Here is a 56,208-nt window from a genome sequence, read left to right as displayed (position 1 = left end):
CAGAATCACGGCGATGACCACCAGCCGCGACTGGGCATATTCCTCGGCCGAGACCTTGCCTTCGTTTTCGATGCCCTTGCCGTAAATCTCTCCCAGCTCGGCGAGTTGTGCCCCGGTGCCATCGACGACCGGTTTCATGTCCACCAGTAACAGCTTGTTCAGTGCTTGCCGATCGCCGCTGCGCGCCAGCACGAAGGATTCACCCATGCCCCGCTGATACGCGGCGAAGTCCTTGCGAAACTGGTCGTAGATCCGCTGTTCGTCCGGTGTGTCGACGAAGGGCTCGAAGTCCTGGATGTTCTGCATCAGGACCTTGTTGCGCGCTTCGTACTGGCCGACGTAGGTGTCGATGTTCTTGGGATCGGGGTCGAGTGCCACGCGCAAGGAAATGGTGCGGATGCGCAGCATGTTTTCGCGAATGGTATCGACGGTACGGATGCTGGGTACCCAGTCGGTCTCGATGGTGGACGCCCGGTCGCGAATGCTCGACATGGTGATCAGCGAGAAAATGCCGAGGAAAGCCACCATCAGCGCGATCAAGGCAAATCCAAGGGCAGCTCGAGGAGCAATGTTCAAATTGCGTAATGACATGAAAGCCTCGTTGTTCGGGCAGATATTGTTGTAATTCTTTGAGCGTATCGGCTGCCGCCTGTCGGGCTTGAGCATCAACGCCAGCGGGAGTCCAGTAGCTCTACACTTGCCGTAATAATTATGTAGTCATACGATGACTGACCACAATAATCACAACAGACAGGCCACTCGATCATGTTCAAGCCGCTCCTGCTTGCCGCTGCGCTGACCTCGGCACTTGCCGCACCCGTCCATGCCGCCACCACGTTCGCCTACATCTCCAGCCCCAATGACGGCCTGATTTCCCAATACCGCCTGGACGAAAGCAACGGTGCCATCGCGCTCGTCGAGCAAACGGCGGCGGGGGACAAGGTCAACCCGATGGCCCTTTCACCGGACGGCAAGACGCTCTTCGCCGCACAACGCGTCGCACCGTTCACCGTGCTGGTGTACAGCATCGATGGCAAAACCGGGCGCCTGCACAAGCGCGGCCAGGCGCCGTTGGCCGATAGCCTGGCGTACCTGTCGACCGACCGCAGCGGGCGGTTTCTGATGGGCGCGTCCTATGGCGGTGCGGTACTCACCGTCCAGGCCATCGATGCCGAGCAGCGTGTGTCGGAAAAGGCCGAGGTCTACAAGACCGGCCCGTTCGCCCACTCGATCCGCAGCGACATCAGCGATCGCTTCGTCTACGCCGGCAACCTGGGCGTCGACAAGGTGCTGCAGTTCAGTCAGGACAAGCAAACCGGCGCGCTGACTCCCATCGGTGAGGGCTTCGCCAGCACCGCCGCGAAGACCGGCCCACGGCATATCGCCTTCTCACCCAATGGCAAGTTCCTCTATGTGGTCGGTGAGCTCAGCGGTAGCGTCACCGGTTATGCCATCGACCCCGACTCTGGCGCATTGAAGGAAGTCGCCCTTGCCGAGGGCGTTCCCGAGAGCCTGGGGCTGGCGCGGGGCGAGGCCCGCAGCGCGGCCAACAACGACCTCAAGGATGATCCAACGCCGCGTATCTGGGCTGCCGATATTCGTCTGTCGCCAGATGGCACGCTGCTGTACATCACCGAGCGCACCACCAGTTCGGTCTCGGCCTTCAAGGTCGATCCACGGAGCGGTGGCCTGAGCTACATCGGCAATTACCCGCTCGAGGAAAAGCAGCCGCGCAACATCGCCTTCTTTCCGAGCGGCAAGTGGCTGCTGGTGACCGGTGAGAAAAGCCAGACCGTGGGCAGCTACGCGATTGGCGAGAACGGTAGCCTCAAGCGGGTCGGCGAGGCGCCAGCCGGTGATGGCGCGTTGTGGATCGAGATCCTGCAGCGGCCCTGATCGCACGGCCAGGCAAGGGCGCCTCGGTGATCCTTTGGATCATTGGGGCTACCCGCAGCAGGCGATTCACGCGACAATCACCGCCCTCGAAAATCGAAGTGCCGGGTACCTGACGTTTGAACACCGAGCTGCGACGCCGCGCCTATCTGGATGCCATGCAAGTGGCCAGTTGGCTGCCCCGTGTCGAACTGCCGTTCGCGGCACCTTCGCGGCCCGAGTTGCTGGTTGCTGTCGAGCCACAGCCGGAGCCTGAAGTGGCCGTGGCACCACAGCCGCAGGCCAAGGCACCGGTAGCCGCGCCAGTGGTGGCACCCGCCGGCAACGAGGTGGTTCGCGAGCGGCCACGCATCGAGGTGCCCAAACCCGGTTCTGCAGCCAAGGCCAGTGAACCCGCGGCGACCGCTGAAGTCAGTGCGCCGCCGCCCCGAGAACGCCCGGCTCCTCCACCGCGTTTCGCCTTGCAGTTGTTGCGTGCCGGCAGCTGTGCGCTGCTGGTCGAGCTTCCCACGGGCGAGCCGTTCCAGAGTCGCGATCCGGCCTATCTGCTGCTCAAGGACCTGTTGCGCGCCGCCGGCCTGCCGGACGCCCCGCAGATCGTTGGCGAACCTGTGCGCTGGCCCTTGCTGGTGCGCGGCAATATGGATCAGGGGCCACAGGCAGCCCTGGATTTCGTGCAGAGCTTCATCGGTGCGCGCCTGGAGGAGCAGGAGCCCTGCGCCTGCCTGTGGCTGATCGGCCTGCCGGCGATTCGTTTCGCCGGCGACGCTGACGCCGAGGCCTACAACCGCGAGTTGCAGGTCGAGGAGTTGGGCGCCGCCTGGGCGCTCCCTGGCCTGGAACTGCTGATGGACGAGCCTCAGCGCAAGCGCGAGCTGTGGCAGGCCATGCAGCGGGTGCGGCGGCGCTGGCTGGAGGCATCGGCATGAGTGACGCGATCTCCTTCCGCCGGGCCACCGAGGCGGATATCGACGCCGTGCTGAAGATCGAATACGCGGCCTTCAGTCATCCCTGGACGCGCGGCATCTTCCTCGACAGCCTGAAATCCTACGAAGTCTGGCTGATGTTCGAAGGTGGCCAGCAGGTCGGCCACGGGGTGATCAACGTGATCATCGACGAGGCCCATCTGCTCAACATCACCGTCAAGCCTGAAAGCCAGGGCCGTGGGCTGGGCCTGCGCCTGCTCGAGCATCTGATGGAGCGTGCCGCTCAGCTAAAGGCGGGGGAATGCTTTCTCGAAGTGCGCTCCAGCAATCAGGCCGCCTACCGCCTTTACGAGCGCTACGGCTTCAACGAGATCGGCCGGCGCCGCGATTACTACCCGGCGCCGGGCGGCCGCGAAGACGCGCTGGTGATGGCCTGTACGCTGGTCGAGTGATCGCTCAGCGGCGTGCCTGACGGCGCAGCTCGCGCTCGTCATCGACCAGGCTCAGGTCGTATTCATCCGATAGGGGCGGCGGCTGCACGGCATCACGCTGATCATCGGTCTCCCGGGCCTCGTCGTCCCCCTGGTTGGCGAGCGTACGGGTAGGGCCTGTTTCGCGCAGACTCGGCGGAATCTCTTCCACCCGGTCCCAGAGAATGGGCGGTTCGCCAACTGGCGGCACGCGGTTTTCAAGCTGTTTGTCCGTCATCACGAACTCCGGATCTGTCGATGGCTACAGTCAGTGGACGGCCTTGTCGGCTGAAAGATTCAGCGTTTCGTATGCCTCGCCGTGGCCTTCGGTGCACGCGCCAGGGTGGAAATCGCCTTGTCAAAAAGGGCAGCGCATCCGTATGGTGCACATCGATCTTTCCGCGAGCCACCGGCATGAGCGACCTGAAACACCTGTTCGACAACAATGAGCGCTGGGCTGAAAACATCACCCACAACGACCCGGACTTCTTTCCCCGCCTGGCTCGCCAGCAGACGCCCGAGTATCTGTGGATAGGCTGTTCGGACGCCCGCGTGCCCGCCAACGATATCGTCGGGCTGCTGCCCGGTGAGCTGTTCGTGCATCGCAATGTGGCGAACGTCGTGCTGCACACCGACCTCAACTGCCTGTCGGTCATCCAGTACGCGGTCGACGTACTCAAGGTCAAACATGTGCTGGTCACCGGCCACTACGGTTGTGGCGGCGTACGCGCAGCCATGCACGACACGCAGTTCGGGCTCATCGATGGCTGGCTGCGCAACATCCGTGACCTGTATTACGAGCAGCACGAGCACCTGGCTGCGCTGGCCGACGAGGAAGCACGGGTCGATCGCCTTTGCGAACTGAACGTGATGAAGCAGGTGGCCAACGTCAGCCGCACCAGCATCGTCCAGAATGCCTGGCACCGTGGTCAGCCGCTGTCGGTGCACGGCTGCATCTACGGCCTCAAGGATGGGCGCTGGAAAGACCTCGACGTGACCGTCACCGGTGCCGAGCAACTGCCCGAGCAGTACCGTCTGCGCCCCTTGCAATCATGAGTGGCGGGGGACACTCCCGCCAGCTGGCGATTGCCGGTGTGCTGGTGGCGGTGCTGTGCTGGGCGGGCAATGCCTTGGTGGCCCGAGCCTTCGCCGGAGAGATTCCGCCCCTGGCCCTGGCGTTCTGGCGCTGGAGCCTGGCGCTGGTCATCGTGCTGCCGTTCGTGGTGCTGCCGTTGTGGCGTCATCGCGCGGCACTGCGGCATGCCGGCTGGCGCCTGCTGGTCATCGCCGCATTCGGCATCGCCGGCTACAACACCTTTCTATACAGCGCAGCGCAGACCACTGCCGCGATCAACATCACCCTGGTCAACACCTGCATTCCGCTGGTGACCTTCATCTTCGCCGGGCTGCTGCTTGGCGAGTGGCCAGCCCGCCGCGCCTGGTGGGGCATGGCCCTGGCAGTGCTGGGGCTGCTGGTGCTGATCTGCCGGGGGGACTGGCAGACCCTGGCCGGGCTGGCGTTCAACCGTGGCGACCTGATCATGTTGCTGGCGGTGCTCGACTGGGCGCTCTACACCGTCCTGCTGCGCCGCTGGGCATCCTACCTGGCGCCGATCCCGCCGCTGGCGCTGCTGGGCACCTTCATGCTGCTCGGCGTGCCGCTGATCCTGCCGCTGTACCTTTACGAACTGGCCAATGGCGCTCAACTGCTGGCGACTCCCGCCAACCTCGCCGCCATCGCCTACACGGCGGTGTTCGCTTCGCTGGTGGCGTATCTGGGCTGGAACCATGGTGTGAAGGTGCTCGGTGCCTCGACGGCGGCCATGGGCAACTACCTGATGCCGGTGTTTACCGCGATTCTCGGCTGGATTCTGCTCAACGAGGCCCTGCAACTGTTCCACTGGCTGGGCGGCACCATGATCTTCGCGGGCCTGCTCCTCGCCACACTGCCAAAACGCTCGACCCTGGCGACCAATCACGCACCGCGCGCGGCGCCGTAGGGGAGGAAACCCAGCACCACAGGCCACGGCCCGAGGTACTGAACCGCATGCTTTGGACCTCCAGCCACCATCGGGGTTGAATGGTTTTGGTGGGCTAAAGCGCCACCCTACGGCTTATGCCCTGGGGAGTAAGGTGGGTTTCAGCGCAGCACCACAAGCCACGGCCCGAGGTACTGATCCGCGTGCTTTGGACCTCCAGCCACCATCGGGATTGAATGGTTTTGGTGGGCTAAAGCCCCACCCTACGGTTTATGCCCTGGGGAGTAAGGTGGGTTCAGCCCAGCACCACACCCCACGGCCCGAGGTACTGAACCGCGTGCTTTGGACCTCCAGCCACCATCGGGGTTGAATGGTTTTGGTGGGCTAAAGCCCCACCCTACGGTTTATGCCCTGGGGAGTAAGGTGGGTTTCAGCGCAGCACCACAAGCCACAGCCCGAGGTGCTGCACCGCGTGCTTTGGACCTCCAGCCACCATCGGGGTTGAATGGTTTTGGTGGGCTAAAGCCCCACCCTACGGTTTATGCCCTGGGGAGTAAGGTGGGTTTCAGCGCAGCACCACAAGCCACAGCCCGAGGTGCTGCACCGCGTGCTTTGGACCTCCAGCCACCATCGGGGTTGAATGGTTTTGGTGGGCTAAAGCCCCACCCTACGGTTGATGCACCTAGGGGTAGGGTGGGCTTCAGCCCACCGGCATTGTCAGCGATAAGCCGCCAGCACCTGGTCGATCTGCAGGTCCAGGCTCTGCAGACCACCGCCTGAGAGGTACCAGAGCGCCGGGTCCAGGTAGACGATACGCTTGGCCTGGGCGGCTGGTGTGGTGGACAGCGGCGAGTGGGCCAGGGTGTCGACATCCAGCGGTGTGGCACCGATGGCCGCGCTGCGGTCGATGATGAAGATCACTTCCGGGTTGGCGGCGGCGATGGTCTGCGCGGTGACCGCTTGCGGGCGCTGGCGAGGCGCGCCGGGTGCCTGCGGTGCGGGTGCGGGCAGGGTGCGCTGGGCCTGCAACAGCGAATAGATCACCGGTTGCTCGGTCGGCGAGAAGCGGCCATCGTTGTGGGTCAGCACCAGCGTGCGCTTGTTCGAGGCTGCGACGACGTCGCGCGCCTTGTCGGCTTTGCTGCGCAGTGCGGCAAGCGCCTGCTGCGCCTCGGCGGATTTGTCGAAGAGCTGCGCGAGCAGATTGACGTTATGAGCCACCCCCGCGAAGTAGTCCCCTGCGGTGATGCCCATTTCCAGAGTCGGTGCCACCTGCTGCAGCGCATCGCGACTTTCGCCCTGACGCCCGGTGATCAGGATCAGTTGCGGCTGAAGGGCGCGTACCGTGTTCACGTCCGGGGTCTTCATGCCACCGGCGTCGCGCAGCTTGCCGGCCTTGTCGGCCAGATAGGGCGGCACGCTGGCAGGCGTCGCCACCACGCGATCACCGACGCCCAGGGCGATCAAGGTGTCGTAGCTGCCGTAATCGAAACTGACCACCCGTTGTGGGTCGCGAGCGACGTCGACCTGCCCGTCGGCCTGGGCAACGCTGACGGTGCTGGCGCGTTGCTGGGTGTCGTGGCTGCAACCGGCGATGGCCAGGGCGAGCAGTGTAAACAGAGTGACCTTCTTCACCTCGATGATGCTCCTTGTCGTGATGGATCGCGGCTGACGTGCCGTCATCCTCAGGGCGGGGACCATAGCATTCGAGGCTGATCGAGAAGCTTTCTCAACGGGTAAAGATTGCAAACGCAGCGCAGCGCAGGCCTTTTACCTCGGGCTTTGTAAGGCTAATTTCAGGTGCTGGAAAACTTTGCACGATATTCGGGGGTCTATGTCGTTGGCTGGCGTGCGTCTCGACGCGGCGCCGTAACGGGCATAAATGCAGAACCTTGCTACTGTTATGTCATCTGCGGAAGGATGGATCGTGAGTTAATGGATTACTCGCACGTCTCTCGAGCTTACCAAACGGGTACCGCCACCACGCTGGCGGCGTTTTTCGTGTCTATGCGCAGCGCCCGCTGGCAGGGCGTGATGCTGCTGGTGCTGGTGCTCTCTCTGGGGGGCTGCGCCCGTAACCAGGATAACCGCGCCTTCCTCAGCAACAGTTCGCCCGCAGCGCCCAGCGAACTGTTCCAGACCCATTCCGACCGCCTTGCCACCATCGGCATGCGCAACAACCTGAACAGCCTCTACCGCGTGATGGGCAAGCTTTACCAGCGCAATCCACGGGAATGGCGCAAGAGCGGTCTCGGTGATCGTGAGGCCACCCAGCGTGCGGTGCAGCAGGCCATCGAGCAGGGCAGGCCACCGGCGTCACTGGACGGCAGGCAGGACATCGTGGCCCTCAGCTACGCGCTGAGCCCGGAGTTTCAGGGAGACAGGGTCGGCGCGTTCATCTATGCCATCGGCAGCATGCTGGTCACCGCCCATGGCGGCAACACCCAGTTCTACATCACCGATACCATCGACGCGCAGTTCGTGCACAACGCTGCGCGCAATATCGAGAAGGCCACCTGGCTGCTGGCGACCCGGCGCGATGCCCAGGGCAATCCGTTGCTGTTGTCCAACGAGCTGTCCGAGCAGGGGCGCAACCTGAGCTTCGCCGTGGAGTTCGGCAAGATCGTCGCGCGCCTGGATTACCTCAGCGACGTGCTCGACGAGCGCTACCGGCGTATCGGCGTGAACTACGCCCACAGCCTTATGTTCCTGAACTTCCTGCCGGTGCAGTGAGCGCTCGCCGAGGCGAGCGCTCAGCGGGTCAGACCTTTCTGACGAACTCGGACTTGAGCTTCATCGCGCCGATCCCGTCGATCTTGCAGTCGATGTCATGGTCACCGTCGACCAGGCGGATGCCCTTGACCTTGGTACCGACCTTGACCACCAGCGACGAGCCTTTGACCTTGAGGTCCTTGATCACGGTGATGGTGTCACCGTCCTGCAGCACATTGCCGACCGAATCCTTGATCACCTTGACGTCATCGGCCGCTTCGCTGGCATTGGCCGACCATTCGTGGGCGCATTCCGGGCAGACCAGTTGGGTGCCGTCTTCGTAGGTGTATTCGGAGTTGCAGGCGGGGCAGGGGGGCAGCGTGCTCACGGGGGATCCTTCTGAGACCAATGATAAAAAGGCCGCAGATTATATAGGGTTTTAGCCGTGGCCGGTTGATCGCGGCAGACGATCGGGGTTCTTGCCTGTCCGGTTGTGACGAATTGTCAACGAATCCGAAGGGCTGCGTCCTGTCAGGTAAGCTCGTCGGCGCAGCGCGTTCGAGAACGCGCACGGATAACCCGAACTCATGCCGAGTTCGGTACCTCCAACCGTTAGGACCTGTTCACGATCTGCGGCACCTCGGCCCTGCGGCGTTGAAAACAAACTGGATTGCCAGCCCAGTCGGAATGCTGACTTACAGTTCGTAAACGCCGCTTCCTCGATTATTTTCGCCTTGTATGGCGCGAGCTCGCCAAGCGTGAACAGGCTCTGTAGCAGCCGTCTGATCCGGGATCGGGCCCTGCATCTGCCGATGATTCACCGGGCCGCGAGCGTGCGGGCCGGCATAGCCAGTGGAGGCGCTATGTTTTTACCCAAGTTAGAGGGTGTCAGCCTGTTCCAGGTGATGAAGAAAACGGTGAGTGACTTCATCGAGGACGAGCTGCCCACCTACGCGTCGGCCCTAGCCTTCCAGATGTTCTTCTCGTTGTTTCCCTTTCTGTTGTTTCTGGTCGCGCTGATCAGCCTGCTGGACATGCAACCGTTCTTCGACTGGCTGCGCCAACAGGCGGAGCTGGTGCTGCCGCAGTCCACGGTGGAGCTGGTCAACCCGGTCATCGATCAGTTGCAGACCCAGAAAGCCGGCCTGTTCTCCATCGGTATCGTGGTAGCGCTGTGGACGGCTTCGTCGGCGGTGCGCTCGACCATGGACGCGATGAACAAGGCCTATGGCGTGAAAGAGGGGCGCAAGCCCTGGAAGCGCATCCCCCTGTCGCTGCTCTACACCATCGGCATCGCCGCTGCCCTGCTCACCGCTGCCGCGCTGATGGTGCTCGGCCCGCAGGTGATGAGCTGGCTGGCGCAGCAGATCGGCATCGAGCAGATCGTCGTTACCCTGTGGAACTGGCTGCGCTGGCCGGTGGCGATTTCCCTGCTGATGATCGTCGTGGCGGTGGTGTACTTCGTGGCGCCGGATGTCGAGCAGCGCTTCCGCTTCATCACCCCGGGCTCGGTGCTGGCGGTGGTGGTGTGGATCGCCGCATCGCTGGGCTTCGCCTATTACGCGCAGAACTTCGCCAACTACAACGCCACCTACGGCAGTATCGGGGCGATCATCATCTTCCTGCTGTACCTGCACATCTCCTGTGCGGTGCTGTTGTTCGGCGCCGAGCTCAATGCGGTGATCGAACATTTCTCGAAAGAAGGCAAGGCGCCGGGCGACAAGGAGATCCTGCCGGAAAACGAGCCCACTACCTGACGCTGGGCTGTGCCGGTGGCCAGGTCAGTTGCCCGCTGTCGCTGAAGCGGCGGGTACCGAAGAGGCCATCGGCGAGCTTGCCGCGCAGTTGATACGGCAGGCTCTGGCCAGGTTGATGGGCGCTGGCGCCCCAGGCTTGGCGGAACACCGAATAGGCGGAGATGGTCACCGGTACGCTGATCACGGTTTCGCCGAAGCGCGGTACCTGGCCGCTCTGGTCGCTGACGCCCCGGGCGAGGGGCTGATCATTGATATCCAGTTGCAGCGACACGCCATTGAAGTCGATGGCGCTTTCATTGGGGTTTTGCACCCGCAGCTTCACCGCGAAACGAACCTCCAGGCCCTCGCCCGGTAGGGGCTCTAGGCCGACCAGGTCGATGTGCAGCGGGTCGCGTGGCGCCCAGCTGGCGCAGGCGCCGAGGGTCGCCACCAGCAGCAGGATGCTCAGGTGACGCAGGGATGCGGCGAAGCGCATGGCATATCTCCGATGGCAGTCGATCATGCAGTTGTGACCGCACTCGACCGAGTTCGGCTCAGGCTGTGCGCAGTGCCTTGCTGTGCAGAAGCATGTCGATCATCGCTTCCACCATGGCATGGGCGTGGGCGCCGAGGTCATAGGCTTCCGGGTTGAGCAACCAGTGTGCCTGGATGCCGTCCATATAGGCGTGCAGGCAGATGGCGGCGCGCTGGCAGTCGAGATCGGCAGGCAACTGGCCGCGGTTCACGGCATTGCGTAACGTCTTTGCAATGCGCTGATCGCAATCTTGGTTGAATGTTTGCATCTGTTGGCGCAGGTCGCCGAGTTCGGCGGTGTATTCGCATTTGTATTGCAGGATTTCTCCAACCCGGCGGCACTGGGCGTCGCTGTACATGCGCAGCAGCAGTTGCACCAGCAACTGGCGCATGCTGCCCAACGGGTCGGGCTCGTCTTCGCTCTCGCAGGCCCGGGCCAGCTCTTCCTGGGGCAGCATGAGGCGGTCCAGCATGGCCTGGAACACGTCCACCTTGTTCTGGAAGTGCCAATAGATGGCGCCTCGAGTCACACCTGCCGAGGCCGCGATATCGGCCAGCGAGGTGCTGGAAACGCCTTTGGCATAGAACACCCGCTCCGCTGCATCAAGGATGTGCGCTCGGGTTTCTTCGGCTTCCTCTTTGGTGCGTCTCACCATCTGGCAGGTCCCAGGAAATGAAAAAGTGGATGAAAACCCCGTCTCAGGGTCTGAGGCAGACCACAGTGTTACACAAAAGATGCGTTTACAAACATTCTCGGATGTAAGTATATTTACCACCTATCTCCCAGTATCCACCTCGGCTATCTGCCAGGTACCGCCCGTGCGGCTCGAATCAATATGAAAATGAGGTCCTTTCAGATGCAGAAGAAGCCAGCCTTCGCCGCTATGGTTTCCGCTATCGCTCTGGCCACGCTGACGCTCGCTGGTTGCAGCGAAGACGCCGCGCCACCACCGCAACAGGCGCCTACCGTCGGTATCGTCACCCTGCAGGCCGAGCCCTACACGCTGACCACCGAACTGCCGGGCCGCACCGCCGCCTTCCGTATCGCCGAAGTGCGTCCGCAGGTCGATGGCATCATCCAGAAGCGTCTGTTCCAGGAAGGTTCTGAAGTCAAGGCTGGCCAGCAGCTGTACCAGATCGATGCGTCGGTCTATGAAGCCGCTGCCAAGAGCGCCCAGGCGACCCTGGCTTCGGCCAAGTCGCTGGCCGAGCGCTACAAGGATCTGGTCGCCGACCAGGCCGTGAGCCGTCAGGCCTACGATGAAGCCCAGGCTGCCCGTCTGCAGGCCGAAGCGTCGCTGGAGCAGGCGCGCATCAACGTGCGTTACACCAAGGTGATGGCGCCCATCGCCGGTCGCGTCGGTCGTTCCGCGGTCACCGAGGGTGCCCTGGTCAGCAACGGCCAGACCAACGCCATGGCGACCATTCAGCAACTCGATCCGATCTACGTCGACGTGACTCAGCCCACCAAGGATCTGCTGCGTCTGCGCCGCGAGCTGGAAAGCGGTCAGCTGCAGAAGGCAGGCGACAACGCCGCCAAGGTTCAACTGCGTCTCGAAGACGGCAGCAACTACGAGCATGAAGGCACCCTGGAATTCTCCGAAGTGTCGGTCGACGAGGGCACCGGTTCGGTCACCCTGCGCGCCGTGTTCCCCAACCCGGATCACAACCTGCTGCCCGGCATGTTCGTGCATGCGCGCCTGGCTGCCGGTGTGAACAAGCAAGCCATCCTCGCGCCCCAGCAAGGCGTCACCCGCAACTCCAAAGGTGAGCCGACCGCCCTGGTGGTCAATGCCGAGAACAAGGTCGAGCTGCGTCAGCTCAAGGCCGAGCGCACCGCGGGCAACCGCTGGCTGATCCTCGAAGGCCTGAACCCTGGCGACAAGCTGATCACCGAAGGTCTGCAGTTCGTGCAGCCAGGCGCCGAGGTGAAGACCACCGACGCGAAGAACGTGGCAGAACCGCAGCAGCAGGCGTCGGCTTCCGACCAGGCTGACAACCGCTAAGGAGCGATTTCACGATGTCGAATTTCTTCATCGACAGGCCCATCTTCGCCTGGGTGATCGCGCTGGTGATCATGCTGGCGGGCGGTCTGTCCATCCTCAAGTTGCCGGTCAACCAGTACCCGAGCATCGCGGCCCCCGCCGTGAGCATCCAGGTCAACTACCCGGGTGCTTCCGCACAGACCGTGCAAGACACCGTGGTCCAGGTGATCGAGCAGCAAATGAACGGTATCGACGGGCTGCGTTACATCAGCTCGGCGAGCAACTCCGATGGCAGCATGGAGATCACCGTCACCTTCAACCAGGGCACCAACCCGGACATCGCTCAGGTTCAGGTCCAGAACAAGCTGCAGCTGGCTACTCCGCTGCTGCCTCAGGAAGTGCAACAGCAGGGCCTGCGCGTCACCAAGGCCGTGAAGAACTTCCTGCTGGTCATCGGCGTGGTTTCCACCGACGGCAGCATGACCAACCAGGATCTCTCCAACTACATCGTCGCCAACATGCAGGACCCGATCTCCCGTACCTCGGGCGTCGGTGACTTCCAGGTGTTCGGTGCCCAGTACGCCATGCGTATCTGGCTGGATCCGGCAAAGCTCAACAACTTCCAGCTGACCCCGGTCGACGTGCGTAGCGCGGTCGAAGCGCAGAACGTGCAGATCTCCTCCGGTCAGTTCGGCGGCCTGCCTGCTGGCCCGGGTCAGCAACTCAACGCCACCATCATCGGCAAGACCCGTCTGCAGACCCCGGAGCAGTTCCGCGAGATTCTGCTCAAGGTCAACCGTGACGGTTCCCAGGTTCGTCTGGGCGATGTCGCCCGAGTCGAGCTGGGCGGCGAGAACTACAACATCCGCGCCCAGTTCAACGGCAACCCGGCATCGGGTCTGGCGATCAAGCTGGCCACCGGGGCCAACGCCCTGGATACCGCCAAGGCGATTCGCGCGACCATCGATGAGCTCAAGCCTTTCTTCCCGGCCGGGATGGAAGTGGTCATGCCGTACGACTCCACCCCCGTGGTGCAGGAGTCCATTCACGGCGTGATCATGACCCTGATCGAAGCCTTCGTGCTGGTCTTCCTGGTCATGTACCTGTTCCTGCAGAACTTCCGTGCGACCCTGATCCCGACCCTCGCCGTACCGGTGGTGTTGCTGGGTACCTTCGGTGTGCTCGCGGTATTCGGCTACAGCATCAACACCCTGACCATGTTCGCCATGATCCTGGCCATCGGCCTGCTGGTGGACGACGCCATCGTGGTGGTGGAAAACGTCGAGCGGGTCATGCGCGAGGAGGGGCTCTCGCCACTCGAAGCGACGCGCAAATCCATGGGCCAGATCCAGGGCGCGCTGGTGGGCATCGGCGTGGTGCTGTCGGCGGTACTGCTGCCCATGGCCTTCTTCGGCGGCTCGGTGGGGGTCATCTACCGGCAGTTCTCCATCACCATCGTTTCGGCCATGGTGCTCTCGGTGATCCTTGCCCTGATCTTCACCCCGGCGCTGTGCGCCACCATGCTCAAGCCCATCGCCAAGGGCGACCATCACGAGAAGCGTGGCTTCTTCGGCTGGTTCAACCGCACCTTCGAGCGTAGCGTCGACAGCTACGAGCGTGGCGTGCGTGGCGTGGTCAAGCGCAAGGCGCCGTTCCTGATCATCTATGCGGTGATCGTTGCGGTCGCGGGCTGGTTGTTCACCCTGATTCCCTCGGCGTTCCTGCCCGAGGAAGATCAGGGCGTGCTGTTCGCTCAGGTACAGACCCCGTCGGGTTCCAGCGCCGAGCGTACCCAGGCTGTCGTCGACGACATGCGCAAATACCTGCTCGAAGACGAGAAGGACGTGGTCAACTCGGTGTTCACCGTAACCGGCTTCAACTTCGCCGGCCGTGGCCAGAGTTCGGGCATGGCGTTCATCATGCTCAAGCCGTGGTCCGAGCGTACCGCTGCCGGTACCAGCGTTGCCGAGTTGGCGCAGCGTGCTCAGGGCCGGTTCTTCGGTGGTGAGTTCCGCGATGCCATGGTCTTCGCCTTCGCTCCGCCTGCGGTCATGGAGCTGGGTAACGCCACCGGTTTCAACCTGTTCCTGCAGGATCGCGCCGGCGTCGGCCAGGCTACCTTGAACGAGGCTCGTGACAAGTTCCTGCAACTGGCCAACCAGAGCCCTGTGCTGTCCAGCGTGCGGGCCAACGGTCTGCTCGACGAACCGCAGTACAAGCTGCTGATCGACGACGAGAAGGTGCGCACCCTGGGTGTCTCCCTGTCGGACGTCAACAGCACCCTGCAAATCGGTTGGGGTGGCAGTTACGTCAACGACTTCATCGATCGCGGCCGGGTCAAGAAGGTCTATCTGCAGGGTGAAAGCGACTCGCGCATGAACCCTGAAGACCTGAGCAAATGGCACGTGCGCAACGACCAGGGCCAGATGGTCCCGTTCAGCGCCTTCGCCACCGGCGAATGGACCTACGGGTCGCCCAAGCTGTCGCGCTACAACGGTGTGAGCGCCATCGAGATTCTCGGTGCGCCGGCGCCAGGGCACAGTTCGGGTGAGGCCATGGCCGAAGTCGAGCGCATCGCTGCCGAGCTGCCGCAGGGTGTCGGTTTCGACTGGACCGGTCAGTCCTACGAGGAGCGCTTGGCGGGTTCGCAGACGCTGGCACTCTATGCGCTGTCGCTGCTGGTGGTGTTCCTCTGCCTGGCGGCACTGTACGAAAGCTGGTCGATTCCGTTCTCGGTGATCCTGGTGGTTCCGCTGGGTATCCTCGGCGCCTTGCTGTTCACCCTGGGGCGTGGGTTGTCCAACGACGTGTTCTTCCAGGTGGGCCTGATCACCACCATCGGCTTGTCGGCGCGTAACGCGATTCTCATCGTCGAGTTCGCCAAGTCGCTGCACGAGCAGGGCATGAGCCACCTCGAGGCCGCGGTGGAAGCCTGCCGCATGCGTCTGCGTCCGATCATCATGACCTCGCTGGCCTTCATCCTCGGTGTGGTACCGCTGGCGATTTCCAGCGGCGCCGGTGCCGGCAGCAAACACGCCATCGGTACGGGCGTGATCGGCGGCATGATCACCGCCGCGGTGCTGGCTATCTTCTGGATTCCGCTGTTCTATGTGGTCGTCAGCTCTATGTTCAAGGACAAGAGCGCCAAAAAAATCAACGATGAGGAGGCCGTCCAGTGAGGCAGTCCCTGTTGTCTCTGGCAGTCGCGGGCATCGTGCTCAGCGGCTGCACCATGATCCCCGACTACCAGCGCCCCGAGGCGTCGGTAGAGGCAGCCTGGCCCCAGGGCAAGGCTTACGAGGGCAGCAACGTGCAGGGCGCCGTCGCCGCAGCCGATCTCGGCTGGCGCGAGTTCCTGCGTGACCCGGCGCTGCAGCGTCTGGTGGAAACCGCGCTGAACAACAACCGCGACCTGCGCGTCGCCGCGTTGAACGTCGACGCCTATCGCGCCCAGTACCGCATCCAGCGATCCGAGTTGTTCCCCAACATCTCGGCCGATGGCAGCGGTACCCGTCAGCGCACGCCAGCCGATCTGTCGCAGACCGGCCGCTCCGCCGTGGGCGGGCAGTACAGCGCCACCGTCGGTGTGAATGCCTGGGAAGTCGACTTCTTCGGTCGCCTGCGCAGCCTCAACGAGCAGACCCTGCAGCAGTACTTCGCGACCGAAGAAGCGCAGCGCAGCACGCAGATCAGCCTGATCGCCAGTGTGGCCAACGCCTACCTGACCCTGCAGGCCGATGAAGCGCTGCTCAAACTGACCCGCGAGACGCTGGGCACCTTCCAGCGCAGCCTGGAACTGACCCAGCGCAGCTTCGACGTCGGCGTGACCGATGCCCTGTCTCTGAGCCAGGCGCGCACCTCGGTGCAGACCGCTCAGGCCAACCTGGCGCAGTACACCCGTCAGGTGGCGCAGGACCGCAACGCCCTGGGCGTGCTGCTCGGTGGCCCCGTGCCGGCCGATCTGCCGCAAGGCGAAGGCCTGAGCAAGCAGCTGCTGGCGGACGTTCCCGCTGGCCTGCCGTCCGATCTGCTGCAGCGTCGTCCCGACGTGCTGCAGGCCGAGCGTGAACTGCTCGCCGCCAATGCCAGCATCGGCGCCGCGCGTGCCGCGTTCTTCCCGAGCATCAGCCTGACCGCCAACGCCGGCACCGCCAGCAGCCAGCTGTCGGGGCTGTTCGATGGTGGTTCGGGTACCTGGCTGTTCCAGCCGCAGATCAACCTGCCGATCTTCACGGCCGGGCGTCTGCGCGCCAACCTCGACTATGCCGAGATCCAGAAGAACATTCAGGTGGCGACCTACGAGAAGGCGATCCAGACCGCCTTCCAGGAAGTCTCCGACGGCCTGGCTGCCCGGGGTACCTATGAAGAGCAACTGCAGGCGCAACGCAGCCTGGTGGCGACTTCCGAGAACTACTACGATCTCGCCGATCGCCGCTTCCGTACTGGCGTGGACAGCTACCTGACCCTGCTCGATGCGCAGCGCCAGCTGTTCAGCGCGCAGCAGGAGCTGATCGGTGTGCGTCTGTCGCAGCTCACCAGCGAGATCGAGCTCTACAAAGCGCTCGGCGGTGGCTGGAACGAACGTACCCAGACAGCCCCCGCACCTGCACCCGCCGCCCCGCAGTCCTGACCGACAGCGGCAAGGCAAGAAAAAGCCCCGGAATTCCGGGGCTTTTTCATGTCTGCGATTCGCCGGTCAAGGCGTCTGCACACGGGCCGAGCTGTTCATCTTGTGGCGGATCAGCTGGATCACGCCTGGCAGGATCGATACCACGATGATGCCGATGATCAGGTAGTGCAGGTTGCTCTGTACCGCCGGCAGGTTGCCGAAGAAGTAGCCGCCGTAAGTGAACAGGGTCACCCAGAGAATCGCCCCGACCACGTTGTAGGCCGCGAAGTGGGCGTAGTTCATGCGGCCCATGCCGGCGACGAAGGGCGCGAAGGTCCGCACGATGGGGACGAAGCGCGCCAGGATGATGGTCTTGCCGCCGTGCCGGGCATAGAAGTTCTGGGTCACCTCCAGGTGACTGCGGCGAAAGATCTTCGAGTCCGGGTTGCTGAACAGCTTCTGGCCCATGAAGCGGCCGATGGTGTAGTTCAGTGCGTCGCCGAGAATCGCCGCGGTGATCAGCAGCAGCACCAGCAGGTGCACGTTCATGGTGCCGTGCACGGCGATGGCACCGGCCACGAACAGCAACGAGTCGCCCGGCAGGAAAGGGGTGACCACCAGGCCGGTTTCACAGAACACGATCAGGAACAGGATCGCGTAGATCCAGGTGCCGTACTGGGCGGTCAAGGCCGCCAGGTGCTGGTCGATATGCAGAATGAAATCGATAACCAGGTGAATGAATTCCATCGAGGGCTCCAACGATATGCGCAGCCCGGTGCGTTCAGGGGAGGGCTGCTTGAGGGCGGCATTATGCGCGCGTCAGCGTGCACAGGCGCGTGTTACAGGGTCAAGGCAGGGGTTTGAGCCGTCAGGCGGGCAAGCGTTCCGTGGATTGGTCGCGGGGCGACGAAAACCTTGAAACGGTAATGGGCTGCGCTCAGCGGCGCGGCTTCTCGGGGATCTGCAATTCGGTGGTCTGTGCTTCATTGGCCGGCATCGCCAGTGGCTCGTTGCCGTTGGGATCCTGCAAGGCACGTTGCCTGGCATTGGCCGCCATCTTCTCCGACCAGGCGACTTGCAGGTCGCGGTACTGCGGCGCGACCACGGCACTGTTGAGGCGTGCCTGCTCCTGCCAGAACGCCGCGTCACCGCGCCACCAGGGATCTTCACCGGGCGCAGGCGGCTCGACCACCTGCGGCTTGTGCGTTGCAACGGCGGGCACCACCTCGAAGACCTCGGGCGCGGTCTGCTGCGGCGCACCTCGCAGCATGGCGAGCAGATAGGCACCGCCATACGCCAGCGCGGCGCCGACGGCTATCGCCGTGGCACCGCGCATGAGCTCGCTACGATGGGTTCGAACTGAAGCTTTCATCATCCATCCCTAGAAGAGAAAGGGCCGACATATGATCATGGCGGAAACGTCAGTGAATAATAGCCATTTACGCGCCGCTGATAAGCTTTATTTCAGAGCCGGAACGCTGCGCCAGAGCGGTTACTTGCCCTTGATGATGCGCTGGATGGTGCCGGTGTTGTTATTCAACAACACATAGTCGGTACCGATCTTCACCCACTGCTCGTGTTCCTTGTCTTCCGGCTCGGGCAGGTCATGTTTTTTCAGGTCCTTGATGGCGTAATCCTCGCGCCAGTACTTGTGCGGCGCCGGGGTACCTTCCTTGAGATCACCGATGTGCATCGGGTCCTTGGCCTGCGGGTCTTCCTGATCAGGCTGCTGCTTGAGCACCTGCTCCTGATAGACCTCGCGGGCAGGTTCCTGCTCTGCAGGATCGGCCGCGTGGGCAAGGCCCGCGACCATCAGGCTGGCGAGCAGAACGCTGAGGGTATTGGTGGTTTTCATCGGTGACTCTCCTTAATCCGTGTCCATGATTATGGACAGGGGGAGGTTGCAGAAAACTCAACCTAAATTTTCACGGGCTATCGGCCGCCGGATATTTCGGACGTGCGGTGTTACGTACGGGAGGAGGGAGATCATACAACCGCCGAACGGTGCGGTTTTTCCATGAACCTTCGCTTCGCTAATGCGCCTACTGATGACGTTCCACTATTCGAGTCCGTCATGCCTGTTTCCGTGTTTCTCGCCCTGGTCTTCGGTTGTGTCGGCGCCGTGTTGGTGGGCATTGGCCTGTCCCGTCGCCGCGCCAGCCAGGATTGGCAGTTGGCCCAGGGGCGGATCATCGCCAGTGACTGGGGGCTCAATACCTCGAGCCGCTACCCGCGCTTCGAGTGGCGCGACGAGCACGGCAACCTGCACATGCACGAAAGCAGCATGAGCAGCTGGCGCCACTACCGCAAAGGCGATGCGGTCTCGGTGCGCTACGACCCGGCGTTCCCCAAGCGCGCGGTGATCGACACCGCGGTACAGCGTGGCGCCTCGTTCTTCTGGCTGGGCGTGCTGCTGTTAAGCATCGCCGGCCTGTTCCTGCTCGTCGAGCTGGTACTGCAGTAGCCACGCCCTGCGGCCGATCCCCTCGGCCTGCGACGATTCAGCACATACGTCCAATCGATAAGCCGACCTCGGCGGCATAGTGGCTGCACGGTCGTCGTGCGCCTCAGGGCCCGACTCCGGGATGCCGCTGGCGCTCGTTGCATGGCCCTGCGATTCGTCGATTTTTGCCACGAGGGTCAGCCCCTTGAAGCCGTTGCTGCGCGCCTCGCCATCCACCGTCGAGCGTCTGCGTGTGTGGCCCGGCTGCGTGCATCTGGCAGGAGGCCAGTGACCATGACTGCCGTTCAACCCAGCGACGTGGTGACCCTGGTTATCCAGCACAAGGTGCGCCCCGGTCATGTGCCGGCCTACGAGGCCTGGCTCAAGCGTGCCCTGACGGCCGCCGAGCAGCAGAGCGGTCACCTGGGCGTGAACGTGATTCGCTCGGACGGGCAGAGCGACACCTTCACCACCGTCCTGCGTTTCGCCGAAAGCTGGCAGCTGGACGAGTGGATCGCCTCCGACCGCCGCCGCCTGCTGATCGACGAAGTGCTGCCACTGCTCGACGGCGGCGACCAGACCCAGGTCAGCCGCGATCACGAATTCTGGTTCACCCCCGAACACGCCCAGGCTGCGCAACCGCCGAAGTGGAAGCAGGCCGTACTGACCTACCTGGTCATCTGCCCGCTGACCATGCTCATCCCCCAGTTTTGGCTGCCGCTGTTCCAGCAGTACCCGGCCCTGGGCGCGGTGGTACCGAGCAACCTGCTGATCACCCTGTGCATCGTCGTGCCGGTGGTGTTCTGGATCATGCCGGCAGTTACTCGCTGTTGCGCGGGCTGGCTGAGCGCCCGTTGATTTCCCCATCCATTGCGATACCCGAGAGGAAACGCCCATGAGCACGTTCACGACCCGCGACGGCACCGAGATCTATTTCAAGGATTGGGGCAGCGGCAAGCCCGTCCTGTTCAGCCATGGCTGGCCGCTGGACGCGGACATGTGGGACTACCAGATGGAGTACCTGAGCAGCCGTGGCTACCGCACCATCGCCTTCGACCGTCGCGGCTTCGGGCGCTCCAGCCAGCCGTGGACCGGCTACGACTACGACACCTTCGCCGACGACATCGCTGAACTGATTGAGCACCTCGACCTGCGTGACGTGACCCTGGTGGGCTTCTCCATGGGCGGCGGCGACGTGACCCGCTACATCGGCCGCCACGGTACCTCGCGGGTCGCCAAGCTGGCGCTGCTCGGCGCGGTGACGCCGATCTTCGGCAAGGCGGCGGACTTCCCCGAGGGCGTCGACGAGTCGGTATTCGCGGGCATCAAGGCCGGCCTGCTCAAGGATCGCGCGCAGTTCATCGCCGATTTCGCTACCCCCTTCTATGGCATCGACAGGGGCCAGCAAGTCTCCGCTGGCGTGCTCGCTCAGACCCTCAACATTGCCCTGCTGGCCTCGCTCAAGGGCACCGTGGACTGCGTGAGCGCATTCTCGCAAACCGACTTCCGCGCCGACGTGGCCAAGGTCGACGTGCCGACCCTGGTGATCCACGGCGACGCCGACGCCATCGTGCCTTTCGCGACCACCGGCAGGCTCGCCGCGCAGATGATCGAGGGCTCCGAACTGAAGGTCTACGAGGGCGCGCCCCACGGTTTCGCCGTGACCCACCAGCAGCGCCTCAACGAAGACCTGCTGGCCTTCGTGTCCCGCTAACCGACCGGAGCGCCCCGCCATGACTTCAGATCCCAAAGATCCCAAGCGCCGCCAGGTCGTCGCTGCCGGCAGCCTGCTCGGCGCCGCCGGCGCGCTCTGGTCCGCCTTACCTTTCGCCGGTCGCGCCGGCTACGCATTCGGAGCGAACATGAACGACGCCGACCTGATCCTGCTCAACGGCAAATTCCACACCGTCGACCCCGAGCGGCCCCAGGCCACCGCGGTCGCCATCAAGGACGGCCGCTTCATCGCCGTGGGTAGCGACGCCGAAGCCATGGCCACCAAGGGCGCAGGCAGCAAGGTCATCGACCTGAACAAGCGCACCGCGATTCCCGGCCTCAACGACTCGCACCTGCACCTGATTCGTGGCGGCCTGAACTACAACCTGGAGCTGCGCTGGGAAGGCGTGCCGTCCCTGGCCGATGCCCTGCGCATGCTCAAGGACCAGGCCGACCGCACACCCACGCCACAGTGGGTGCGCGTGGTCGGCGGCTGGAACGAATTCCAGTTCGCCGAAAAGCGCATGCCGACCCTGGCCGAGATCAACCAGGCGGCGCCGGACACCCCGGTATTCCTGCTGCACCTCTATGACCGCGCCCTGCTCAACCGTGCCGCACTGCGGGTGGTTGGCTATACCAAAGACACGCCTAACCCGCCCGGTGGCGAGATCCAGCGTGACAGCAGCGGGGAACCGACCGGCATGCTGATCGCCCGGCCCAACGCGATGATCCTCTACTCGACGCTGTCGAAGGGGCCGGCGCTGCCTCTGGACTATCAGGTCAACTCCACCCGGCAGTTCATGCGTGAACTCAACCGCCTCGGCTTGACCAGCGCCATCGATGCCGGCGGCGGTTACCAGAACTACCCCGACGACTACCAGGTGATCCAGCAACTGGCCGACGCCGATCAGCTCACCGTGCGCATCGCCTATAACCTGTTCACCCAGAAGCCCAAGGAAGAACTGGCCGACTTCCAGAAATGGACCAAGACCGTCACCTACGGCCAGGGCACCGATTACTTCCGCCACAACGGCGCAGGGGAGATGCTGGCGTTCTCCGCCGCCGACTTCGAAGATTTCCTCGAGCCGCGCCCGGACCTGCCCGCCGGCATGGAGGCCGATCTCGAGCCGGTGGTGCGTCACCTCGTCGAGCACCGCTGGCCGTTCCGCCTGCACGCCACCTACGACGAATCCATCTCGCGCATGCTCGACGTGTTCGAGAAGGTCAACCGTGACATCCCGTTCAATGGCCTGCCGTGGTTCTTCGACCACGCGGAAACCATCACCCCGCGCAACATCGAGCGGGTCAGGGCGCTCGGCGGCGGCATCGCCATCCAGCACCGCATGGCCTTCCAGGGCGAGTACTTCGTCGACCGCTACGGCGCCAAGGCAGCCGAAGCCACGCCCCCGATCAAGCGCATGCTCGCCGAAGGCGTGCCGGTCGGTGCGGGTACCGATGCCACCCGCGTCGCCAGCTACAACCCCTGGACATCGCTGTACTGGCTGGTCAGCGGCAAGACCGTGGGCGGCACCGCGCTGTACCCCGAAGGTCTGTCCCGCGCCGTCGCCCTGCAACTGTTCACCCAGGGCAGTGCCTGGTTCTCCAGTGAACAGGGCAAGAAGGGCCAGATCAAGGTCGGGCAACTGGCTGACGTGGCGGTGCTCTCGGCGGATTACTTCAGCGTGACGGAAGAAGCCATCAAGCACCTCGAGTCGGTCCTTACAGTGGTCGGCGGCAAGGTCGTCTATGGCGCCGGCGAATTCGACAAACTCGGCAACCCGCCGCTGCCGGTCCTGCCGGAATGGTCCCCGGTGGCCAAGGTGCCTGGGCACTGGAAACCGTCCGCACCGCTGCAAGCCGCCGTGCACCAGTGCATCGGCTCCTGCGCCGTGCATGCCCACAGCCATGAGCGCGCCCGGCAGAGCAAGGTGCCGATCAGCGACTACGCCGGCTTCTGGGGCGCCTTCGGCTGCTCGTGCTTCGCGTTCTAGAACCGGCCTCGTCGTTCCCACGCTCTGCGCGAGAACGACGGGCCGCATTAAACCGTGGGAGCGGGCCATGCCCGCGATTCGCGCGCATGGCGACGCTCCCACAGGTGAGAAGGCGATTGGCGAAGCATGGGCGCCGTAGGGTGGATGACGCTTTTTTCATCCACCAGGCGATTTCGGCTCCGGTGGATGGATAAGGCGTTATCCACCCCGCGGGGATTGTGGGAACGGGCCATGCCCGCGAATCGCGCGCATGGCGACGCTCCCACAGGTGAGTAGGCGATTCGCGAGTCGTGGGCGCCGTAGGGTGGATGACGCTTTTTTCATCCACCAAGCGATCGCGGCTCCGGTGGATGGATAAGGCGTTATCCACCCCACGGAATTGTGGGAGCGGGCCACGCCCGCGATTCGCGCGCATGGCGACGCTCCCACAGGTGAGAAGGCGATTCGCAAGGCATGGGCGCCGTAGGGTGGATGACGCTTTTTTCATCCACCACGTGACCGCGGTTCCGGTGGATGGATAAGGCGTTACCCACCCCACGGAATTGTGGGAGCGGGCCATGCCCGCGAATCGCGCGCATGGCGACGCTCCCACAGGTAAGGAGGCAATTGGCGAGGCATGGGCGCCGTAGGGTGGATGACGCTTTTTTCATCCACCAAGCGATTGCGGCTCCGGTGGATGGGCGAGGCGTTATCCACCCCACGGAATTGTGGGAGCGGGCCATGCCCGCGAATCGCGCGCATGGCGACGCTCCCACAGGTGAGGAGGCGATTGGCGAGGCATGGGCGCCGTAGGGTGGATGACGCTTTTTTCATCCACCAAGCGATTTCGGCTCCGGTGGATGGGTGAGGCGTCATCCACCCCACGGAATTGTGGGAGCGGGCCATGCCCGCGATTCGCGCGCATGGCGACGCTCCCACAGGTGAGTAGGCGATTGGCGAGGCATGGGCTCCGTAGGGGGTATGACGCTTTTTTCATCCACCAAGCGATTTCGGCTCCGGTGGATGGGTGAAGCGTCATCCACCCCACGGGATTGTGGGAGCGGGCCATGCCCGCGATTCGCGCGCATGTCGACGCTCCCACAGGTGAGTAGGCGATTCGCGAGGCATGGGCGCCGTAGGGTGGATGACGCTTTTTTCATCCACCACGCGATTTTGGCTCCGGTGGATGGGTGAAGCGTCATCCACCCCGCGGGGATTGTGGGAGCGGGCCATGCCCGCGATTCGGGCGCATGGCAACGCTCCCACAGGTAAGGAGGAGATTCGCGAGGCATGGGCTGACGTCTGCATTGCAGGCATGCGCATTTTTTCAACGAACACAGATCGTCATTGTGCGGTTTACGAGAGCAGCCATGGAAAGCGTCATCAAGCAGAACCCCGCCAGCCCCTGGAGCCCGTTGCGCAGCAGCGTGTTTCGCTGGTTGTGGCTGGCCAGTATCGCCTCGAACATCGGCACCTGGATGCACGAGGTGGGGGCCGGCTGGCTGATGACCTCGTTGTCTGCCAGCCCACTCGCGGTGGCGATGGTGCAGGTGGCGGCGGCCTTGCCGATGTTCTTTCTGGCGCTGCCCGCTGGCGCCCTGGCGGACATCGTCGACAAGCGTCGCTACCTGCTCACCGTGCAACTGTGGATGGCCAGCGTGGCGGTGCTGCTCGCCAGCCTGACGCTGCTCGGCTGGATGAACGTGCCGCTGTTGCTCCTGCTGACCCTGGCCATGGGCATCGGCACCGCGCTGATGATGCCGGCCTGGTCGGCACTCACCCCGGAGCTGGTCGGCAAGGATGAACTGCCGGCCGCGGTGGCGCTCTCCAGCCTGGGCATGAACGTGGCGCGGGCCATCGGGCCGGCCATCGCCGGGATTCTGGTCAGCCTCAGCGGGCCCTGGCTGACCTTCGCCCTCAACGCCGTGTCGTTCTTCGCGGTGATCGCCGCCCTGTACGCCTGGAAACGCACGCCTACGGTGAGCATCCTGCCGGCCGAGCGGCTGTTCGGCGCGGTGCGCCTCGGCGTGCGTTATGCGCGCAGTGCCAAGCCGCTGCAGGCCGTGCTGGTACGCACCCTGGCGTTCTTCGTCGGCGCCAGTGCCGGTATGTCGTTGCTGCCTCTGCTGGTGCGCCGCGAACTGCAGGGCACGGCGGCGGATTTCGGCATCCTGCTCGGCTGCGTGGGCGCTGGTGCCATCGCCGGGGCGATGTTCCTGCCCAAGCTGCGTGAGCGGCTGCGTAGCGACCTGATCGTCGCCGGTGCCAGCGTCGCCTATGCCGCCGTGCTGTTCGCCCTGGCCTTCATCCGCGATTTCGCGCTGTTGATTCCGGTGATGCTGGTCAGCGGCGCCGCCTGGATCGCCGTGCTGTCGAGCCTGCAGGTGGCCGCACAGACCTCGGTGCCCAGCTGGGTACGGGCCCGGGCCCTGGCGGTGTACATCCTGGTGTTCTTCGGCTGCAGTGCCCTGGGCGGCATCGTCTGGGGTTCACTGGCCAGCGAGTTTTCGCTGACCGTTGCCCTGGCTGGCGGCGGCACGATGCTGCTGCTCGGTGTGCTGCTGTCCTGGGGGTTCGCGTTGCCGGTCACCGCTGCCGAAGACCTGGCGCCCTCCGTGCACTGGCCCGCGCCGGTACTCAGCGCCGACATGGACCGCGAGCGCGGCCCGGTGATGGTCACCCTGGAGTACGACATCCCCGCCGAGAACGCCGCCGCGTTCAGCGAAGCCATGCTCGCCGTGCGTGCCATGCGCCGGCGCAACGGCGCGCTGTCCTGGGGCCTGCTGCAGGACAGCGAGAACCCGCAGCTCTGGCAGGAATTCTTCTTCGATGCGTCCTGGCTCGAGCACCTGCGCCACCACGGCCGCGTCACCGTCGCCGAGCAGCGCATCGAAGCCAACGCCCGGCAGTACCAGCGCGACGGCGTCGCCGTGCGCATTCGCCATCTGCTCGGCGTGCCCGCACCGCGTACCCCGCAAGCCCCTTCAGCAAACACCCCTAACGCAACAGGAGTATCACCATGACCGTTCCCTACAAGCGCCTCAACAAAGATGACGCCGTCGTTCTGCTGGTCGACCACCAGGCTGGCCTGATCTCCCTGGTTCAGGATTTCAGCCCCAGCGACTTCAAGAACAACGTCCTGGCCCTGGCCAACTGCGCCAAGTTCTTCAACCTGCCGACCATCCTCACCACCAGCTTCGAGCAAGGCCCCAACGGCCCGCTGGTTCCCGAACTCAAGGAGCTGTTCCCGGACGCGCCGTACATCGCCCGCCCTGGCCAGATCAACGCCTGGGACAACGAAGACTTCGTCAAGGCGGTCAAGGCCACCGGCAAGAAGCAGATCATCATCGCTGGCGTGGTGACCGACGTCTGCGTGGCGTTCCCGACTCTCTCGGCCATCGCCGAAGGCTTCGACGTGTTCGTGGTCACCGATGCCTCCGGCACCTTCGACAAGACCGTGCAGCAAGCCGCCTGGAACCGCATGAGTGCTTCCGGTGCACAACTGCTGAACTGGTTCTCCGTGGCCTGTGAGTTGCATCGCGACTGGCGCAACGACATCGAAGGGCTGGGCGCGCTGCTGTCCAACCACATCCCCAACTACCGCAACCTGATGACCAGCTATTTCACGCTGACCGCCAGCAAGTGATGACACCCGGCCGCGGTGATCCTTCGCCGCGGTCGGCCTCTGGAGCACCTTCTTGAACCGCAACGATCTTCGCAAGGTCGACCTGCACCTGCTGGTCGTATTCGAAAGCCTGATGCACGAGCGCAACCTCACGCGCACGGCGGAGAAGCTCTACCTCGGCCAGCCGGCGATCAGCGCGTCGCTGACCCGTCTGCGCGACTATTTCAATGACCCGCTGCTGGTGCGCAACGGCCGCGAGATGGAGCCCACGCCCCGCGCGCTGGAAATCTTCCGCCGCCTGCCAACGGCGCTGGATGGCATTTCCCAGGCGATCAGCGAAGTGACGGACTTCGACCCGAGCAGCAGCACCGCGGTGTTTCGCATCGGCATGTCCGACGACGTCGAATGCGGCCTGCTCCCGCAGCTGCTCGCCCACCTGCGCCAACAGGCGCCCGACTGCGTGCTGGTGGTACGCAACGCCAACTTCCTGCTGTTGCCGGGGCTGCTCGCCACGGGCGAGGTGTCCATCGGCATCAGCTACACCACGCAGCTACCGGCCAACGCCAAGTGCCGCAGCCTGCGTGACATCCGTGCCATGGTCATCCGTGCTGCCGATGGCACGCCGCCGCTGAGCCTGGACGACTACTGCGCGCGGCCCCACGCCCTGGTGTCCATGTCCGGCGACCTGTGCGGCAACATCGATCAGGATCTGGCGCGCCTCGAGCGCTCGCGCAAGATCGCCCTGGCCGTGCCGCACTTCAATGGCCTGGGTGCGCTGCTGCGCAATTCCGACATGATCGCCACCATCCCGGATTACGCCGCCGAAGCCCTGGTGCGGGGCGGTGGGCTGGTGATGGAAGCGCCACCGTTCGATATCGTCCCCGCGCAACTGAACATGGTCTGGCGCGCCGCCCAGGACCAGGACCCCGCCGAGCGCTGGCTGCGCGAGCAGATTCTGCGCTTCATGGGCGCCTGATCCCGCTGGTGCCTTTCTGGCCGCCTGCCAGCAACACTTTAGTGTTGTGCCGAGGCGGTCCTTGCGGGTCTGCCATTCAGGCTGTCGTGCCCCGATAATCGGCGTACGATTCCCCACCCCGGCAGTTGTCCGACATCCATGTCAGGCCGTGTCCCTCCGTGTTTCGAGACCCTGCATGCCCATAAGAACCGTGGCGATCCTGCTCTTTCCCGACGTGCTGATGCTCGACGTGGCCGGCCCTATCGAGGTGTTTTCGGTCGCCAACCGCTATCTGCCCGAGAGCGATCACTACCGCATCCTCACCCTGGGGGCGTCGTCGCTGGCCGTGCGCGCCTCCAACGGCATCGTCATGCAGGCCGACCAGTTGGCCGAGGACGCGCCGGTCGCCTACGACACCCTGCTGGTGCCCGGTGGCCCCGGCGCCTACGACTCCAGCCACCCGCATCTGCACGCCTGGCTGCGGGACGCCGCCGCAGCGTCGCGTCGGCATGGCGCGGTGTGCACCGGTGCGTTCATCCTCGGTGAGGCGGGTTTGCTCGACGGCCATCGTGTGACCACCCATTGGCATTATCTGGATCGCCTGGCCAAGCGCTATCCCAAGGCGCGGCTGGAAAGCGATCAGCTGTTCACCAAGGACGGCAAGCTGCTCAGTTCCGGCGGCGTGACGGCTGGCATCGACCTGGCGCTGTCGATCCTTGCCGACGACCACGGCAAGAAGCTGGCGCTGGATGTCGCCAAGGTGCTGCTGGTGGTGATCAAGCGCCAGGGTGGGCAGGCCCAGTTCAGCCCGCTGCTGCCACCGACCGGGCAGGGTGCCACGCCCCTCGAGCGCATCCAGCAGCACGTGCTGGAGAACATTCACGAGCCGTTCAGCGTCGAGCAACTGGCCGAATTGGCGGCCATGAGCGTGCGCAACTTCGCCCGGGTATTCACCCGTGAGCTGCAGATGACGCCCATGGAGTTCGTGCTCGCCGCCCGCATCGACCACGCCCGCAGCCTGCTCGAAGGCACCGACCTGCCGATGAAGACCGTGGCCTTTCGCAGCGGCTTCGGCAGCGCCCGGCACATGCGCCAGATGTTCGACAAACGCCTGGGGCTGACCCCGGTGCAGTACCGCCACCAGTTCGGCTGACCTCGACCCGTTTGGTTGACGAAAGCCCCGTGCCAGAGCGGCCAGGCCGTTGTCCGTGATGGGCACCGGTATGGCCGAATCGATACCCCCATAGCGATGTCGCACCGTCGGCGATCGGCGGAGAATGATTCTCTTATCACTGCAAGGAGCGGCGCATCGCCGACCAGCCGAGGCCCATTGGGGTGCGTGTCCGGCCTGGCGCGACGCTGAAAGGATCATGCACGATCTCGACACCCGTGGCGAAGACACCGTCCTGCGTTTCGGCCGTTTCGAACTGCACCCGCAGCGCCGCCTGCTGCTCGACGGCGACCGCCCGCTGCAGATCGGCGCCCGGGCTCTGGACATCCTGCTGGTGCTGGTGGAAAGCGCCGGCAAGATCGTCAGCAAGGAGACCATCATCTCCCAGGTCTGGCCGAAGACCTTCGTCGAAGAGATCAACCTGCGCGTGCACATCTCGGCCCTGCGCCGGGCCCTGGGCGTTTGCCCGCAATCGCGGGACTACATCACCAACGTGCGCCAGCGCGGCTACAGCTTCGTCGCCTACGTCGAACAGGTCAGCCAGCGTTCCGGCGAGCTCGACCTGCAGCCCTGCGCAGTGCCCAGCCTGCCCGGCAAGCCGGTGCGCATCGAAGGCCGCGACAAACTGATCGAGGAACTGACCCGGCGCCTGCAGACCCGCCGGCACATCTCGCTGATCGGCCCCGGTGGCGTCGGCAAGACCACCGTCGCCCTGCGCGTCGCCCAGCAACAGCTCGGCCAGTTCCGCGACGGCGTGCGCTTCGTCGACCTGGCGATGGTCAGCGACCCGGCGCAACTGGCCGTTGCGCTCGCCTCGGAACTGGGCTTCGCGGTGCCGGCCGATCAGCACGCCCAGGCCTTTCTGCTCGCCACCCTGGCGCACCGTCACATGCTGGTGCTGCTGGACAACTGCGAGCACCTGATCGACGCCTGCGCCGCGCTCTGCGAAGCCCTGCTGCACGCCGCGCCAGCTCTGCGCATTCTTGCCACCAGCCGGGAGGCCCTGCGGACCCGCGAGGAATACGTGCAACCGCTGGCCCCGCTGGACACCCCGCCGCTGGGCAGCCACCTGCGCCTGGCCGCTGCCTTGCGTTACCCCGCGGTAAAGCTGTTCGCCCGCCGTGCGCGGGCGCGGCAGTCGGGCTTCAGCCTGCGCGAGACCGATGTGCCGCGGGTCGTCGAACTCTGTCGGCGCCTCGACGGCCTGCCCCTGGCCATCGAACTGGCTGCCGCGCAACTCGACGTGCAGAGCCTGGAAGGCATCCTCGCCCAGCTGGAAAACCACAGTTACCTGAGCCTGCTCGGGCGGCGCACCACGCCGGCCCGGCAGTCCAGCCTGATGGCCTCGCTGGACTGGAGTTACGCGCTGCTCGACGAGCGCCAGCGCAGTTGCCTGCACGGGCTGTCGGTGTGCGACGAATACTTCACCGTGGCCGATGTGCGCAGCGCACTGGCAGGCTTGCCGATCAGCGACAGCGAGCGCTGCGCTTCATTGGCGCGGCTGGTCTCGCTGTCGTTGATCGGCCTGCGCCGCGACGGCGATCAGGTTTACTACCACATGCTCAACAGCACCCGCGCCTACGCCGCCGAGAAGCGCCGCCAGGCCGCCATCGTTGCGGCGCAGGTGCTGCCGACACCGGCTTAGCAGGCAACCTGCTGGAGCAGCGCCGCCACCGGCTGCGCGGCCATCTGCTGGCGCTTCCAGGCCAGCGGGCTCAGGCCCGTGCTCTTGGCGAACACTCGGCAGAAATGCGCCTGATCGAAGAAGCCGCAATCCATGGCGATAGCCGTCAGCGACAGCGACGACTGCAGCAGCATTTCCCTGGCCTTCGCCACCCGTTGCTGGCGCAACCACACGTGGGGCGACAGGCAGGTGCTCTCCTTGAACTTGCGGGTGAAATGGCTGCGTGACAGGGCGCAGGCCTCGGCCACTTCGGCGACCGAAATACCGGCATCCAGGTGCTCGAGCATCAGCCGCTTGGCGATGGCCTCCTGCCAGGTCGCGAGCCGGCCGATCGCAGGCGTGGCGTCGCTGGCGACGAGGGTAGGGCGGGGCTGCGCTGCTCGATTCATTGGGATGTCCGTATTCGCTGGCAGCGCCGCAGGAGCGCGGTGCTGCGCGGCGTTGCAGAGAACGCCGCGGGCGATACGGATTGTTGGAGAGCAGGACGGTAGGGGCGAGTTGCGTAATGTTAATTAAGGTTAAGGGCGGTGCTTAACGTTGCAACACATCAGCCTGGCGGCCAGGCGTCGATGATCCCGCGTTGCATCGCGATGGCCACCGCGTGGGTGCGGTTACGCGCCTTGAGCTTGTCCATGATGCTGCGCATATGGCCCTTCACCGTGTCTTCGGAGATGCCCAGCTGGCTGGCGATATCGCCGTTGCCCAGGCCCTGGGCGACGCTGCCCAGCACCTGGGTTTCCCGGGCGGTGAGGGTGTCCTGGGCGATGGCATCGAGCAGCTCGCTGGCGATCGGTTCGGGGAAGTAGCGCTTGCCCGCCGCCAGGGTACGGATGGCCGTGACCAGCTCCTTGCGCAGCATGCTTTTCAGCAGGTAACCCCGGGCACCGGCCTGCACCGCCTGCAAGGCACGGGCGTCGCCGCTGTAGGTGGTGAGCACGGCGATGCAGGCGTCCGCGAACTGTCGACGAATCGCCTGGATCGCCTCGGTGCCGTTGAGGCCGGGCATCTGCAGGTCCATCAGGGTCACGTCCGGGCGCAGCGCGGCGAACCGCTCCACGGCCTGCAGGCCATCGGCGGCCTCGCCGACCAGCAGGATGTCGTCGTGGGCGTCGAGCACCGCTGCGATGCCGTCACGCAGCAGGGGGTGATCGTCGACCACCAGCAGGCGGATGGGGGCGTCGTTCATGCATCGTCTTCCGTTCGGGGGCGCGCCGTCAGCCAGCGCCGCCAGGCACTTCGGGTTGGCCCGGCATAGGCCAGGCTGGCGCTCAGTTGCAGGTGCACGCGGGTGCCGGCAGTCGGCAGCGGTTGCACCACGAGGCGGGCGCCGATACCGCTGGCGCGCTCGTGCATGCCACGCACGCCCCAGTGCCCGGGCCGACCTTCAGCGGCGGTGTAGGCGGCCGGGATGCCCTGGCCGTCATCGTCGATACGCAACTGGAAGCGCCGCCCACCATACACCAGGCGAACCGCGATGCGCCGTGCCGCGCCATGGCGTATCGCGTTGCCGATGGCCTCGGCGGCGATGCGATAGGCCTCGTCATGCACCGGCGCCTGCAGGGCGCGCCGCTGGCCCTTGACCTGTACGGCAAAGGCCAGGCCCGGTTCGTCCAGCGTTGCGCCCAGGCGCTCCAGCGCGGCGGGCAGGTCGATGCCCGGGCCCGGCTGACGCAGGTCCTGTACGCGCTCGCGGCCTTCGTGCATCACCTCGTCGGCGCGGTCCAGGGCGTGCTCCAGGCGCGGCCGTGCGGGGTGGTCGGCCGTCAGCGTGTCGGTCGCCGCCTGGAAGCGCAGCATCAGCCCCTGCAAACCTTGCAGCAGGGTGTCGTGCAGCTCCCGGGCGATCCGCTCGCGTTCACTCTGCCGGGCCTGCAGGCGCAGTTGCAGGCGCCGCCGATCACGCTGCACCACCAGGCGATGCAGCCACCACAGGCCGAGCAGTAGCGCGCTGCCCAGCGGCAGGTAAAACAGCGGCCGCAGGTAGAACACCGGCTCGACGCTGAACGCCAGCACGGTCGGCGCGGCCGGTTCGCCACCCCCCTGGTCGAAGGCCTGCACCTCGAAACGGAAATCCCCAGCCGGCAGCCCGGTATAGATGGCCTGACGCTGGCGCCCGGCTTCGATCCAGGCGCGGTCGTAACCCTGCAGGCGATAGCGAAACGACAGGCTGTGCGGCGCCCGCAGATTCAGCGCCGTGTAGTCGATGACGAGGCGCTGGGTGTCGGCGGGCAGTCGCAGCCCTGTCTGCATTGGCATGGGTGCACCGTCCACTTGTAGCCCTTCGATCACCACCGGTGGCAGCGCCGGGGCGGGCGACTGGCTGGCCGGGTCGATCCAGCTCACCCCCGCGCTGGTGGAGAACCACAGCCGCCCATCCGGCCCGGCCACCGCCGTGGGCAAGGGCAGCACCCGGTAGGGGTCGTTGGCCAGGCTGCCGTCCAGGCCGATAGAGCGGTAGCGCAGGCGATGCTGCGGCTCGGCCAGGGCACGCTGCCACTCGGCCGCAGGCACCTGCACGATGCCAGCCTTGCCATGCACCCACAGGTCCCCCGCCGTGCCGGGGAGAATCGCGTAGATGTTGTCGAACTGGCCGTTGTCCGGCAGGTGCAGGGTCTGGAAGCGCTGGCCGTCGAAGCGTGCCAGGCCATGCTGGCCGCCGACCCAGGAGCTGCCGCCCTGATGCAGCTGAGCGGTAACGTGGCCGATGTTCAGGCCATCCGCCGCGCCCCATCGGCGCACCTGGTCGCCCAGGCGGGTGACCAGCAGGTTGTCCCGGTAGCCGAACCACAGGCGGCCTTGGGCATCGCTCGCCGCGCTGACCGGCATCATCTGGCTCGGCGCCTCGCTGACGCCGGGCACCGCCTGCCACTGCCCACCGCGCAGCACGAACAGCCCGAGCCGGTTGATCGACACCCACAAGGCGCCCTCAGCACCTACCGCCATGGCGCGGATCGCGGCATCTTCCGGTGCCTGCTCGGGCAGTTCGGCCTGTCGCTCGACGCCCCCTGGCGTGCCGCGCCATACCCCATTGGGGCCGCCAACCCAGACAGTGCCATCGGCAGCGGCGATCAGGCTGGTGACCGGCTCGGGGATCGGCCAGCGCTGCAGGTCACCGCCGTGCAGGCGCATCACTCCCTGGTTATTGCTGGCTGCCCAGAGCGCGCCGTCACTGGCCACCGCCAGTGCGGCATTCAGGGTGCCGGCGGGCAACGGTGCGGCCTTCAGCTCGCCGAGGCGAAAGCGGTCGAGGCCGCCGCTGCTACCGGCCCACACCGTGCCGTCGCGATCCTCCAGCAAGGGCCACAGGTAATCGGCACTCAGCCCCTGGGCGCTGGTGAGCTGCTCGGCCTCGGCCACCTTCAGCGTCGCGTTCGCGGCCGGGTAGCGGCGCAGCCCGTTGCCGGGCGTGCTGGTCCAGAGGCCGCCGCTGTGATCGAACAACAAACCGTTGATGGGCGAGTCCAGTTCCTGGCTCTGCAGGTGCGGCGCCGGGCCCTGCACGACGCGGTGCAGGCGATTGACGTAGCGCTCGGCGACCCACAGCGTGCCGTCCGCCGCCTGGGCGATCTGGCTGGCCCAATCGAGCTCGCCCGCCACCTCGCTGAAACGCGGCGCACCGGCAGGGCGCTGATACAGCCCGTTGCTGCTCGCCGCCCACACACCGCCCTCCCGGTCGACGAACACGGTCCGGGCACTGTTCGCCGTAAAACCCTCGGCTTCACCGACCCGCTGCCAGCGCTGCCCGTCGAAACGTGCCAGCCCGTCATGGGCCGCCGCCCAGAGCGTGCCGCTGGGCTCACGGGCAAAACCGTAGAGCGCTCCGCTCGGCAGCCCGGCCCCGGGCGCGAAGTAGCGGGCGGCCGGCCCCTCGATCAGCCGCGCACCACCGGCCCGCAGCCCGACCCACAGGCCATCGTCCACCGCCAGCAGGCTGGCGACGGTGCCCAGGGGCTGCTCGTCGCCGGGGCGATAGGGCACGAAGGTGAAACCATCGAAGCGCAGCAGCCCGTCATCGCTGCCCAGCCACAGGTAGCCATCGGCCGTCTGCGCCAGTGTGCCCACCTGGTTGGGACCGTCATCGTCCGCCGTGGTCCAGCGGTGATGCTCGCGCACCGCCAGCGGTTCGGCCTGCACGCCCGGCAGGCACACACCCAGTAACACCGCCAGCAGCCAGGCGCGACCACGCCGTGCCACGTCAGGCACACCATAGGCTAGAGTCAGGGGAGGGCGGTTCACGGCAGGCCGTCAGGTAAACGCGAAAACGCAGATTGTGCGCCCAGCGTTACAGCGATGCCATAGCCGTAGGGTGACCGGCAGCACAGCACGCAGAATGTAAGTGGGACTAAAATTATCCGCCTCAAGGAACCTGCACGAATCTGTTTACAGCTGTACACTGAACTCCGAGCCGCCATCGTGGCTCTCAATGATCGACGGGAATGATCATCACCAGCCAGGAGGGCTGATCATGGGATTGGAAGACCACGAGTGGTGGCGCGAAGAGCGCCGACAGCAGGGACACAACGCATCATGGGACAACTTCAGGGCCAAACCTGAAAACGATCCCTCCACGCCTGACGCCAGCGTCCTCAGAATCCAGCGCCCCGCCAAACTGCGCGCGACCCCCTCTTACCTGCACCTGCACGCCCAACAACTCCTCGACGCCCGCGAAGGCTCCAGCACCAGCCGCCTGCTGCTGATCCTCGGCGTGGTCGCCTGCGGGTCGATGGTGGCGGTGGGGTATTTCGTTTTTTAGCGGAGCTTGGAGCGGGTAGGGCAGATATGGGCTGCGGAGAAAAGGCTTATCGGTTGATAAGCCTTTTTGGTTTCCGGAGAAAGGACGCGCTGAGCATTATGAATCACCTGAGTATCCGCTCAACCTTCCAGATGCCTCCATTAAAAAGCGCTTTGGCTGGTGCAATCTGCTCGTTACCCCATAGCTTTTCAGAAAAATACCCTTCGGTAGTCACCGCTTCATGATGGTAGCTCAGCTTCAGCTTATCTCTTTGACTAGGGTGATTTCGCTGTCTACATTGATAGTGGCTATTCGCCATTTTTCCAGGGAGAGGTATTAATGAAAGAATTCGAAGTTAATTGTATTAATAAACTCAATAGAGATAGTCAGCATGAGGGGATTACTCATATTGGTAATTCTAACGGTTCTTGGCGGCTGACTAGGGCTTCGGCTGTAAAGCGAATCGAAGCTAAAACCGAGAGCTATTATACTGTCGATGCTAAATCTGGAAGCCGCGCATATATAGGCGTAGTTCGGGAGGATGGTAAGGATCCATATTTAAGGACATATGCTGATAAGAAGTGGAATAATAATCTTCTAGCTCAGTCTGAGTGTGGTGATAGCTGCAAAATTATCTCTTAAGTTGCGGGTGATAGGGCTCTATTTGAGCCCTATTTTTTTATACCTTCGAGAAGCTTCAGTCTTTCTTGTGTTTTAGCTTTTGTTTCTGCAGTAACATCTTCCTTGGATTCTGCTACAAGATTATCTAAAGCAAATGAATGAACTTCATATATTTGGAATGGAAGTAATAATATTCGATAGCACCCCAGTGTAAGAAAACCTGATGCGGCCGCTATCACTACACTTTTCTCTAAAATCCCACTCTTCATCGAAACCATAGATAACATGCAAAAGAGTAGGCACATTAGAAATGCGAATAATGTGTTTATCTGAGACATCAGCATGTATCTTGTCTTGTGTGCATATAAGATGGTTTGTTCGTAAGTAAGCTTCGTTAAATATTGGCTTCTTCCCGAGAATAGCATTGATGTAATTGTAAAGCCGATGATTATTCCGCTAAATGCAATCGAGGCATTTAGTAGGCTGTCGTCTATGAATTGATATCCAAATAGGCCAGCTATACCTCCTAGAACTAGAATTATAAAATTCCATCCTACATAGGCTTTGTTACTAGATGCAGAGTTAGCGACTGCTTTTAGTTCGTCACTTATCTGTTTCGCGTTTCTTACTTCTTCGGGAATCAGGTATAAATATGTCATTGTCTGCCAGCGCTCCAGATTCGTCCAAAATCCTTTTGTTGTCAGGGCCAAGAGTGCAAAGCTCTTCTAGGTAGAGCACCATCTTTCTTAGAAGTTCGCCGCGATCAGGGTTATTTCCACCTATATCGTCTACTTCTACAGTTTTCTTGATTTTAAATTTCGATAGTCCTCGGATTGAAGATCCATCGCTCAAGTGGATTATAACACTCTCAATTTCGTCCTGCTTCTGAGCTTCCTCATAGGCGTCTATAACTTTTTGCGTTGGTAGCTTGTCTTTTGATCGCCAATCGACTGTTAGGAGCCCGGACGACGGCATATACCCTCTAACGTTTGAAAGCACACCTAGTAGAGCGCTTTCGTTGTTATCGTTTACGCTCGTTACTCCGACTGTAAATCCTACTGCACCACCTGCGCGGTCGATTTCTTCCGTTAACTTTTTTGTAACGGCATCAGTGAAGAAGAAATTACCTTTTCTGCCTAAACTTGTCTTTCGAGACATTTTATTCAGGTAACGTTGAATGTTATGTACGCCACCTGTGCTTCTTGTACTTTCTATTATCGCCGACTGCCCAAATGCAAGCACGTGTGCAATATGTATAAATTCTTTTTTTGGCTCACTCTCGTCATGCTCTTCTTCATCGCTGTCACTAATGATGTTGTCAGTTACGGCGTTCGCCATGTTGGGATCAGGTGTTAAGGTCTGTGGTATGGTACCCGGCTCGTAAGACCAAATTTCAAATATACATGTGTTGTCGTCGAGCGCTTGGTAATTATTGAAGAAGGTGCACAGTTGGGGGATGGTTTCCCCGGTGGCTAGTGTTATTCCTGTTGTATCTGTTCTGGAGCCAACTGTTGGGTAAGCTCCAGCGAAAATAGCCATTAGCTTTGTCAAGGTCATGGTGTTGCCATCTTTTAGCTCAGAGAACTTGATTGGCTTTAACTGTAATGTTCGGCTTATACCTTTTTTGGCTGAATCTCTAGACATATGACCCTTCAATGCTTTTTCTTTGATTTCGTGTTTATTTATTTGCAGTTAAGCGTATTACCATGTTTTTAATCGTAGCCCTTCAGTACATTCCTTGACGTCATCATCAATGATATTGCCGGGCTTAATGCATTCCTTCATGGAGCGACGAACCCCACGATTAGCTTCGCGCTCTCGATTATCTTGGGCTTTGAGGTTGGCTCGTGCGGCTTTGCCCATCGGGCCTTCGGAACCGGCGAAAAACTCGTTCACCAGCTTCTGCATACCTTTGCCGTATGCTTCGGCAGCAGGCCGCATTGCGTCACCCACCTGCGTGGCGATGGGCTTAGATTCTTTAGCTAGAGCGGGAGTTGCGGCTATCGCCAGTGCCAACAGCATCCTTTTCATCGGTCTTCTCCATTCCTTCGGGCGTACCAGCGCCTAGTTACTTCCTGTGTGATCGCTATCCCGCGTTTGGATTGGCCAAGTTTCGGTTAGCCTCAGCGTAGTCTGGATCTATCTGGCCGTTTTCAGGCGCTGTCATACCAGTCCTTAGCCATAAAGAGTACTCAGGATAGCGATTTGCTATCAAGTCCAACTCGTTGGTGCGCAAATTTGCTCGCTTGTCATAGCGGATTGTCTTGCACCTTTCTTCTTTTAGTCCTGTGGCTTCGCCGACCTCACGATGCCCAATTACCGACATAAAGTGTCTAACCCGGTCCTGTGTTGATTCCATAAAGATCTAAAAAGCTCTTCGTTGAAATATTCCACAACGCGATCGAAGTGGTATTATTCCACTCGGCATGTGGAAATATACCACTCAAGCCGGAGTGATGATCGACGGATTATAGGGGCTTTGCATGGAGCAGTCTGGAATAGTGGGGTTCGACACACAGGGAAACCCGGAGCGCGTCAACGACCTGCGTGATGCGCCGTTTTGCTCAAAGCTCGTGTTCGCCAAGCTCCTGGGCATCGACGTCATTACCGAGGATGTCGTACGCGGCTGGATCGAATCCGGCACCGTCCCGACGGCCAAGATTGGCCGTCACCACGTCATTAACCTGCCACGCATCCGCCGAGGAACAGACTGCGGCAAGAGCATGGTCTATGCAGTGGATTGCCGTGATGACTGAGCCAATTTCTAACGAGGTAGATGCGAACGGTCAGGTTGCTCTACTCAGTTCCGCCGCCAATGACCTACGCAGCATCGAGCGTTTTGCGGCTACCTGCGGAGTCACTACCGATCAGGTGGGCGAGATGATCGAGAACGGCAGCCTGCCGAGCGTAACCCGCACTGATGTGCTGATGGTCGATCTGAGCAAGCTGCGTGCAACTGGTCTCGATGGGGAGGAGGGCGACACCGGCGAAGCTCGCAGCACTACGGGCGAACAGTTAGTCCAGGATGCTCAGGCTGCCCTGGCCTATCTCGGGCAGACCGTTCTGGTCGAGTTGATGTGGGACGATCAGTTGGAGCCTTTGTGGCAGTGCGTTCAGGTGGTGGGTGTCGTGCTGCCGGTGGTAGGTGTTTGGGCGCATGGCTATTTCATGGTGATGGGCGTGGCGGGCGCTAGCCCGTTTCCCGATGAGGTGTTCTTCTCGGATATCCGCACCCTTCGGGTGGTGCGCCTCGACGGTCGAGCCGAGGAGAGGGCGCAGGTGCCCGGTTCGGCGGAGCATGGCGCTGACGAGACGCTGTGATAACGCTACAAGGTAGCCATTCGGCAGGCGCCGGGTTCAGCGCGGCACGCTGCAGTGCCATGCTGCATGGGTAGATGGCTCCACGGCCAAAGCAGGATGCGCTAATCTTGCCGTTCGCAGGCTGCGATAGCCGTTACGCAATGGAGTGCAGGCGTGAAAAAACTGATCGTCATCATCGCCCTGGGCTTTGCCTTCTGGCACTTCTACCTGAAGCCGCCAAGCAGCCCGGTAATCACCAATGTCGCCGCCGACGGCTCGGTCTTGAGCAGCCCGGTGATCGAACAGCCCGCCCCGGCGTTTTCTCTCGAACGCTTCATCCCGACCTTCGCCTGGACCGGCACGGACGCTCAGATCAAGCCAAAGCCCCAATCACAGCCCGCCTCGAGCTATCGCTGCGATGGCCGTAAACACTGCTCGCAGATGCGTTCTTGTGACGAGGCAACGTTCTTTCTACATAACTGCCCCGGCGTAGAGATGGACGGCAATAACGATGGCGTACCCTGCGAGCGACAGTGGTGCGGTTAGTCACGAAGCGCAGGCATTGAATGGCAACTATCACGATTCGAAATCTGGATGATGACCTCAAGGCCATGCTGCGCGTCGTTGCTGCCAACCACGGGCGTTCCATGGAAGAAGAGGCGGGACAGATCATTCGCCAGGCGCTGACCAAACAAGATAAGAAAGGTGGCTTAGGGAGTCGCATCCACGCTCGTTTTTCTGCGGTGGGTGGTGTTGACCTCGATGTGCCTGAGCGAAACACCAAAGCCAAGGCTGCGAGCTTCGACGACAACGTGCTTTCCGAACTGATGAAAGCCAGTACTCGCATCTGGCGCCTGATCGCTTCGCCACCGCCTTGATCCTTTCACTGATTGCATTACTGAGCCAGAATGAGGGGCAACCTGATAGCGGCGTGCATCCGGTATAATGGCCGCTGGCGAAACCGAAGAGGCAATCCCATGACAGGTGTATCTCTGCAAGCCAAGAAGGCTTATTGCGCCAAGGCACGCCGGTCGAACTACGCGGCCAGCCTGCGCCTCGAGGGGTTCAACACGACCCAGGCCGATGCCGAGCGTAAGCTCCCGACCCGTGAGGCTGCTTTGAACGCTGCGCGGTCTAGTCAGGCCTGATGCTCGACAAGTACGGCGCTGGGCAAGATCCTTACTGCTACCCAGGCACCGATGTTCTACGTAATCGTCTTGGCCTGACTGACGATAGCGCTCTCCATGAAGCTGAGCGCAGCCTCTCTGAAATCGCAGCTAGCCAGCTGGACTTCGACCTCCCTCCCTACGATCTCGCCTACCTGCAGCGTATACACCGGCATCTGTTCGATGATGTCTACGACTGGGCGGGTGAGTTGCGCACGGTCGATATCTCAAAGGGCGGAACGCATTTCTGCAACGTGACCCGCATCGAGGCTGAATTCACCAAGCGGCTCAAGCAAGTAGTTTCAACTGGCTGGTTCGAGGAGATGGCTCGCCCGGATCTGGTCGTTGCGGCTGCAGAACTGTACGGCGATCTGAATATCATCCACCCATTTCGCGAGGGCAACGGCCGGGCTCAGCGGATTCTCTTCGAGCACCTGATCATCAACGCGGGCTATCAGGTCGACTGGTGGGGTGTAGATGAGGCTGAGTGGATTCAGGCAAACATCGATGCAGTGGTTTGCGACTATCGCGCAATGACCGCCATTTTCGAGCGCTGCATCGGTGATCCCATCGCCTGATGTGGCGGGACAAGAAAGGGACGGTTTGGGGACACTCCAGAAACAAAAAAGGGCTTACCTTTCGGTAAACCCTTGTTTTGTTTGGTGGCTACGCAGGGACTTGAACCCCGGACCCCAGCATTATGAATGCTATGCTCTAACCAGCTGAGCTACGTAGCCGAGTGGCGCGCATTTTCCGCATCTGCCCCTGGTGTGTCAAGCCTTTGGGCAGAATAAATTTACGCACTTTCAAACGCTTAGCCGAACGGCTGCGCTTTGCCGGTGGGCGCTCGGTGGTGAGGGGGGCTCAGCCGACCTCGACGCGGTTGCGGCCGTTCTTCTTGGCGCAGTAGAGGGCGGCATCGCTACGGCACAGTACGGTGTCGGGGGTGGTGTCCTGGCGCTCGAGCAGGGCGATGCCGACGCTCAGGGTCAGATGGATCTTTTTTCCTTCGATGTTCAGGGGCTCGTCCTTGAGGCTGTGTTGCACCCGGCAGGCGAAGTCGCGGGCCTGGATCAGCCCCGCGCCGCTGAGCACCACGGCGAATTCTTCGCCGCCGACACGGCCGGCCAGGTCGCTCTTGCGCAACTGTTCGCGAAGGATGCGGCTGAAGTGACGTAGCGCCTGGTCGCCAATGGCGTGGCCCCATTTGTCGTTGACCAGCTTGAAGTGGTCGAGGTCGCACATCAGCAGGGTGGAGGTGAAGACGTCGCTGCGCTGGATACGCGCCAGCTCGGTTTCCAGGTGGGTCATGAACACCCGGCGGTTGGGGAGCTGGGTGAGGGCGTCGAGGGAGGCGAATTCCTGCAGCTCGCTTTCGATGCGCTTGCGTTCGGTGATGTCGGTGACCACGCCGTGCCAGACGATGCTGCCGTCGGCTTCACGTTGTGGCCGCGCTTCGCCCAGGCGCCAGCGCAGGCCCTGGCGCGGCAGTATCACGCGGTATTCGATGTGCCAGGTGCTCAGCTCGCGTTCGGCGCGCAGGCGGGCCATCTGGTAGGTCTCCATGTCGTCCGGGTGGACCAGGGTATGGAGGATCTCCGGGTCTCTGTCGATCTGTTCGCGGGTGGCTTCGAACATGTCGTAGACGCCGGCGCTGAGGTAGGTGAAGTAGCCACTGCTGTCGGGCAGGCTGCGGAACTGGAAGACCATGCCGGGCACCTGGTCGGTCAGCCGGGTGATCAGTTCGACGCTGCGTTGCAGGCGTTCGGAGAGCTCGCGCAGGGCGGTGATGTCGGTGGTGGTGCCGAGCATGCGCAGGGCATTGCCCCGTTCGTCACGGGCAACCACCTTGCCGCGGCTGCACACCCATTTGTAGCTGCCGTCGCGGCAGCGCAGACGGTGCTCCACTTCGTAGCTCTCGGTGTGGCCAGCGAAGTGCGCGAGCACGGCTTCCTGCACGTAGGTGCGGTCGTCGGGATGGACGCGGCCGTAGCTGTCCTCGATACGGTTGCTGACCTCGTGGTCGGCGTAGCCGAGCAGGGCTTTCCAGGCGCTGGAGTAGTGGATCTCGCCGGTCACCACGTCGCGGTCCCAGATGCCCGTGCCGCTGCCCTGAATGGCCAGGGCCATGCGGCTTTCCTGGGCGAGCAGGGCTTCGCTGGCCTGGCGGGCGGCGGCTTCGCGGCGGATCTGTTCGAGCAGGTTGGCGGCGCTCTCGGCGATATCGTCCAGGGCCAGCAACTGCTCGTCGCTGAGCCGCTGCGGTTCGCCATCGGCCAGGTAGAACACGCCCAGGTAGCCGCCATCGACGCTGCGCAGCGGGTAACCGACGAAGAAACCGGGCGACGGCGCGGCCTGGGGCGCGGTGTCGAGGCGGGTGTCGGGCAGCAACAGGGGCGAGTGGCCGAGGCCGGTGCGGGCGATCAGTTCCTGCAGGTAGGCGTCCAATGCTGCGGGCAGGCGTTGCTCGGGCTCTGTAGAACCGCTGAGGTGGGTGTCGGTTGCGATCCTTGCGAGGGTGACGCCACACAGGCGTTTTGCGAGCCGGAACAAAGCGTCGAAACGGGCTTCCGCGGGGGCGGCGTTCGACGATTCCAGAAGCTCATCGTCAGGTTTCAAGGGACTGCGCCTGCTGGGGAGGGCTGGGCCAGTATACTGCGGCGCTGGAGCGAAGAGATGGTGAGTGGTGGCTAAATGCCGCCATTTTACTGCCGTTCGTCTGCCGGGCAGCTGGTAGCGTGCCTGCCAGCACCGCCGTGACTGGCTGTGCGGGCTTTTCCAGGCATGCAGAAACGACGAAGCCGCGTAAAAACGCGGCTTCGTCTGGTCAGGGTGCGGCTTAGACGTTGAAGCGGAAGTGCATCACGTCGCCGTCCTTGACGATGTATTCCTTGCCTTCCAGGCGCCATTTGCCCGCTTCCTTGGCACCGGCTTCGCCCTTGAACTGGATGAAGTCGTCATAGGCGATGACTTCGGCGCGGATGAAGCCTTTTTCGAAGTCGGTGTGGATCGCGGCAGCGGACTGCGGTGCGGTGGCGCCGACCTTGACGGTCCAGGCACGTACTTCCTTCACGCCGGCGGTGAAGTAGGTTTGCAGGTTGAGCATCGAGTAACCGGCGCGGATCACGCGGTTCAGGCCAGGCTCGGTCATGCCCATGGTCTCGAGGAACATCTGCATTTCTTCCAGATCGTCCAGTTCGGCGATCTCGGCCTCGATCTTGTTGCACACCGGTACCACGATGGCGCCTTCGGCGTCGGCGATGGCTTGCACCACGTCGAGCAGCGGGTTGTTCTCGAAGCCGTCTTCGGCGACGTTGGCGATGTACATCACCGGCTTGGTGGTCAGCAGGTGGAAGGTCTTGGCCAGGCGCTTCTCGTCGTCACCCAGGGTCTTGAGCAGGCTGCGCGCCGGCTTGGCTTCGGTGAAGTGGGGGATGAGCTTTTCCAGCAGCGCTTTCTGCGCCACGGCTTCCTTGTCGCCGCCCTTGGCGGTACGGGTGACGCGCTGCAGTTGCTTCTCGCAGCTGTCGAGGTCGGCCATGATCAGTTCGAGGTCGATGATCTCGATGTCACGCTTGGGGTCGACGCTGTTGGCGACGTGGATGACGTTCTCGTCTTCGAAGCAGCGCACCACGTGGGCGATGGCGTCGGTCTCGCGGATGTTGGCGAGGAACTTGTTGCCCAGGCCTTCACCCTTGGACGCGCCCGCCACGAGGCCGGCGATGTCGACGAATTCCATGGTGGTGGGGATCACGCGCTCGGGCTTGACGATCTCCGCCAGGGCGTCGAGGCGCGGGTCGGGCATCGGCACGATGCCGCTGTTCGGCTCGATGGTGCAGAACGGGAAGTTCTCGGCCGCGATACCGGATTTGGTGAGGGCATTGAACAGGGTGGACTTGCCGACGTTGGGTAGGCCGACGATGCCGCAATTGAATCCCATGGTGTGTCCCTCGCGCCAAAGGCGGTAGATGAAGTTAGAGAGTGGCTTTCTGGCTGTGCAGCTTGCGCATCGCTACCGTCCAGTCACCGGCGAGTATTTCCGGGAGGACGTCGAGGGCGAAGCCGATGCTGGTATCCAGCAGTTCCTGCTCGCCACGCGGTGCGCGGCCCAGCACGAAGTTGGAAACCATGCTGGCGTGCCCGGGGTGGCCGATGCCAAGCCGCAGGCGGTGGAAATTATTCTGGTTGCCGAGCTGCGCGATGATGTCGCGCAGCCCGTTATGCCCGCCGTGCCCGCCACCCTGTTTGAGTTTGGCGACGCCGGGGGGCATGTCGAGTTCGTCGTGGGCCACCAGGATTTCTTCGGGCTTGAGCTTGAAGAAATTCGCCAACGCCGCCACGGACTGGCCGCTGCGGTTCATGAAGGTGGTGGGGATGAGCAGACGAACTTCGCGACCCTGATGGACGAATTTGCCCACCAGGCCGAAATACTTGCGATCGACGCTGAGGTTCACGCGCTGGCTGTCGGCCAGGCGCTCAACGAAAAGGGCCCCTGCATTATGCCGGGTCTGGTCGTATTCGGGACCCGGGTTACCCAGGCCAACGATCAGTTGTACGGCAGTCATACAGGAGCCCTTTCCTAAAGCAGTTCCACACCGAGGTGTGGAGCTCGCCAATTACTCGGCGGTGCTTTCGCCTTCGCCTTCAGCTGCGTCTTCTACACGAACGCGCGGCAGGTGGATGCTGGCAACCGGCAGATCGCTGCCGTGGGCCAGAGCAACCAGCTCAACGCCTTTCGGCAGTTTGATGTCGGACAGGTGAACGGTCTGGTCCAGTTCGACTTTGGCGATGTCGACTTCGAGGAATTCCGGCAGGTCTTTCGGCAGGCAGGAAACTTCGACTTCGTTCAAGGAGTGCAGGACTTCGCCGCCGCCTTGCTTGACGCCAACCGAGGTGGCTTCGTTGATGAAGTGCAGCGGTACGTGTGCGGTCAGTTTCTGGCCAGCGATCACGCGGATGAAGTCAGCGTGCAGAACGAAGCCTTTGGACGGGTGACGTTGCAGGGCTTTGATCAGTACGTTTTCTTTCTTGCCATCAACGGTCAGGTTCAGCACGTGGCTGAACGCCGCTTCGTTTTCCAGCAGCTTGGCGAAATCCTTGGCAACCAGGCTGATGGACAGAGGGGCTTTCTCGCCACCGTAAACTACGGCAGGAACCAGGGCGGCGTTACGACGCAGGCGGCGGCTCGCACCTTTCCCCAGGTCGGAACGCGCTTCGGCATTCAGAGTAAATTCAGCAGTCATTTCACTTCTCCAGAATAACCAAACCGCCCGTTACGCTTGCGACCAGCGACGGGGCGGTTCGGTGATGTGCCTGGCCAAATGGCCAGGCGTCTTTTTACCAGCGGTATTCCGGGTTAGCGGAACATCGCGCTGATAGATTCTTCATTGCTGATGCGGCGTACCGCTTCAGCGACAACCGGCGCGATGTCCAGTTGGCGAATGCGCGAACAGGATTGCGCGGCAGCGGACAACGGGATGGTGTTGGTCACCACCAGTTCGTCCAGTACCGAGTTCTCGATGTTCTCGATGGCGCGGCCCGACAGTACCGGGTGAGTCGCATAAGCGAACACCTTGGCGGCGCCGTGTTCCTTCAGAGCCTTGGCCGCGTGGCACAGGGTGCCGGCGGTGTCGACCATGTCGTCGACCAGGATGCAGGTACGACCTTCCACGTCACCGATGATGTGCATCACTTCGGAGTGGTTGGCTTTCTCACGACGCTTGTCGATGATCGCCAGGTCCACGCCCAGGGACTTGGCCACGGCACGCGCACGCACCACGCCGCCGATATCCGGGGAGACGATCATCAGGTTGTCGAAACGCTGATCTTCGATGTCGTCCACCAGTACTGGCGAACCGTAGATGTTATCTACCGGAATATCGAAGAAGCCTTGAATCTGATCCGCGTGCAGGTCGACGGTGAGAACACGGTCGATGCCCACTACGGTCAGCATGTCGGCCACGACTTTGGCGCTGATTGCCACACGGGCGGAACGCGGACGGCGATCCTGGCGGGCATAGCCGAAGTAGGGGATGACAGCGGTGATTCGAGTGGCTGAGGAGCGGCGGAAGGCATCTGCCATCACGACCAGTTCCATCAGGTTGTCATTGGTTGGCGCGCACGTCGGCTGAATCAGGAAGACGTCTTTACCGCGGACGTTTTCGTTGATTTCGATCATGATTTCGCCGTCGGAAAACTTTCCGACAGAGGCATCGCCGAGGGGGATGTGCAGCTGACGAACGATACGTCGCGCCAGATCGGGGTTAGCATTCCCCGTAAAGACCATCATCTTGGACACGCGCAGTACCTGCCGGCTGAGGGTAACCTGGATGAGTATAAAAATGGCAGGGGCGGCTGGATTCGAACCAACGCATGCCAGGATCAAAACCTGGTGCCTTACCGCTTGGCGACGCCCCTGTATCGTGTGTGACGCAATGCTGCTCAATTCGGTAGTACGAGCCACCCTTGGGTGGTTATGGCAGGGGCGGCTGGATTCGAACCAACGCATGCCAGGATCAAAACCTGGTGCCTTACCGCTTGGCGACGCCCCTGTAACGTATAACCGATGCTACGCATTCACTTCCTGGCCAGTTCTTGCAGCGTGCGGTGCAACATCGAAACGTTGGCACCCTGCGCGACAAAACTTGGCAGTGTGGCTGGAAGTTGGCGGGCGACTTTATCAGCATCGTCCTTGTTTGGGAAGCTCCCAAACACACAAGCTCCAGTGCCGGTCAATCTTGTTGGAACAAATTTGTTCAGCAAGATCAGTGCGTTACGAACAGCTGAGTAACGCTTCTCGACGACCGGCTGGCAGTCATTACGACCACCCCCCTCAAGAAGGCTGCGAACTTTAATGGGCGGCGTATCGCGTGTCAACTCAGGGTCGGAGAAAACTTCTGCTGTACTGACAAGCACTTGCGGCACGGCGACGAGAAACCAGGGCTCGGGCAGCTCCACGGGCGTGAGTTTCTCGCCGACACCTTCGGCGAATGCCGCACGGCCGCGCACGAATACCGGCACGTCGGCACCCAGGCTCAGGCCCAGTGCTGCCAGGCGATCCTCGCTGCAATCGAGCTTCCAGAGGTGAGCGAGGCCGAGCAGGGTCGTGGCGGCGTCCGAGCTGCCGCCACCGATGCCGCCGCCCATGGGCAGCCGCTTGTCCAGCCAGATATCCGCACCCAGGCGCGTGCCGCTCTGTTCCTGCAACTGCCGCGCAGCCCGCACGATCAGGTTGCTGTCGTGGGGCACGCCCGCGATCTCGGTGTGCAGGCGAATGACGCCATCGTCGCGCAGGCTGAAGCCGAGCTGGTCCCCGTGGTCGAGGAACTGGAACAGGGTCTGCAGCTCGTGATAACCGTCTTCACGGCGGCCGAGAATGTGCAACATCAGGTTGAGCTTGGCCGGAGCCGGCAGAATCAGCTCGGCGTGAGCAGGGATGGCGTGGGTCGTCATGGGAGCAATGGCTGGCGAGAGGGGATTAGAGAGCGCTGCAGGCTAACGTAGCCCGTGGCCCGGGTCGAGCGCGGCGATACCACGGGCAAGGTCCCGCGTGGCGCTGCGCGAATGCGTGATACCGCACTGAACCCTAGGTGCCGGCTTGCCGACGATCAGGCTCAGCGCGCGACACGGCAATGCATCGCACGCTGACGGACGGGACGGGTCACTGGCCGAGTTGGCGCGGTTGCCAGTCCTTGATCACCAGGGTCACCTGAATGTCGTGGCCTTCGAGGCGCAGGCGCTCGGGCAGCCAATAGCCATTCTGCTCGGCATAGCGGGTGTAGCTCACTTCCCAGCCATCCTGGCTCAGTTGCGCCAGGCGGCTGTCTTTGTCGAGGGTCAGGCGGCTCTTGCTGTCCGGGGCGGGCAGGCCGCGGATCCACCAGAGCAGATGGGAAACCGGCAGGTTGAGGCCCAACTGCTGTTGCAGGAGTTCTTCCGGCGATTCGGCCTGGTAGCGGCCCTGGTTGGCGACTTCCAGCGTTACGTCACCCGGGCGCCCGGTGAGGCGTGCGGCGCCACGGCCGAGCGGGCCGGACAGGCGAATGTCGGCGTAATCCTGGCGTTGCAGCCAGAACAGCGTGCCGCTGCCGGAGTCACGCGGGGCGCGGATGCCGACCTTGCCGTTGATCTGCCAGCCGTCGAGGGTGCTGATCTGTTGCTTGTGCGCCTGCCAGCGCGCCGGGTCGCCCAGGCCCTGTTCCACCGCTTCACGGGTGGACAGGCCGGAGCAGCCAGCGAGCAGGGTTACCAGGGCGAGTGCGAGTAGGGGGCGGAACTGCATCAAGGCCTCTCTGATCCGGTCAGGCGCAGCACGGTGCTGCGCAGGATTTCACTGTCGGGCTGTTCCTTCAGCGCGTCACGCCAGATCTTCCTGGCCTCGCGCTGCTTGTTCTGAGCCCACAGCGCTTCGCCCAGGTGGGCGGCGACTTCGTGGTCCGGGAAGCGTTCGAACGCCTGGCGCAGCAGTTTCTCCGCTTCGGCCAGGTTGCCCAGGCGGAAGTTGGCCCAGCCGAGGCTGTCGAGGATCGCCGGATCTTCGGGGTTGAGGTCGTGCGCCTGCTGGATCAGTTCCAGGCCTTCCTGATGGCGATCCGTGCGGTCGACCAGGGTGTAGCCCAGGGCGTTGAGCGCCATGGCGTTGTCCGGCTCGCGGTCGAGGATGGTGCGCAGATCCTGTTCCAGCTGCTTCAGGTCGTTGCGCGGCTCGGCCAGCATGGCGCGGGTGTAGAGCAGGTTGAGGTCACCCGGGTATTGCGCCAGTGCCTGCTGGATCAGCGCCCAGGCCTTGTCCGGCTGGTTCTGCTTGGACAGCGACTCGGCTTCGATCAGGTACAGCTGCAGGGCATAGTCCGGCTCGCTGTCGCGCGCTTCGGCCAGGTGCCTGGAGGCTTCGGCGCCACGGCCGTTGGCGACCAGCAGATCGGTCATGCGCGCCTGGGCCGGCAGGTAATCGTTGCCGCCGCCGACCATGGAGTAGGCGAGCAGGGCTTCGTCCACATCGCCCAGGGCTTCGTGGGCGCGGCCGAGGTTGTACTGCGCCGGGTCGACGTGGGCATCGCGGGCCACCAGCTCTTCCAGGTAGACGATGGCTTCGCGCCAGGCTTCGGCTTCCAGGCACACCAGTGCCAGGGAGAAGCGCAGGTCGTCGTCTTCGGGAAACTGTTGCAGCAGCGAAGAGAACTCGCCACGCGCGTCGTCCATGCGGCCGAGTTCGACCAACTGGCGGGCATAGGTCAGGCGCAGGCGCTTGTCGCTGGGGTTCTGCTCCATGCCTTTCTTGAGCAGCGGCAGCGCTTCCTCGCCACGGCCCAGGCTCTGCAGCAGGCGCGCACGCAGCAGCAGCGGCACGGCCTGGTCCTGCTTGGCGTCGGTGTTCTCGAGCAGTTTCAGGGCTTCTTCGGGGCGGCCATCCTGCTGCAGCAGCAGGGCCTTGCCGAACAGCAACTGGCCGTCGTTCGGGTACTTGCCGAGCAGGCGGTCGAAACTCTGCAGCAGGCCGGCGCGGGTGTCCGGATCGGTTTCCGCCGCCGACAGGGCGAGGAAGTCGAAATGGGTGTTGCCCTGGCGCTGCAGCACGCGCTCCATGTAGGTCATGGATTCGTCGTAGCGACCGGCACGCGCCAGTTGCACGGCAGCGGCACGCTGCGCGTCCACGTTGCTGGGAGCGTTCTTGGCCCAGACCAGCGAGGTTTCCAGCGCTTCTTCGTCGGCACCCAGGTATTCGGCGATGCGGAAGCCGCGCTCGGCGACGCCCGCATCCTGAGTCGAGTTGGCCTGCTGGACGTAGTTGCTCAGGGCGATGTCGAAGCGATTGCGCTGCCCTGCCAGTTCGGCGGTGAGCAGTGCCAGCAGGGTTTCCTGGCTGAACGAGCCGTACGCCTCGGGCGCCTCGGCCTGCGCTTGATTGCCCGGTTCTTCCACGGGCGCGGTGCCATCCGGAGCGGACGGCGCAAAAGTCTGGCAACCACCCAAAAAGGCAAGGGCGGTCAGCAACGCGATGGGTCTATTCATAGAGGAAATGCGACTAACCTGCGGTTTTGGCCATCATGACACAAGCCGTTGGGCAAGCCCATGGGCAGGCCGTGTGTCCTGGCGATGTGAGGTTGGACTGCCGAACCCGGGCAGTGTTGCATCGGATCAAAGGCGCTCCCTTGCCGGCCAGCGAACTCGCCCGCTGGTGAGGTGAGCCACGCCGTTGGTCGACTGCATATAGAGGTCAATCAGGCCTGTCGGGCTTCGGCGGGCATGCCCTGCCGGTGTGGCGGGTTGAGTAATTCTCATTGCCGGCGATCGATGTTGGCTATCGTCGCGATGCGGTGGGCAATGGTTGTCCTACCTCGACCGAAGTAGGACAATTGGCGGCTTCCACCCCCCTGTCAGCGACGTGCATGGCCTTTATCGCCCTCGGTATCAACCACAAGACCGCTTCGGTGGACGTCCGCGAGCGCGTGGCTTTTACCCCGGAGCAGCTGGTAGAGGCGCTGCAACTGCTTTGTCGGCACACGCCGAGCCGTGAGGCGGCGATTCTGTCGACCTGCAATCGCAGCGAGCTGTATCTCGAGCAGGACGGTCCGGGCGTCGATGCGGTGCTTGGCTGGCTGGCCGATTACCACCATTTGAGCCTCGACGAGCTGCGAGCCTGTTCCTACGTTCACGAAGACGATGCGGCAGTTCGTCACATGATGCGCGTGGCGTCCGGCCTCGACTCCATGGTGCTGGGCGAACCGCAGATTCTCGGTCAGATGAAGTCGGCCTTCGCCGTGGCTCGCGAAGCCGGCACCCTCGGCCCGTTGCTGGGGCGTTTGTTCCAGGCCACCTTCAGTACCGCCAAGCAGGTGCGTACCGACACGGCCATCGGCGAGAACCCGGTATCGGTGGCGTTCGCCGCCGTGAGCCTGGCCAAGCAGATCTTCGCCGACCTGCATCGCAGCCAGGCGCTGCTGATCGGCGCGGGGGAGACCATCAGCCTGGTCGCCCGTCACCTTCACGATCAGGGGATCAAGCGAATCGTCGTGGCCAATCGTACGCTCGAACGCGCCAGCAGCCTGGCCGAACAGTTCGGCGCCCATGCCGTGCTGCTTTCCGATATTCCCCAGGAACTGGCGCACAGCGATATCGTCATCAGTTCCACCGCCAGCCAGTTGCCGATTCTTGGCAAGGGCGCGGTGGAAAGTGCCCTCAAGCAGCGCAAGCACAAGCCGATCTTCATGGTCGACATCGCCGTGCCGCGCGACATCGAGCCTCAGGTCGGTGAGCTGGACGATGTCTATCTGTACACCGTCGACGACCTGCACGAAGTCATCGAGGAGAATCTCAAGAGCCGCCAGGGCGCAGCCCAGGCCGCCGAAGAGCTGGTCGCCGTCGGTGCCGATGATTTCATGGTGCGCCTGCGCGAGCTGGCCGCGGTGGATGTGTTACGCGCTTACCGGCAGCAGGCCGAGCGCCTGCGCGACGATGAACTGGCCCGTGCCCAGCGCATGCTCGCCAACGGTGCCGCCGCCGAAGACGTGCTGGCGCAACTGGCCCGCGGCCTGACCAACAAGTTGCTGCACGCGCCCAGCGTGCAATTGAAAAAATTCTCCGCCGACGGGCGCGCCGATGCGCTTGGCGTGGCCCAGGAACTCTTCGCCCTCGAAGAAGGCGCGTCGTCCAACAAAGGCATGCAATGAAAGCTTCGCTGATCAATAAACTCGACGTTTTGCAGGATCGTTTCGAAGAGGTCACGGCCCTGCTCGGTGATGCCGAAGTGATCGGCAACCAGAACCAGTTCCGCGCCTATTCCAAGGAATACGCCGAGATCGAACCGGTGATCATGGCGTTCCGCGAGTTCCGCAAGGTACAGGCCGATCTGGAGGGCGCCCAGGCGCTGCTCAAGGACAGCGACCCGGACATGCGCGAAATGGCCGAGGAAGAAGTCGACACCGCCAAGGCTCGCCTGCTCGAGCTGGAAGACAGCCTGCAGCGCATGCTGCTGCCCAAGGACCCCAACGACGGTCGCAACGTGTTCCTCGAAGTGCGTGCCGGCACCGGCGGTGACGAGGCGGCGATCTTCTCCGGCGATCTGTTCCGCATGTACTCGCGCTATGCCGAGAAGCAGGGCTGGCGCGTCGAGGTGCTGTCGGCCAACGAAGGTGAGCACGGCGGCTTCAAGGAAGTGATCGCCCGGGTCGAGGGCGACAACGTGTTCGCCAAGCTCAAGTTCGAATCCGGCGCGCACCGTGTGCAGCGCGTCCCGGAAACCGAGTCCCAGGGGCGCATTCATACGTCGGCCTGTACCGTGGCGGTGTTGCCCGAGCCGGACGAGCAGATGGCCATCGAGATCAACCCGGCCGACCTGCGCGTCGACACCTATCGCTCCTCGGGCGCCGGTGGTCAGCACGTCAACACCACCGATTCGGCGATCCGCATCACCCACATTCCCACCGGTACCGTGGTCGAGTGTCAGGAAGAGCGCTCGCAGCACAAGAACCGCGCCAAGGCCATGGCCTGGCTGGCGGCCAAGCTCAAGGACCAGCAGGACGCCGCCGCGCACAAGGAAATTTCCGACACGCGCAAGCTGCTGGTCGGTTCCGGTGACCGCTCCGAGCGTATCCGTACCTACAATTTCCCCCAGGGCCGGGTCACCGACCACCGCATCAACCTGACCCTGTATTCGCTCAACGAAGTGATCGCCGGTGGCGTCGACGCGGTGATCGAACCGCTGCTTGCCGAATACCAGGCCGACCAGTTGGCCGCGCTGGGCGATTGAGCCCCGAGTGGGCTTGAGGAAGGATGTCGTGGACGGTGCATACGTGATCGATAAATCTCCTGTAGGAGCCGGCTTGCCGGCGCTCATCGCGCGAACGACTTCGCTGGCAAGCGAGTTCCCACGAAAGGCGGTGCGTCATGGCTTCCATTGAGTCTCTATTGAACGCCGCCGATCTGCCGGACTCACCCAGCGCCCGTGTGGATGCCGAGCTGTTGCTGGCCCATGCCCTTGGCAAGTCGCGCAGCTATCTGCGCACCTGGGCGGATCGTGAGGTCGAGGCCGATGCGGCTGGGCGATTCGCGGCCAGCCTGGCGCGCCGACGTGAGGGCGAGCCGGTGGCTTACATTCTTGGCCGACAGGGCTTCTGGAGCCTGGATCTGGACGTCGCGCCGCATACCCTGATTCCACGCCCCGATACCGAACTGCTGGTGGAAACCACGCTGGCGTTGCTGCCGGGCAGCCCGGCGCGGGTGCTCGACCTGGGCACCGGCAGCGGCGCCATCGCCCTGGCCCTGGCCAGCGAGCGCCCGGCCTGGCAGGTGACCGGCGTCGATCGGGTCGAGCAGGCCGTGGCCCTGGCGCAAGGCAATCGGGCGCGCCTCGGCCTGGAAAACGCCGCCTTTTTATCCAGCCACTGGTTCGAAGGGCTGGGCGGCGAGCGCTATGCCGCGATCGTCAGCAACCCCCCCTATATCGCCAGTGACGACCGTCATCTGGGCGAGGGCGATGTGCGCTTCGAGCCGAGCAGCGCGCTGGTATCGGGCGTCGATGGGCTGGACGATATCCGTTCGATCATCGAGCAGGCGCCGGCGCATCTGATGGCTCCCGGCTGGTTGCTGCTCGAACATGGCTTCGATCAGGCCGAGGCCGTGCGCGCGTTGCTGAGCCAGCGCGGTTTTGCCGAGGTTCACAGCCGCCGCGATCTGGCCAGTCATGAACGCATCAGCCTGGGGCGGTGGCCGCATGAATGAACACTTGAGTGATGAAGAGCTGCTGCGCTACAGCCGGCAGATCCTGCTGTCGCAGGTCGATATCGACGGCCAGCTGCGGCTCAAGGGCAGCCGCGTGCTGATCGTCGGCCTCGGTGGGCTCGGTTCGCCGGTAGCGCTGTATCTGGCGGCGGCCGGGGTCGGTGAGCTGCACCTGGCGGATTTCGACAGCGTCGACCTGAGCAACCTGCAGCGGCAGATCGCCCACGACACCGCGAGCATCGGGCAGAGCAAGGTGGATTCGGCGCTGGCGCGGCTGGCGGCGATCAACCCGGGGATCCAGCTGCGTGCCCACCGCCAGGCGCTGGATGCGGACTCTCTGGCCGCAGCGGTGACGGCGGTCGATCTGGTGCTCGACTGCTCGGACAACTTCACCACCCGCGAGGCGGTCAACGCGGCCTGTGTCGCGGCCCGCAGGCCGCTGGTCAGTGGCGCCGCGATCCGCCTGGAAGGGCAGTTGTCGGTGTTCGACCCGCGACGTGCCGACAGCCCCTGTTATCACTGCCTGTACGGCCATGGCAGCGAAGCCGAGCTGACCTGCAGCGAAGCCGGTGTGGCGGGCCCGCTGGTCGGCCTGGTCGGCAGCCTGCAGGCTCTCGAAGCGCTGAAGTTGCTGGCCGGTTTCGGTGAGCCACTGGTGGGGCGGTTGCTGCTGATCGATGCTTTCGGCTCGCGCTTCCGCGAGCTGCGGGTCAAGCGCGATCCGGGGTGTGCGGTCTGTGCGGGCAATGCCCATGAGTGAAGCGCCGATTGGGGTGTTCGATTCCGGTGTTGGCGGCCTCACCGTACTGCGCGAGATCCGCAGCCTGCTGCCGCAGGAGTCGCTGCTGTATGTGGCCGATAGTGGTCATGTGCCCTATGGCGAAAAGAGCGCCGAGTACATCCGCGAGCGTTGCCGCGCCATCGCCGAGTTCCTGCTGGCCCGCGAGGCCAAGGCGCTGGTGCTGGCCTGCAACACCGCGACCGTGGCCGGCGTCGCCGAACTGCGCTCGCTTTACCCGCACTTGCCCATCGTCGCCATGGAGCCTGCGGTGAAACCGGCTGCCGCTGCGACCCGTTCCGGCGTGGTCGGCGTGCTGGCGACGACCGGCACGCTGAAAAGCGCACGATTCGCCGCGCTGCTCGACCAGTTCGCCAGCGATGTGCGGGTGGTCACTCAGCCCTGTCCGGGCCTGGTGGAGCTGATCGAAGCGGGAGAGCTGGACGATCCGCGGCTGCATGCGTTGCTGCGCGGCTATGTCGACCCACTGCTTGCCGAGGGCTGCGACACGCTGATTCTCGGCTGCACCCATTACCCTTTTCTCAAGCCCTTGCTGAGCCAATGGCTGGACCCGTCGATCAGCCTGATCGACACCGGCGCCGCCGTCGCCCGGCAACTGCAACGGTTGCTGGGGGAGAGAGAGTTGCTGGCTGCCGGCCCGGCAGCGCCAGACCGTTTCTGGTGCAGTGGCGATCCCGCGCTCATGCAGAACGTCATGCCGCGTTTGTGGGGCCATGCCGAACGGGTAAACGGTTTTTTCTGAACAGCCGGTCAGCCGCCGTCTGCCGACCCGCCATCGTTTTCACCTCTCCTCAAACGCTGCCGTGCAGGGCTCTAGCCCGGGGGCTGGCAGGCACGCGCTGGAAACGCCCGTGGGCCAATGGCCATTAAATATTTTTAGAACAAATGGAACTTAGCTAAAGTCTGTAACTATAGTTTTCCCCGTGCCGCACTTAAAACAATCCGTGATCCCTATAAAAAGGATGTTTCCAATGAAGAAGCTGGTTGGCTTGGCCGCTGCAGTTGCGTTGTCTCTTGGCTCGGTAACAGCAGTTCAGGCCGCAGGTTTGACCTTTTCCGTGGGTCAGTCTGGTGATTCCACCATGGTTTACCGTCTCGGTGCTCAATTCGATTTCAACAGCCGCTGGTTCGAAAGCAGTGTCGGCCATCTGGGCGGCTACTGGGACGCCGGCTACACCTACTGGGAAGGTGACGACACGTCGACCAACCACAGTGTTTCCTTCGCACCGGTGTTCGTTTACGAGTTCGCCGGGCAGAACGTCAAACCCTACCTGGAAGCCGGTATCGGTGTGGCAGCGTTCTCCAGCACCAAACTCGAGTCCAATGACCTGGGTTCTTCGTTCCAGTTCGAAGATCGCATCGGCGCGGGCCTGCGTTTCGCCGGTGGTCATGAAGTCGGTATTCGTGCGATCCACTATTCCAACGCGGGCATCAAGAAGCCCAACGATGGCGTCGAGTCTTATGCC

General features: G+C 63.2%; 54 protein-coding genes, 3 tRNA genes and 1 pseudogene (2 of these 58 cut by a window edge). 33 read left to right on the top strand and 25 right to left on the bottom strand.

What is annotated here, in order from left to right:
* Window positions 1-591: the beginning of a methyl-accepting chemotaxis protein gene (locus FHR27_RS15890; protein ID WP_042556180.1), read on the bottom strand. 1,035 nt of this gene lie to the left of the window's left edge; only the first 591 of its 1,626 coding nucleotides appear in the window; it begins with the start codon at window positions 589-591; its stop codon lies beyond the left edge, outside the window.
* 174 nt (window positions 592-765) lie between these two features.
* Here FHR27_RS15890 and FHR27_RS15885 point away from each other — a divergent pair, with 174 nt between their 5' ends.
* The 3 genes from FHR27_RS15885 to rimI all read left to right on the top strand — a co-directional run bounded on the left by FHR27_RS15885 (window position 766) and on the right by rimI (window position 3,271).
* The gene (locus tag FHR27_RS15885; protein WP_042556181.1) at window positions 766-1,896 is read left to right on the top strand and encodes a lactonase family protein; all 1,131 of its coding nucleotides are present in this window, start codon (window positions 766-768) and stop codon (window positions 1,894-1,896) included.
* Between the two features lie 116 nt (window positions 1,897-2,012).
* Entirely contained in the window at window positions 2,013-2,822 is an 810-nt protein-coding gene (locus FHR27_RS15880; RefSeq protein WP_156152791.1) for an energy transducer TonB, read from the top strand.
* Complete coding sequence (gene rimI, locus FHR27_RS15875) at window positions 2,819-3,271, top strand: ribosomal protein S18-alanine N-acetyltransferase (protein ID WP_042556182.1); 453 nt, start codon at window positions 2,819-2,821, stop codon at window positions 3,269-3,271. Before FHR27_RS15880 ends, rimI begins: the two co-directional genes overlap by 4 nt.
* Window positions 3,272-3,275: 4 nt before the next feature.
* On the opposite strand, the gene FHR27_RS15870 is transcribed toward rimI, so the two are convergent.
* A complete protein-coding gene (locus FHR27_RS15870; RefSeq protein ID WP_042556183.1) occupies window positions 3,276-3,527 on the bottom strand; it encodes a hypothetical protein in 252 nt (83 codons plus the stop codon).
* Between the two features lie 176 nt (window positions 3,528-3,703).
* Here FHR27_RS15870 and can point away from each other — a divergent pair, with 176 nt between their 5' ends.
* A complete protein-coding gene (can, locus tag FHR27_RS15865; RefSeq protein ID WP_042556184.1) occupies window positions 3,704-4,345 on the top strand; it encodes a carbonate dehydratase in 642 nt (213 codons plus the stop codon).
* Complete coding sequence (locus FHR27_RS15860; RefSeq protein WP_179539032.1) at window positions 4,342-5,289, top strand: DMT family transporter; 948 nt, start codon at window positions 4,342-4,344, stop codon at window positions 5,287-5,289. Before can ends, FHR27_RS15860 begins: the two co-directional genes overlap by 4 nt.
* A gap of 696 nt (window positions 5,290-5,985) precedes the next feature.
* Here the strand turns inward: FHR27_RS15860 and FHR27_RS15855 are convergent.
* The gene (locus tag FHR27_RS15855) at window positions 5,986-6,903 is read right to left on the bottom strand and encodes an ABC transporter substrate-binding protein (RefSeq protein ID WP_179539031.1); all 918 of its coding nucleotides are present in this window, start codon (window positions 6,901-6,903) and stop codon (window positions 5,986-5,988) included.
* 372 nt (window positions 6,904-7,275) lie between these two features.
* Here FHR27_RS15855 and FHR27_RS15850 point away from each other — a divergent pair, with 372 nt between their 5' ends.
* The gene (locus FHR27_RS15850; protein WP_082045905.1) at window positions 7,276-8,001 is read left to right on the top strand and encodes a hypothetical protein; all 726 of its coding nucleotides are present in this window, start codon (window positions 7,276-7,278) and stop codon (window positions 7,999-8,001) included.
* 28 nt (window positions 8,002-8,029) lie between these two features.
* Here FHR27_RS15850 and FHR27_RS15845 read toward each other — a convergent pair whose 3' ends face one another.
* Window positions 8,030-8,368, bottom strand: a complete 339-nt coding sequence (locus FHR27_RS15845) for a zinc ribbon domain-containing protein YjdM (protein WP_179539030.1) — start codon at window positions 8,366-8,368, stop codon at window positions 8,030-8,032.
* A 475-nt stretch (window positions 8,369-8,843) separates the two neighbouring features.
* On the opposite strand from FHR27_RS15845, the gene FHR27_RS15840 reads away from it, so the two are divergent.
* Window positions 8,844-9,737, top strand: a complete 894-nt coding sequence (locus tag FHR27_RS15840) for a YihY/virulence factor BrkB family protein (protein ID WP_042556187.1) — start codon at window positions 8,844-8,846, stop codon at window positions 9,735-9,737.
* Here FHR27_RS15840 and FHR27_RS15835 read toward each other — a convergent pair.
* The gene (locus FHR27_RS15835; protein WP_179539029.1) at window positions 9,730-10,212 is read right to left on the bottom strand and encodes an LEA type 2 family protein; all 483 of its coding nucleotides are present in this window, start codon (window positions 10,210-10,212) and stop codon (window positions 9,730-9,732) included. The genes FHR27_RS15840 and FHR27_RS15835 overlap by 8 nt on opposite strands.
* 58 nt (window positions 10,213-10,270) lie before the next feature.
* Complete coding sequence (locus FHR27_RS15830; RefSeq protein WP_042556189.1) at window positions 10,271-10,906, bottom strand: TetR family transcriptional regulator; 636 nt, start codon at window positions 10,904-10,906, stop codon at window positions 10,271-10,273.
* Window positions 10,907-11,107: 201 nt separating this feature from the next.
* On the opposite strand from FHR27_RS15830, the gene FHR27_RS15825 reads away from it, so the two are divergent.
* Genes FHR27_RS15825 through FHR27_RS15815 form a run of 3 tightly spaced genes read left to right on the top strand, consistent with a single transcriptional unit; the run spans window position 11,108 to window position 16,865 of the window.
* Entirely contained in the window at window positions 11,108-12,256 is a 1,149-nt protein-coding gene (locus FHR27_RS15825; RefSeq protein ID WP_042556190.1) for an efflux RND transporter periplasmic adaptor subunit, read from the top strand.
* 14 nt (window positions 12,257-12,270) lie between these two features.
* The gene (locus FHR27_RS15820) at window positions 12,271-15,414 is read left to right on the top strand and encodes an efflux RND transporter permease subunit (RefSeq protein WP_179539028.1); all 3,144 of its coding nucleotides are present in this window, start codon (window positions 12,271-12,273) and stop codon (window positions 15,412-15,414) included.
* Window positions 15,411-16,865 carry an AdeC/AdeK/OprM family multidrug efflux complex outer membrane factor gene (locus FHR27_RS15815; RefSeq protein ID WP_042556192.1) on the top strand — a complete coding sequence of 485 codons (1,455 nt, stop codon included), beginning with the start codon at window positions 15,411-15,413 and terminating at the stop codon, window positions 16,863-16,865. The genes FHR27_RS15820 and FHR27_RS15815 overlap by 4 nt, the downstream gene beginning before the upstream one ends.
* Before the next feature lie 66 nt (window positions 16,866-16,931).
* Here FHR27_RS15815 and FHR27_RS15810 read toward each other — a convergent pair whose 3' ends face one another.
* From FHR27_RS15810 to FHR27_RS15800, 3 genes are all read right to left on the bottom strand, one after another.
* The gene (locus FHR27_RS15810; protein WP_042556193.1) at window positions 16,932-17,591 is read right to left on the bottom strand and encodes a DedA family protein; all 660 of its coding nucleotides are present in this window, start codon (window positions 17,589-17,591) and stop codon (window positions 16,932-16,934) included.
* A gap of 190 nt (window positions 17,592-17,781) precedes the next feature.
* Window positions 17,782-18,216, bottom strand: coding sequence for a hypothetical protein (locus tag FHR27_RS15805; protein ID WP_156152793.1), 435 nt, complete (start codon window positions 18,214-18,216; stop codon window positions 17,782-17,784).
* A 120-nt stretch (window positions 18,217-18,336) separates the two neighbouring features.
* The gene (locus FHR27_RS15800) at window positions 18,337-18,699 is read right to left on the bottom strand and encodes an RcnB family protein (protein WP_052493861.1); all 363 of its coding nucleotides are present in this window, start codon (window positions 18,697-18,699) and stop codon (window positions 18,337-18,339) included.
* Window positions 18,700-18,918: 219 nt separating this feature from the next.
* On the opposite strand from FHR27_RS15800, the gene FHR27_RS15795 reads away from it, so the two are divergent.
* The 9 genes from FHR27_RS15795 (at window position 18,919) to FHR27_RS15755 (ending at window position 30,366) form a co-directional block, all read left to right on the top strand.
* Complete coding sequence (locus tag FHR27_RS15795; protein WP_042556195.1) at window positions 18,919-19,308, top strand: DUF3592 domain-containing protein; 390 nt, start codon at window positions 18,919-18,921, stop codon at window positions 19,306-19,308.
* A 273-nt stretch (window positions 19,309-19,581) separates the two neighbouring features.
* Window positions 19,582-20,145 (top strand): antibiotic biosynthesis monooxygenase, encoded by a 564-nt coding sequence (locus FHR27_RS15790; RefSeq protein ID WP_042556196.1) that lies wholly within the window; start codon window positions 19,582-19,584, stop codon window positions 20,143-20,145.
* Window positions 20,146-20,182: 37 nt separating this feature from the next.
* The gene (locus FHR27_RS15785) at window positions 20,183-21,001 is read left to right on the top strand and encodes an alpha/beta fold hydrolase (protein WP_179539027.1); all 819 of its coding nucleotides are present in this window, start codon (window positions 20,183-20,185) and stop codon (window positions 20,999-21,001) included.
* Between the two features lie 19 nt (window positions 21,002-21,020).
* A complete protein-coding gene (locus tag FHR27_RS15780; RefSeq protein ID WP_042556198.1) occupies window positions 21,021-22,991 on the top strand; it encodes an amidohydrolase in 1,971 nt (656 codons plus the stop codon).
* A 1,349-nt stretch (window positions 22,992-24,340) separates the two neighbouring features.
* Complete coding sequence (locus FHR27_RS15775) at window positions 24,341-25,993, top strand: MFS transporter (RefSeq protein ID WP_179539026.1); 1,653 nt, start codon at window positions 24,341-24,343, stop codon at window positions 25,991-25,993.
* The gene (ycaC, locus tag FHR27_RS15770) at window positions 25,990-26,616 is read left to right on the top strand and encodes an isochorismate family cysteine hydrolase YcaC (protein ID WP_042556201.1); all 627 of its coding nucleotides are present in this window, start codon (window positions 25,990-25,992) and stop codon (window positions 26,614-26,616) included. Before FHR27_RS15775 ends, ycaC begins: the two co-directional genes overlap by 4 nt.
* Window positions 26,617-26,668: 52 nt before the next feature.
* A complete protein-coding gene (locus FHR27_RS15765) occupies window positions 26,669-27,571 on the top strand; it encodes a LysR family transcriptional regulator (RefSeq protein WP_179539025.1) in 903 nt (300 codons plus the stop codon).
* A gap of 181 nt (window positions 27,572-27,752) precedes the next feature.
* Window positions 27,753-28,703, top strand: a complete 951-nt coding sequence (locus tag FHR27_RS15760) for a GlxA family transcriptional regulator (RefSeq protein WP_042556280.1) — start codon at window positions 27,753-27,755, stop codon at window positions 28,701-28,703.
* Between the two features lie 217 nt (window positions 28,704-28,920).
* Window positions 28,921-30,366 carry an ATP-binding protein gene (locus FHR27_RS15755; RefSeq protein WP_179539024.1) on the top strand — a complete coding sequence of 482 codons (1,446 nt, stop codon included), beginning with the start codon at window positions 28,921-28,923 and terminating at the stop codon, window positions 30,364-30,366.
* Here FHR27_RS15755 and FHR27_RS15750 read toward each other — a convergent pair.
* The 3 genes from FHR27_RS15750 to FHR27_RS27325 form a co-directional block, all read right to left on the bottom strand.
* Window positions 30,363-30,794, bottom strand: coding sequence for a helix-turn-helix domain-containing protein (locus FHR27_RS15750; RefSeq protein ID WP_179539023.1), 432 nt, complete (start codon window positions 30,792-30,794; stop codon window positions 30,363-30,365). The genes FHR27_RS15755 and FHR27_RS15750 overlap by 4 nt on opposite strands.
* 158 nt (window positions 30,795-30,952) lie before the next feature.
* Window positions 30,953-31,591, bottom strand: coding sequence for a response regulator (locus tag FHR27_RS15745; RefSeq protein WP_042556205.1), 639 nt, complete (start codon window positions 31,589-31,591; stop codon window positions 30,953-30,955).
* Window positions 31,588-34,641: a sensor histidine kinase gene (locus FHR27_RS27325; protein ID WP_179539022.1), complete on the bottom strand. Its 3,054-nt coding sequence runs from the start codon at window positions 34,639-34,641 to the stop codon at window positions 31,588-31,590. The genes FHR27_RS15745 and FHR27_RS27325 overlap by 4 nt, the downstream gene beginning before the upstream one ends.
* Before the next feature lie 187 nt (window positions 34,642-34,828).
* Between FHR27_RS27325 and FHR27_RS15735 the strand changes: the two genes are divergently transcribed.
* Complete coding sequence (locus tag FHR27_RS15735) at window positions 34,829-35,158, top strand: hypothetical protein (RefSeq protein ID WP_179539021.1); 330 nt, start codon at window positions 34,829-34,831, stop codon at window positions 35,156-35,158.
* A 318-nt stretch (window positions 35,159-35,476) separates the two neighbouring features.
* On the top strand, window positions 35,477-35,779 hold the full coding sequence (locus FHR27_RS15730; protein WP_179539020.1) for a DUF3892 domain-containing protein: 303 nt from the start codon (window positions 35,477-35,479) through the stop codon (window positions 35,777-35,779).
* 582 nt (window positions 35,780-36,361) lie between these two features.
* On the opposite strand, the gene FHR27_RS15725 is transcribed toward FHR27_RS15730, so the two are convergent.
* Entirely contained in the window at window positions 36,362-37,402 is a 1,041-nt protein-coding gene (locus tag FHR27_RS15725; RefSeq protein WP_179539019.1) for a hypothetical protein, read from the bottom strand.
* 57 nt (window positions 37,403-37,459) lie between these two features.
* A complete protein-coding gene (locus FHR27_RS15720; RefSeq protein WP_179539018.1) occupies window positions 37,460-37,789 on the bottom strand; it encodes a hypothetical protein in 330 nt (109 codons plus the stop codon).
* 452 nt (window positions 37,790-38,241) lie between these two features.
* Here FHR27_RS15720 and FHR27_RS15715 point away from each other — a divergent pair, with 452 nt between their 5' ends.
* The 6 genes and pseudogenes from FHR27_RS15715 (at window position 38,242) to FHR27_RS15690 (ending at window position 40,802) form a co-directional block, all read left to right on the top strand.
* A complete protein-coding gene (locus FHR27_RS15715; RefSeq protein ID WP_179539017.1) occupies window positions 38,242-38,514 on the top strand; it encodes a DNA-binding protein in 273 nt (90 codons plus the stop codon).
* On the top strand, window positions 38,489-39,079 hold the full coding sequence (locus FHR27_RS15710) for a hypothetical protein (protein WP_179539016.1): 591 nt from the start codon (window positions 38,489-38,491) through the stop codon (window positions 39,077-39,079). The genes FHR27_RS15715 and FHR27_RS15710 overlap by 26 nt, the downstream gene beginning before the upstream one ends.
* A gap of 153 nt (window positions 39,080-39,232) precedes the next feature.
* On the top strand, window positions 39,233-39,604 hold the full coding sequence (locus tag FHR27_RS15705) for an excalibur calcium-binding domain-containing protein (RefSeq protein ID WP_179539015.1): 372 nt from the start codon (window positions 39,233-39,235) through the stop codon (window positions 39,602-39,604).
* Window positions 39,605-39,624: 20 nt separating this feature from the next.
* Window positions 39,625-39,867: pseudogene (locus tag FHR27_RS15700) on the top strand (FitA-like ribbon-helix-helix domain-containing protein); the annotation flags it as partial.
* 168 nt (window positions 39,868-40,035) lie between these two features.
* Window positions 40,036-40,206 (top strand): YhfG family protein, encoded by a 171-nt coding sequence (locus FHR27_RS15695; protein WP_156152798.1) that lies wholly within the window; start codon window positions 40,036-40,038, stop codon window positions 40,204-40,206.
* Window positions 40,206-40,802 (top strand): putative adenosine monophosphate-protein transferase Fic, encoded by a 597-nt coding sequence (locus FHR27_RS15690; protein ID WP_179539013.1) that lies wholly within the window; start codon window positions 40,206-40,208, stop codon window positions 40,800-40,802. Before FHR27_RS15695 ends, FHR27_RS15690 begins: the two co-directional genes overlap by 1 nt.
* 82 nt (window positions 40,803-40,884) lie before the next feature.
* Here FHR27_RS15690 and FHR27_RS15685 read toward each other — a convergent pair.
* From FHR27_RS15685 to FHR27_RS15635, 11 genes are all read right to left on the bottom strand, one after another.
* Window positions 40,885-40,961: transfer RNA gene (locus tag FHR27_RS15685), tRNA-Met, on the bottom strand.
* Window positions 40,962-41,088: 127 nt separating this feature from the next.
* Complete coding sequence (locus FHR27_RS15680) at window positions 41,089-42,843, bottom strand: sensor domain-containing diguanylate cyclase (protein WP_257026915.1); 1,755 nt, start codon at window positions 42,841-42,843, stop codon at window positions 41,089-41,091.
* A 220-nt stretch (window positions 42,844-43,063) separates the two neighbouring features.
* On the bottom strand, window positions 43,064-44,164 hold the full coding sequence (ychF, locus tag FHR27_RS15675; RefSeq protein ID WP_042556214.1) for a redox-regulated ATPase YchF: 1,101 nt from the start codon (window positions 44,162-44,164) through the stop codon (window positions 43,064-43,066).
* A gap of 34 nt (window positions 44,165-44,198) precedes the next feature.
* Window positions 44,199-44,789 (bottom strand): aminoacyl-tRNA hydrolase, encoded by a 591-nt coding sequence (gene pth / locus FHR27_RS15670; RefSeq protein WP_042556215.1) that lies wholly within the window; start codon window positions 44,787-44,789, stop codon window positions 44,199-44,201.
* Between the two features lie 51 nt (window positions 44,790-44,840).
* Window positions 44,841-45,467, bottom strand: a complete 627-nt coding sequence (locus tag FHR27_RS15665) for a 50S ribosomal protein L25/general stress protein Ctc (protein ID WP_042556216.1) — start codon at window positions 45,465-45,467, stop codon at window positions 44,841-44,843.
* A 113-nt stretch (window positions 45,468-45,580) separates the two neighbouring features.
* On the bottom strand, window positions 45,581-46,522 hold the full coding sequence (locus tag FHR27_RS15660) for a ribose-phosphate pyrophosphokinase (RefSeq protein ID WP_042556284.1): 942 nt from the start codon (window positions 46,520-46,522) through the stop codon (window positions 45,581-45,583).
* Between the two features lie 44 nt (window positions 46,523-46,566).
* Window positions 46,567-46,641: transfer RNA gene (locus tag FHR27_RS15655), tRNA-Gln, on the bottom strand.
* A gap of 59 nt (window positions 46,642-46,700) precedes the next feature.
* Window positions 46,701-46,775, bottom strand: a tRNA-Gln gene (locus FHR27_RS15650).
* Between the two features lie 25 nt (window positions 46,776-46,800).
* The gene (gene ispE / locus FHR27_RS15645) at window positions 46,801-47,676 is read right to left on the bottom strand and encodes a 4-(cytidine 5'-diphospho)-2-C-methyl-D-erythritol kinase (protein ID WP_042556217.1); all 876 of its coding nucleotides are present in this window, start codon (window positions 47,674-47,676) and stop codon (window positions 46,801-46,803) included.
* A 208-nt stretch (window positions 47,677-47,884) separates the two neighbouring features.
* Entirely contained in the window at window positions 47,885-48,505 is a 621-nt protein-coding gene (lolB, locus tag FHR27_RS15640; RefSeq protein ID WP_179539012.1) for a lipoprotein insertase outer membrane protein LolB, read from the bottom strand.
* Window positions 48,505-50,235: a tetratricopeptide repeat protein gene (locus FHR27_RS15635; RefSeq protein ID WP_042556219.1), complete on the bottom strand. Its 1,731-nt coding sequence runs from the start codon at window positions 50,233-50,235 to the stop codon at window positions 48,505-48,507. Before FHR27_RS15635 ends, lolB begins: the two co-directional genes overlap by 1 nt.
* A gap of 377 nt (window positions 50,236-50,612) precedes the next feature.
* Here FHR27_RS15635 and hemA point away from each other — a divergent pair, with 377 nt between their 5' ends.
* From hemA to FHR27_RS15605, 6 genes are all read left to right on the top strand, one after another.
* The gene (gene hemA, locus FHR27_RS15630) at window positions 50,613-51,893 is read left to right on the top strand and encodes a glutamyl-tRNA reductase (RefSeq protein WP_042556220.1); all 1,281 of its coding nucleotides are present in this window, start codon (window positions 50,613-50,615) and stop codon (window positions 51,891-51,893) included.
* Window positions 51,890-52,972 (top strand): peptide chain release factor 1, encoded by a 1,083-nt coding sequence (gene prfA, locus FHR27_RS15625; RefSeq protein WP_179539011.1) that lies wholly within the window; start codon window positions 51,890-51,892, stop codon window positions 52,970-52,972. The genes hemA and prfA overlap by 4 nt, the downstream gene beginning before the upstream one ends.
* Before the next feature lie 137 nt (window positions 52,973-53,109).
* Window positions 53,110-53,943: a peptide chain release factor N(5)-glutamine methyltransferase gene (gene prmC / locus FHR27_RS15620; protein WP_179539010.1), complete on the top strand. Its 834-nt coding sequence runs from the start codon at window positions 53,110-53,112 to the stop codon at window positions 53,941-53,943.
* On the top strand, window positions 53,936-54,703 hold the full coding sequence (locus FHR27_RS15615) for a molybdopterin-synthase adenylyltransferase MoeB (protein WP_042556223.1): 768 nt from the start codon (window positions 53,936-53,938) through the stop codon (window positions 54,701-54,703). Before prmC ends, FHR27_RS15615 begins: the two co-directional genes overlap by 8 nt.
* Window positions 54,696-55,484 (top strand): glutamate racemase, encoded by a 789-nt coding sequence (gene murI / locus FHR27_RS15610; RefSeq protein WP_179539009.1) that lies wholly within the window; start codon window positions 54,696-54,698, stop codon window positions 55,482-55,484. Before FHR27_RS15615 ends, murI begins: the two co-directional genes overlap by 8 nt.
* A 229-nt stretch (window positions 55,485-55,713) precedes the next feature.
* Window positions 55,714-56,208: the 5' portion of an acyloxyacyl hydrolase gene (locus FHR27_RS15605; RefSeq protein ID WP_042556225.1), read on the top strand. Its footprint extends 24 nt past the window's final position; 495 of the gene's 519 nt are visible here — the first part of the coding sequence; its start codon is at window positions 55,714-55,716; the stop codon falls past the right edge of the window.

This window comes from Pseudomonas flavescens, from assembly GCF_013408425.1.
GTDB classification, from domain to species: Bacteria; Pseudomonadota; Gammaproteobacteria; order Pseudomonadales; family Pseudomonadaceae; genus Aquipseudomonas; species Aquipseudomonas fulva_A.
The sequence above is the reverse complement of the archived record's forward strand: the minus strand, read 5'-3'. Positions and strand labels throughout refer to the sequence as shown.

Bases quoted from the DNA above. Each gene is read 5' to 3' on its own strand.
- FHR27_RS15885 (WP_042556181.1), top strand. From the start codon at position 766: ATGTTCAAGCCGCTCCTGCTTGCCGCTGCGCTGACCTCGGCACTTGCC.
- rimI (WP_042556182.1), top strand. From the start codon at position 2,819: ATGAGTGACGCGATCTCCTTCCGCCGGGCCACCGAGGCGGATATCGAC.
- FHR27_RS15870 (WP_042556183.1), bottom strand. From the start codon at position 3,527: ATGACGGACAAACAGCTTGAAAACCGCGTGCCGCCAGTTGGCGAACCG.
- can (WP_042556184.1), top strand. From the start codon at position 3,704: ATGAGCGACCTGAAACACCTGTTCGACAACAATGAGCGCTGGGCTGAA.
- FHR27_RS15860 (WP_179539032.1), top strand. From the start codon at position 4,342: ATGAGTGGCGGGGGACACTCCCGCCAGCTGGCGATTGCCGGTGTGCTG.
- FHR27_RS15850 (WP_082045905.1), top strand. From the start codon at position 7,276: ATGCGCAGCGCCCGCTGGCAGGGCGTGATGCTGCTGGTGCTGGTGCTC.
- FHR27_RS15840 (WP_042556187.1), top strand. From the start codon at position 8,844: ATGTTTTTACCCAAGTTAGAGGGTGTCAGCCTGTTCCAGGTGATGAAG.
- FHR27_RS15835 (WP_179539029.1), bottom strand. From the start codon at position 10,212: ATGCGCTTCGCCGCATCCCTGCGTCACCTGAGCATCCTGCTGCTGGTG.
- FHR27_RS15830 (WP_042556189.1), bottom strand. From the start codon at position 10,906: ATGGTGAGACGCACCAAAGAGGAAGCCGAAGAAACCCGAGCGCACATC.
- FHR27_RS15825 (WP_042556190.1), top strand. From the start codon at position 11,108: ATGCAGAAGAAGCCAGCCTTCGCCGCTATGGTTTCCGCTATCGCTCTG.
- FHR27_RS15820 (WP_179539028.1), top strand. From the start codon at position 12,271: ATGTCGAATTTCTTCATCGACAGGCCCATCTTCGCCTGGGTGATCGCG.
- FHR27_RS15810 (WP_042556193.1), bottom strand. From the start codon at position 17,591: ATGGAATTCATTCACCTGGTTATCGATTTCATTCTGCATATCGACCAG.
- FHR27_RS15805 (WP_156152793.1), bottom strand. From the start codon at position 18,216: ATGAAAGCTTCAGTTCGAACCCATCGTAGCGAGCTCATGCGCGGTGCC.
- FHR27_RS15800 (WP_052493861.1), bottom strand. From the start codon at position 18,699: ATGAAAACCACCAATACCCTCAGCGTTCTGCTCGCCAGCCTGATGGTC.
- FHR27_RS15795 (WP_042556195.1), top strand. From the start codon at position 18,919: ATGCCTGTTTCCGTGTTTCTCGCCCTGGTCTTCGGTTGTGTCGGCGCC.
- FHR27_RS15790 (WP_042556196.1), top strand. From the start codon at position 19,582: ATGACTGCCGTTCAACCCAGCGACGTGGTGACCCTGGTTATCCAGCAC.
- FHR27_RS15785 (WP_179539027.1), top strand. From the start codon at position 20,183: ATGAGCACGTTCACGACCCGCGACGGCACCGAGATCTATTTCAAGGAT.
- FHR27_RS15780 (WP_042556198.1), top strand. From the start codon at position 21,021: ATGACTTCAGATCCCAAAGATCCCAAGCGCCGCCAGGTCGTCGCTGCC.
- FHR27_RS15775 (WP_179539026.1), top strand. From the start codon at position 24,341: ATGGAAAGCGTCATCAAGCAGAACCCCGCCAGCCCCTGGAGCCCGTTG.
- ycaC (WP_042556201.1), top strand. From the start codon at position 25,990: ATGACCGTTCCCTACAAGCGCCTCAACAAAGATGACGCCGTCGTTCTG.
- FHR27_RS15755 (WP_179539024.1), top strand. From the start codon at position 28,921: ATGCACGATCTCGACACCCGTGGCGAAGACACCGTCCTGCGTTTCGGC.
- FHR27_RS15750 (WP_179539023.1), bottom strand. From the start codon at position 30,794: ATGAATCGAGCAGCGCAGCCCCGCCCTACCCTCGTCGCCAGCGACGCC.
- FHR27_RS15745 (WP_042556205.1), bottom strand. From the start codon at position 31,591: ATGAACGACGCCCCCATCCGCCTGCTGGTGGTCGACGATCACCCCCTG.
- FHR27_RS15735 (WP_179539021.1), top strand. From the start codon at position 34,829: ATGATCGACGGGAATGATCATCACCAGCCAGGAGGGCTGATCATGGGA.
- FHR27_RS15730 (WP_179539020.1), top strand. From the start codon at position 35,477: ATGAAAGAATTCGAAGTTAATTGTATTAATAAACTCAATAGAGATAGT.
- FHR27_RS15725 (WP_179539019.1), bottom strand. From the start codon at position 37,402: ATGTCTAGAGATTCAGCCAAAAAAGGTATAAGCCGAACATTACAGTTA.
- FHR27_RS15720 (WP_179539018.1), bottom strand. From the start codon at position 37,789: ATGAAAAGGATGCTGTTGGCACTGGCGATAGCCGCAACTCCCGCTCTA.
- FHR27_RS15715 (WP_179539017.1), top strand. From the start codon at position 38,242: ATGGAGCAGTCTGGAATAGTGGGGTTCGACACACAGGGAAACCCGGAG.
- FHR27_RS15710 (WP_179539016.1), top strand. From the start codon at position 38,489: ATGCAGTGGATTGCCGTGATGACTGAGCCAATTTCTAACGAGGTAGAT.
- FHR27_RS15695 (WP_156152798.1), top strand. From the start codon at position 40,036: ATGACAGGTGTATCTCTGCAAGCCAAGAAGGCTTATTGCGCCAAGGCA.
- FHR27_RS15690 (WP_179539013.1), top strand. From the start codon at position 40,206: ATGCTCGACAAGTACGGCGCTGGGCAAGATCCTTACTGCTACCCAGGC.
- ychF (WP_042556214.1), bottom strand. From the start codon at position 44,164: ATGGGATTCAATTGCGGCATCGTCGGCCTACCCAACGTCGGCAAGTCC.
- pth (WP_042556215.1), bottom strand. From the start codon at position 44,789: ATGACTGCCGTACAACTGATCGTTGGCCTGGGTAACCCGGGTCCCGAA.
- FHR27_RS15665 (WP_042556216.1), bottom strand. From the start codon at position 45,467: ATGACTGCTGAATTTACTCTGAATGCCGAAGCGCGTTCCGACCTGGGG.
- ispE (WP_042556217.1), bottom strand. From the start codon at position 47,676: ATGACGACCCACGCCATCCCTGCTCACGCCGAGCTGATTCTGCCGGCT.
- lolB (WP_179539012.1), bottom strand. From the start codon at position 48,505: ATGCAGTTCCGCCCCCTACTCGCACTCGCCCTGGTAACCCTGCTCGCT.
- FHR27_RS15635 (WP_042556219.1), bottom strand. From the start codon at position 50,235: ATGAATAGACCCATCGCGTTGCTGACCGCCCTTGCCTTTTTGGGTGGT.
- hemA (WP_042556220.1), top strand. From the start codon at position 50,613: ATGGCCTTTATCGCCCTCGGTATCAACCACAAGACCGCTTCGGTGGAC.
- prfA (WP_179539011.1), top strand. From the start codon at position 51,890: ATGAAAGCTTCGCTGATCAATAAACTCGACGTTTTGCAGGATCGTTTC.
- prmC (WP_179539010.1), top strand. From the start codon at position 53,110: ATGGCTTCCATTGAGTCTCTATTGAACGCCGCCGATCTGCCGGACTCA.
- FHR27_RS15615 (WP_042556223.1), top strand. From the start codon at position 53,936: ATGAATGAACACTTGAGTGATGAAGAGCTGCTGCGCTACAGCCGGCAG.
- murI (WP_179539009.1), top strand. From the start codon at position 54,696: ATGAGTGAAGCGCCGATTGGGGTGTTCGATTCCGGTGTTGGCGGCCTC.